Here is a 54949-nt window from a genome sequence, read left to right on the forward strand (position 1 = left end):
CGCCCGCAGATGTCTACTTCGGGCGTGACAAAGCCATTCTAAAACAACGCGAAAGGATCAAACGCAAGACGCTCGAAACGCGACGCTTGCATCACGGCAAACACGCCGCATAATCACACTAACCAGATGAGCCAAACTCTCACTTAGTTTAAGCCGCTCTTGGTTCCAAAATCCCTGACGACGGACAGTCTGTGGATGACGCCGAAAATGGCTGCTGCGCCACTCGAAGCGCGAGACTAAGCTGGGCGCTCCGCGACCGATCCGACACATGCATGCAGCGGTCCAACCGAACCGGACCAACAATGACTGCGAAGAGAAGCTTGACCCGGATGAGAGACCTGATCCCAAAGAACGGAAACAAGACGATGAATTGAACTTGACCCAAACGCCCGATTAGAGAAGCGGCCAATCGCCAATCCGCTGGTCATAACAGGCACGCCCACCTACCATGCCGACAAAGTTCACAGCATGGCTTGGGGCATCTTGGCATGAATAAACAACTCAGTGCTGATCTGGCGCGCCTGAAAGAAGAGCTAAACGGCGCGCGGGAGCGACTGGCTGCGACGCAAGAGATTCTGGGAGTTGTCAGCCAGAGCCGGAAAGATGAGCAACCCGTTTTCGAAGCCATCCTAAATAGCGCCACTCAACTGTGTGACGTGCCGGTGGCCGCGCTCATGCTTCTGAACGAGGCGCAAGGCACCTTTCACATGGCAGCGCATTTGGGAGATTGGAAGGTCCCTGTCGCTACTGAAACCACATGGTCCGTGGACGCGCCACTGCCAGTCGCCCAGTCCTTTCGCGAGGCCCGCACGATTCATGTGACGGATATGAAGGAGAGCACGCCCTATCTGGACGGGGATCCAACCTATCGTCGCATGGTTGATGCCGAGGGGCTGCGCACTCGGCTTTGTGTGCCGCTACTAATTGGAGGCAAAGCGATCGGGACGATTGTGCTGAGTCGTTTGAAGCTGCAGCCGTTCGATGACGACGAAATCGCCTTGATCGAAGGCTTCGCGGCTCAGGCGGTAATCGCAATCGAGAACGTGCGCCAGTTCCTCGAGGTTAGGAACCGCTTGGAACGAGAGAAGGCCTCTGCGGAAATCCTGAACGTGATCAGCCACAATCGCGATGACGACTTGCCCGTCTTCGATGTCGTTCTGCGTAATGCTGCGCGGCTCTGCGACGCGCAGCTCGCGGATCTGGATCTTGTGGACGAAGACAGGCAAACCCTGCGCGAAGTTGCGACTTGGGGCCTATCCGAGCGTGTGATCCCTTCGGATCGCTGGGTCTGGCCTCTCGACAGCGACTTTCTCCACGTTGCCGCCGTGCGCAATGGCAAGGTCGCACACGTGGCTGACGTGCAGCAGACAGACCGCTACCGCGATGGCGATCCCATGACGCGTGCGGTTGTAGACGAAGAGGGCATCCGCGCGTTTCTCGCCGTGCCACTCATATCCAGTAAAACTAGCCTTGGCTGTTTGGTGTTGTTTCGGAAAGAACCTATCCCATTTACCGAAGATCAGATCGCGCTAGTGAAAACCTTCGCGGATCAGGCGGTGATCGCGATCGAGAACGTGCACCAGTTTCGAGAGGTGCAGGAGCGTTTGGCGCGCGAGGCGGCCTCGGCAGACATCCTCCATGTCATCAGTCAGTCGCGCGACGACGATGTGCCGGTCTTCGAGACGATCCTTGAGAATGCCTCGCGGCTCTGCGAGGCTCCGTTGGCCTTCATGAGTGTCGTCACCGAAGACGGCACTGCCTTCCGCGTGCCCACCCATCTGGGCGCAGGCCCCGAGATAGGCAAGATCTGGAGCCACCAGCTGGAAGCGCTGGACGGCTCGGATCTGACAACCTCACACGCCATCCGCACCCTCAAGGCCATCCATGTCGAGGATCTCTCTAACGATCCGAACTTTGGAATGGATGATCCGCGCCGCGCCGAGCTGGTCACTCTGGAAGGTGTGCGTTCTTACCTGGTGGTACCCTTGATCAAGGACGATCTTTGTTTCGGCACTATCAACCTGTACCGCCGCGAGGTGCGTCCCTTCGCGCCCGATCAGATCGCACTCTTAGAAAACTTCGCCGCACAAGCTGTGATTGCCATCGAAAACGTCCGTCAGTTCAGGGCGCTGGAACTGCTCAATGCCGAACTTGAAACACGGGTGGAGGATCAGGTGGGCGAGATCGAGCGGATGAGCCTGCTGAAGCGGTTCCTGCCCACCGCCGTGGCGGACACCGTGGTCTCGTCTGGCTCAGAAGATATGCTCAAGAGCCACCGCGCGCTGCTTGGCGTGTTATTCTGCGACATCCGCGGCTTCACAGCCTTTTGCGAAACCGCCGAGCCGGAAGAGACCATCGAAGTTCTGCAGACCTACCACGAGGAGATGGGCAGGCTTATCAACGCGCATGGAGCAGGGGTCGATCACCGTTCGGGCGACGGGATCATGGTGCTGTTCAACGACCCCATACCCTGCGACAATCCGGCTGGGGATGCCGTTCGACTGGCCATCGCGATGCGCACCCGGATGTCCGAGCTGTGCCAGAAATGGAAACGCATGGGCTACCGGTTGGGCTTCGGTGTCGGACTCTCGCTCGGGTATGCAACGGTTGGAATGGTCGGGTTCGAAGGCAGGTTCGACTACACCGCCTCGGGCACCGCGATCAACCTTGCCTCACGACTGTGCGACGAAGCCGAAGATGGCGAAATCCTTCTCAGCCCGAGAGCGGCCATCGCGGTCGAGGACGAATTTCAGATCATGTCGCGCGGAGAACTGACCCTCAAGGGGCTTCGTGAACCACTGGAGGTTTTCCAACTGGTTGTTGGTGCGGCGACATAACAGGGAACATCGGCAAGGCTTCCCATACGCCTCCTCTGGGCTCTCTGCCGTCATCCGACTCTTTCTGTCAGGTTTCGCTGCCCGACGGATGCCTGAGCGACGGCACTGCAGGACGAACCGGTCCTTGAATTTGGGTTCGTGCCACGTCAAGCTCTTTAAAGTTTATGGGGTGACTTGGCATGTTGGAAGTATGGGGTCGGAAAACTTCATCGAATGTACAGGCCTTGATGTGGTGCATCGGAGAGCTGGGCTTGAAATACGTCCGTCATGATGCGGGAGGTATCTATGGCGGTACTGATAGTGACGACTTTCTCGCCATGAACCCAAACGGTACCATCCCTGTGCTGAGGGACCCGAACCTCGGGCCGCTTTGGGAAACCGGCGCAATCTGTAGATATCTCGCAGCAAGGTATGGCAGTGATAGCTTTTGGCCCGGTGATGTGGTCGCTCGGGCTGACGTTGATCGATGGGCAGAGTGGGCCAAGCTCAACGTTGCTATGGCCTTCACGGTACCGGTCTTTTGGCGTGTCGTGAGAACTCCAATGGCGCAACGCGATCAAAAGACTATTCAGACGGCAGTCGATGCTCTGGAACAAAAGCTGTCAATTGCCGATACTGCTCTTGCTACGCGTTCCTTTATCGTAGGCGACGAACTCACACTTGCTGACATACAGTTTGGTCACATTCTTTTTCGGTATTACGATATCGGGATACGCCGTGCCGACTTGCCGAATGTGCAAGCCTATTACAAAAGTCTCGCCGAACGGCCCGCCTTCCGAGAACACGTAATGCTCTCCTACAACGAGTTGAAAGTAGATTAACTCCAAGCTTTGTGTGCTGTGCCTTCCAGGCGACGTCCGCTTCGGGCGGCGGTTTCAACGGGTCGACGCACCAATGACCGCAGTGCGGAAAACCGGTCGATCGCTGCGCACGCCTGGGATGTCTCAGATGCGGGACGAAGATGCCGTTGCGTGCTATTTTCTATCGGTCAGAGCCGACGTCGACCGCCGGAATTTCCGAGCGTTCCGACAACCGGCAAATAGCAACCATTGCGTCAGAAGATCACTGAAGTTCGCGCAACAACGTTTTGGCCGCAATAAGATCTGGCGTTTCAAACCCCTCTGAAAACCAACTGAAGAGTGGGACCAGCAGTTCATGGGCTTCTTGTTGACGTTCCGCGCTTTGCCAAAAGCGGCACAGGCTGATCGCAGCTCGCAGTTGGAGGCTTTTCGCATCCTGCTGCTGAGCGATGTCCAGTGCATGTTGATAGGCGACTTCTACGTCATCAGCGGCAGAATTGTTCTGCTCGAGCAGTGCTCCCTTTAGACGCAACGTTTCAGCCTGCCAGCGGGTTTCTCCGGTCTTTTTGATCAGAGCCTCAGCTTCTGAGACAACCTCAATTCCTTCGGTAAGCAAGTTGGCTCGGAACAGCGCGTCACCTAGAAGGGCCAAGAAATAGGGGCGTCGCATACCCGTTCCGGTTGCTTGCCAGGCTTTGAGCCCCCTTTGGATGGTTTCGATCCCGAGGTTGCTTTCGCCGGACGCCGCCGTTGCCCACCCCAAGAGTACGGTTGCCTGTGCATGGAAACTCTCGAAACCATTCTTTTCACACATGTCGATGGCAACCTGGGCCTGATGGCCTACGGTGTCTATCTCCAATCGATACTGATAGACCTGAGCCATGAAATAGTGGGCCATGGCGAGACTGAAGGGGTGGGCAATCTTGTTCGCCAGAGCGACTCCGTCTTCGGCCTTTGCCGCGGCTTGCTCCGGATATCCCAGCAAAAAGAGAGCCTCGGATGCCGTGGTTTTGGCGCAGACTCCGGGATCATGTCCTCCATATGTGAAGGCATGATTGCGGTGTTTTTCGAGATCGTACAAAGCGTCGCCTTCGATCAGGTGACTTTGACTTTCGAGATTGTTTCCAACAAAGAGTTGCGTTGTCCAAGCCGCATGGTGGGCTTGCAAAAGATAGTCCACATTTTCCTTTTGCTTTTCGGCCAGTGAGAGAACTTCTTGGGTCGCTGATTGCGCCAAATCGATTTGCCCACGTTGTTGATAAACAAGCCACAATCCCCAAGCAGCCTGATAGGATTGCGCAGCGCCACCGGATGACTCGCAAAGTTCTCTGGCCCTTAAATACATCTCCTCAGCTTCGGCCGCGGCCAACCCCTTGATCGACATCAGCGCCGGACCCAAAGCAAGGCGGAACTCAAGCTCCTGCGCATCGCGATCCGGGGAATGTGGCAGCGTTCCCAAAATGTCGAGCCCGGTGTTAAGATGTGCAATCGCCTCCAGGTTTGCGGATCTCTCAATGGCCTGTTGGCCGGCTTTGAGCCAATGGGGAACCGATTTTTCGGCAAGCCCTGCTTCGTTGAAGTGATAAGCCACAAGCTCCGGCTGATTGTGTGTCAAACTCGCAAACTGTTCATCGAGCGTTTCTGCGACCCTTTGATGGAGAACCTGGCGGTTTCGCTTCAGCAAAGATTGATAGGCTACCCCCTGAACCAGCGCATGTTTGAAAGTATAGACAATGTCCGGTGGCACGCCTCGTCGCGACACTAGCTCCGCATCGACCATCGCATCCAGAGCAGCGGTTAGTTCTTTTTCCGGTTTGGATGCGACCACCGCCAATAGTTGATGTCCAAAATCCCTGCCGATTACCGAGCCAATCTGAGCAACCTCTTTTGCAGTTCCCAGTCGATCCAGCCGTGCCATAAGAGAATCATGTAAGGTCTCCGGAATCTCTGTTGACCCTGCTTCGCCCTCAGCTTCCGCGACAGATCGTGCCAGTTCCTCAACGTACAACGGCACGCCGTCTGCCCGTGCTACGATCTGATCAATAACGTCTTCTGAGAAACCGGCGCCCCCGGATATCTGGATGATCTGCTTGCTTTGAGCACGACTTAGCCGATTCAGGGAGATCGATGTGACATGTGAATTTGCCGCGCCCGAAAGGGAATTCTGCTGGCGGTCGGTTGCCAGTATCAGCACCGGGATATCGGCGACATGATGGGCCAATAGATCCAGAAAATCCCGTGTGGTGGGATCGACCCAGTGCATATCTTCGACGACAAACAGAACTGGCTTGAACTGGGCCAGCGCCAACACCTGATTCAACAGCGCCTTGGTTATACCTTCGCGGCGGCGTTGCGGGGTCAGATCAAGTTTGCCAAAGCGCGCTTCTACTGGCAGCGACAGAAGAATTGCAAACCACGGGGCGTCGTCCGAGGTATCCTGACCGGACAAACGCAAAAGGTTCTCAAGCTTGTCCAGTTTTTTGTTGGCGTCGTCCGCACTCAGGAAACCGGCGGCCTGCTCAAGTCGTCGCACAATTGGATAATAGGCACTGTTGGTGTGGTGAGGAGAGCAATTGTAGCTCAATCTGAAATGCTCGTCGTCAGCGATAGCATCCAGCAACGCGCGTACAATGCGGGACTTGCCTATACCGGCTTCTCCGGACAACTCTACAATTTGGCTTTCACCCTGTTTTGCGAGTTCCCATCTTTCCAGCAACAACCCCAGTTCATGCTCCCGGCCCACAAGGGACTCAGGCGTCACACCTTGTCTCGCTTCAAAGCGGTTTTCCACTGTTCTAGAGCTTGCCACACGCCATGCCTGAACAGGTTCGGAAAACCCCTTGAGTTCCTGGGCACCAAGAGCCTCCCATTCAAACATTGAACCGATAACCCGACGCGTATTGCCGCTGACCACCACTTCTCCAGGTTCGGCAAGTCCCTGCAGTCTCGCCGCCAAATTGGGTGTCTGCCCGGTTACGGCCTTGGCCTCGCGGCCAGATTTGCCGACAAGATCGCCTACAACAACAATCCCTGTGGCAATGCCAACACGCGCCTTCAATGGCTCCTGTCCGCTGACAGATAGCTTCTCGACTTCTGCAATCGCGTCCAAGCCCGCGCGCACGGCTCTTTCTGCCTGATCTTCGTACGCCTGCGGCCATCCGAAATAGGTCAACACCCCGTCGCCAAGATACTTCGCAATGTGCCCACCATAGCGTGTCGCCGCGCCGGCGACTGCGTCCTGATATCGACGCATCACTTCCCGCAAATCTTCAGGGTCAATTTGTTCGGATAACGTGGTGGAACCGACAAGATCACAAAACATGATTGTCAGCTGACGACGCTCGGTGGCATTGCTTTGACCAGCTTCGTCTAAGTCGGGCTCTTTAGCAACAACGGTAGCAGTGGCGCTTTCCTTCTGATTGAGAGCGCGTTGGAAACGTTTGCGCGGGCCCATCGGCAGACCCAGCTCCTTCAAATCGTCTTCCGTCAGATCGTGAAGTTCATGAACTGTAATTTCGTTCTCGATAAATACGTCGCTGTATTTCTCAAGCCCATTTTCTTCCAGCCATCGAAGGATACTGTCTGCCATTGACCATCGCTCCTAATGACAACCTACCATCAAAATCGTAGAAATCTGCAGATATTGCGATCGTTCCTGAATTGATGTCCCGGAGCGAACCCGACTTTATAGTCTGATCATCCTAAAATAGGAAAACTTCTGCTCTCTTCCTTGGGGGGTAAGATGTATTTCACCAACCTCTTCAATCAATTGAAAGCCATCGCCCAAGACGGCGAGAAGTTTCGATGCGTCGTATTGCACAACCTCTAGTCCGCTGCATTTCTCCGGCCCACCAACTGAGAAAGTAGCAATAATGACATGACCGTTAGTAGGCACTGACCGTTTCAAGACTTCTACATATTTCTTTCGTTCCAATCGTTTCGTGAGAAAATGGAAAACCGCGCGATCATGCCAAAGAGAGTAGACATTCGGCGGCTCAAACGAGGTTATGTCGGCCGTATACCACGCGATCCTACTGGAAGCGGCACTCATCCTTTCTCTCGAAAGCTCGATTGCCGCGGACGAGATATCCAGAACAGTCAAATTCGCATAACCGCGCGATGCCAGACAGTCGACAAGCGTGGACGCACCACCGCCTACATCAATGATCGGATCTGTCTTTTTGACACCGCTGTTTTGGACAAGTTGAATTGAGATCGTTGGCTCTTGCTGAAACCAGCTTACCGCCTGAGGATGATTGGTTTGATAGACCCGTTCCCAGTGGCTGCTTGTATCTGACCTACGAACGCGTTTCGCCATAAGGTATTATACGCCTTACCAGCCACCAACGCAACCATGCAGCCGGCTCAAAAACGTTGTTGCGGAAACGGTTGGGTCTCACTCCGTTTTCTAGCCTATCGTGCTAAGCATCACGAACGACTGCCATCCAACATTGGCGACTAATGCTGCGGCGGTCCCCAAGGTCGACTATGGGCTGATTGTGTTGAAAAACTCGACGCAGCGAAATTTGGTCCAAAATTTTGGAACATTCTCCCTGAAGACTGGGCCTCATGAAAAGATGTTTGCAAAAGCGGGCTGTCGCGGGAAAAAGTTCTCTGAATTTGACCGTTCCGGGTCGGACACCGAGTTTTTCAACACAATCAGCTCCGAGCGGCCACCTGACGCTTTTGATCGGGTACTTTGTTGATGAGCGGCCGCTTTCGAGCTTGCCCGATGCTCTCGTTTGCGCCTGCCGCAATTCGAAGCTTGTTGCGTCGGTCCCCAGGCCACTCGGACGCTAAGTGCAGACACCAGCCATTCGTCACCGGAGGTCGACCGGCCGCAGTGTCCGCTCTCCGGTCCTTGATGCGTCGTGTAGCGAATGACTGAAGAGCGGGACAAACCCGGCTTTCGCCGCAGTCGCACTAATGGCCGGTTTCGCCAGATTGCGTATGAGGCGAAAAAGACAAGCTGGGAAGCACTGCTCTACTACCGTCATATAGCCAATGCTAATTATTTCTTTGCGGTGACGAAATCCGCATTTGAACCCACATAAGCGCGCTTTTTGTTTCATCTGACGAAATTGGCAGCGCAGCAATTCGAGATGTTCAGTGAAAGCCATGCTTTCCCGGGAGAGTAACGACACTTATTAGTAATTTATGATCTTATTGTTGGAACCTGTATTTCTGTAACGGTTGAGTTTTGACGCTCAACGTCGCAGCAGTGCTCATCTTATGGAATTGACCTTCATTCGGCAGTGCTTTCGGGAATTGCTGCGCCCACTATCCGAGGGTCAGCACCATGTCCCCTGAGAGCGACAGCGGTGGAATGTACAGATTCTCGGGCGCCGGACCTTTGCGAATCCGCCCAGCCGCGTCGTAATGTGAGCCATGACAGGGGCAGAACCAGCCCCCGAAATCCCCCGCCCCGTCCCCCAGAGGGACACAGCCCAGATGCGTACAGACACCGATCATCACCAGATAAGCCTCGTAACCCACAACGGCGCGATTCTCATCGCTTGCCAGCGCATCGGCAGGCAGATTGGGGTTGCGCGCCTGGCTGTCGGGCAGGTCAGTGACCACATCTGCCCGGGCCTGACCAATCTCTGCCTCTGTGCGATGACGGATAAAGACAGGTTTTCCGCGCCAGTTGACGGTCAATTGCGTTCCGGGCGCGAGACCGGAGATATCGACGGTGATTTGTGCCAGAGCGCGGACATCGGCGGAAGGGTTCATCTGGTTCACCAGAGGCCAGAGCGCAGCCCCAGTGGCCACGACCCCCGCCCCGGCCGTTGCGAAGTACAGGAAATCCCTGCGCGCGGTATCCTCTGACGCTTCCATCATGGGGCATGTGTCTGTGTCTCCAGCGCGGGAAGGTCAAGGCGCGAGATGTAACGTTTTGTCAGCGCACCTCTCTACGGCCAACAAACAAGTCGTTTCGGCGCATCAATGGTGCGGGGCTGCGCCTTTTGCCATCATGAGGTGGTGCTCCTGGTGATGCGCCCCGATGGTCATCAGGCCAAAGAAGCCGAGCCCCTGTATCTGCGCGGCATCGCCATCGACACTGAGCCCCACGCCATCGTCGAGGTCCTCTGTCACAACGTCCCAGCCGGTCTCGGCCGCGAGAAAGGGGGCATGGGCGGGCACCATGGCGCGGATGGCCTCGAGAACACGGGGGGTGCCCCGAATCTCGAACCGGGCCCCTTCCGGTCGCAGGGTGCGGGTGACCACGGCATCCTTAGTCAGGAGATCCATATCGATCAGATGACGGCGCAATCCGTCGATATCGACCCGCTCCCAATCCGTCTCGGGATCGGCCTGCAGGATCGCAACGATTTCCGCCAGGGCGGCAAAGGCTGATTGCCCGGTTTCATGGGGACCTCCCATGTCGTGACCGGTCGCGGAATGGGCGTGCTGGGCCGCCACGGGTGCGGCCATCCCTATGGCAAGGAGGAGGGGAATGAGACGCATGGACGGATCCTTCGGTGGGGTGCTGTCGTATTTAGGCTAGCAGGGGCGCGCGCATCGCAATATGATTTCAATCATATGTTGCCAGATCCCTATGATCATATCCCGAGCTCAGCCCTGCGCCCACTTTCCGGCGCGGTTGGCGATGTGGTGTTTCACCAAGGCGACCCCACCCACGGTCTCTATGTCGTGCAGACCGGACGCGTGCATCTCGAGCGGGTCGGACCAGATGGCGAGCGGTTCATCATCCACCGTGCCCAAGCCGGAACAAGCTTTGCCGAAGCCTCCGTGTTTTCCGAGGTCTATCATTGCGATGCGGTCTGTGTTGAGGCCGGGGCGTTGATCCGGATCGACAAGGCAGCCATCTTGGCCGCTTTGGTCGACCCGGCGTTTGCGCGCGCCTATGGCCGTCAGGCGGCTCAACAGATACAGGTGCAGCGACAGATGCTGGAGATCGTCGGCATTCGGCGCGCAGAAGGCCGGGTGATGGCGGGGCTGGTCGCGGGCCTGCTCGAAGGCTCCGTGATCGAGTTCGCCGCCCGGTTACAGCTAAGCCATGAGGCGACTTACAGGGCGCTGCGAGAGCTTGTGAAGGACGGGCGGGTCATGAATCCGTCCCGCGGGATCTATCACCTGCGCCCATGACCTGATCAGCTGTGGTTCGCGAAGACCGAGGTCACCCCGTCGGAGCCAACAAGCAAGGTATCAAAAGTGTCTCCGGCCCCGGGACCGGCCATGCCGGGCGAACTCATCGGCATGCCGGGGACCGTCAACCCGCGTGCTACCGGTTGTTCTGCCAGCAGCCGATTGATGTCAGCGGCAGGCACGTGGCCTTCGATGAAATAGTCGCCTACGACCGCCGTGTGGCATCCAGCCAGTTCCGGTGCGATTTGCAGCCGATCTTTGAACGCCCAAAGTTGATCTTGATCGACATCCTGCGCCTCGACCGCGAACCCAGCCTGCCGGACATGATCAACCCAGGCGGAGCAGCATCCACAGGTTGGTGTTTTGAGCACCTTCAGAAGGGATGCCGTGTCAGCGGCAACGGGTAATGCCAGGGTGGCAGCCGCGCCTGTCATCAAAAATGTGCGTCGTTTCATTGGGAGGTCCTCTAGGAGTTGTCAGTGAGTTTAGCGTCGTGCGCCGCGCTGTCGAGCGGGTCTGCATGGGCGGCATGGGTGTCTGCGGCGGCGGGCGACACGCGTTGGCCTTCCGGGAGCGTCACATCGAGATCCCGCGCGTGGCGCTCGTCGAGACACTCGGTTTCGAGCTGCAGCGTGACCATGTGAAACCCATATTGTTCCGTCAGTCGATGATAGGCCCGGTTCAGCAGGTCCGCGGCCTCTGCGGGCACACCATGGCGGATATGGGCAGAAAATACGTGTTTGCCGCTGGTCAGTGTCCAGGCATGCACGTGGTGAACATCCAGAACTCCGTCCTGGCCGCGCAGGTCCGCCGTCACAGCCTCGAGATCCGTTCCCTCGGGCGTGCCTTCCATGAGAATGTGGATCGCTTCTTTGATGACACCGACGGAGGCCCAGAGGAGAACCACCCCGAAGGCCATGCCGAGGATCGGGTCAATTGCCAGAAAGCCGGTGAACTCGATCACCAGAGCGGTGACAATGATCAGGAGACTGCCGACAAAGGTCTGGATGATATGCCAGAGCGCACCACGGGCATTCAGATCGTCCTTGCTCGATTGCCACATCAGCCCCAGCGAGATCACCTCGGTGACCAGGCCACCGAAGGCGACCCAAAGCATGGGGCCTGTGGCCAGGTGAATCGGATTCCCGAGCCGCATCGCGCCCATCCCGATCACCAGAAGCGCCATGCCGAGAAGAAAGCCGCCATTCACCAGCGCCCCGATGATCTCGGCGCGGTACCAGCCGAAACTGCGCGCCGAATCCGCCGGGCGGCGGGCAATGCGCTGCGCGATGATCGCCACCAGAACGCCGCCAACCGCCGATAGGGTGTGAAACGCATCCGACAGGACGGCAATCGAGCCGGTCCAGAGCCCCACAGCCAGTTCAATCACGAAATAGACACCCGTCAGCCAGGCGGAGATGACCAGCGCCTTGCCCGACGTGGGCATGTGTCCGGCGTGAGAATGGGATGCCATGTCAGCTCTCTTTCCTTGTAGGGCGGCGTTCGCGCCAAATGGCGAAAAGCAGGGACAATGCGGTAAACCCGCCGAGCGCGACTGCCGTCCAGGTGGCGGTGCGGGCATCCCCGTTCATGGCCTCGCTTCCGAGATGCGCGAGAAGAAAACTCGCCGGGATGATTCCGGCCAGGGTCGCCAGCGCGAAGCGCCACAGATGCAGTTTACTCAGCCCGGCCGCATAACTGATCATGTCGAAGGAAAGAAACGGCAACAGCCGGCTTCCGAAAACCAGAAAAGTCAGGGTGTTCTGCGACCCGAGAAAGTACGGGCCTGTCTTTTGGCCGAAGTGGCGTTCGACGAAGGGTTGGCCGAGCCAACGAGCGAGGAGAAAGGCGCCGAGTGCCCCGAGTTCCGCACCGAGGACGACAAGTAGCGTCCCGAACGTGTGGCCATAAGCGGCGCCGGCAGCGAGCGCGATCGGGGCGGAGGGCAACGGACTAGCAACGATTGCCGCCGTCATGAGCGCGACCACAAGTATGGGCCCCATAAGTCCCGCGGCATCGATCCAGCGGTCAAGGTCCTCACGTTCGGGAAGATTGATGTCAAAGCCCAGAACATCCGGCAATGCTAGAACGGAGATCGCGAGCACCAGAAGGAGCAGTAAGGCAAGCCGAAACATCATGGCCAACCCCACGGCTGCCTGGCGTCCTGTTCAGAGTTTTGTTGTCTCGCGCCTATCATGAGGCGTGACATAGGGCTTCCAGTCGCTGGAAGGTCAAGGGCCAACATCACGTTGATACATTTTGCGACAAAGGAAGTTCGGGTCATTTGGGAAAGATCAATCTATTCTGCGCGTTATGACATGCCGAACGAAAACCAGAGATCATAGACGCTCGCAGGGCCTGCGAAGCGCGAAGGCTTTGTGCGGGCTCCTTGGTTTAGTGATCGCGGCGAGTGGCTTCGTGCTGCCGCAAGTCGGAACGGCTCAGACGGGTGCTGTACTTGTCGATCAGGTAGAAGACATTGTTCTGCCGTCGCTACCAGGAGCGCATGAACCGTCTCTTACGAGCCACGATGGCCTGCTCTACATGAGCTGGCTCGAGCACGAAGGGGATCAAACCAAAGTCATGATGGGCCGCCGGTCCGCGCAAGGCTGGTCCGAACCACGCCTCGTGCATCAGGGGTCCGATCTCTTTGTAAACTGGGCCGACTTTCCCGGTATCGCACTCTTCGACAATGGCACGATCGCGGTTCACTGGCTTCGTGAAATCGGCCCGTCGAGTTTTGACTATCAAGTCGAGATCGCGCTGTCGCGCGACGGTGGCGCCTCCTGGAGCGAACCGCTGATCCCCCATGAAGACAGGTCTTTTGCGCAGCACGGGTTCGTGTCGATGCTGCCTGCGGGTGCGGAGAGTCTGGCCGTCATCTGGCTTGATGGGCGCGCCTATGGTGCCGATCGCAGCGAAGCCTCCACGACGCCTGATGCCATGCAATTGCGGGCAACGACGCTGATAAGCGACGGCTCTCTCGGCCGCGACGTTGCCGTCGATCTACAGACCTGCTCCTGTTGCCAGACAAGCCTCGCCGCAACAGGGGATGGCACCATACTCGCCGCTTACCGAGACCGGACGGATGGTGAGATTCGGGATATCTCCGTCGCGCGGCTGACAGTTGATGGATGGCAAAGGCCCGTGACGGTTCACAATGATGGGTGGGAGTTGGCGGGATGCCCGGTCAATGGTCCGGCAATTGCTGCGGATGGCCATGACGCGGCCGTCGCATGGTTCACCGGTGCAAACGACCTTGCGGCTGTCAAAGTGGCCTTCTCTGACGACGCGGGCCGCAGCTTTGGTGCGCCGGTCCGGGTCGATCTCGGCAATCCCATGGGCCGGGTCGATGTCGAACTGCTCGAGGACGGGACCGCGTTGGTGTCCTGGGTCGAATGGACCGGCGGGAATGAAGCGCTCATGCTGTGCCGGGCGGAAAGGGAAATCGGATGTGTGGCACAGGAGGTGCTGGCGACAAATTCGGCGGGTGCTTCCGTAAACTTCCCAACCATGGCTCGACTAGGCCGCGACATCTTCATCGCGCGGACCCAGCCTGACGAGACGGGCGACCGCATCGCCATCCGCCGGGTAAGACTGACGGAGATCGACTGACCATGTCCGCCCCGCCACATATCCTGGTGGTCGATGACCATGCCGAAATTCGGCAGTCGGTCACACGCTATCTGCAGAAAAACGGGATGCAGGCCACCGGTGCGGGCAACACGTCCGAAATGGATAACCATCTGGGCAAGGAAACCATCGATCTGATCGTGCTGGATATCATGATGCCCGGAGAAGACGGTCTGGCGGCCTGTGCGAGGTTGCGCCGCGAGCATCGGATGACCCCTATCCTCATGCTCACCGCGCTCGGCGAAGATGATGATCGCATCAATGGGCTCGATACGGGGGCCGATGACTATCTGGCAAAACCTTTCAATCCACGCGAGCTTCTGGCCAGGATCAATGCCATTCTGCGCCGTGCGGGCGATGCACCACATGGCGGCACGCTTGCAGGAAAACGCGCGAGCTTTGCCGGAGTAACCTTTGACCATGACGCCGGCCAGGTGACCAAACAGGACGGCACGGCAAACACGCTGACAACTGCAGAAGCCAAGCTGCTGTCGGTCTTTCTGGAACGTCCACGCGCCGTCATCAGTCGGGATGAACTGCTTGAGTTGAGCGCCGGGCGGATCGCTGGCCCATTCGATCGGACGATCGACAATCAGGTCTCGAGACTGCGCAGGAAGATCGAACCGGATGTCCTGCGACCGCGGATCATCACGACCGTGCGCAATGGCGGCTATTGTCTGAATTGCGACGTGGATCTGGAGAGCTGATGCGCATGGGGTTTCGCACGCAGATCGCCATCCTCGTTGTGTCGGTCCTGTTCGTCGCGCAAGTCGTCGGTTTTTGGTTATTCGTGGATGAACGGTCTCTGGCAGTACAGGCGGCAATCGGGAGCGAGGCAGCGGGGCGTGCGGCCAATGTTGCCCGCCTCATCGAAGCCGCCCCACCCGATTTACGCGATGAAATCGTCGCGGCGGCGACCTCGCCGCTGGTGCGCTTCGAACTTGGTGATACGCCGTCAGTCACACATACACATCATGACGAGAACGGTGCCGTAGAGGCCCGAATTCGCGCGCTTTTGAACGATGGTTACAGTCGGGACATCCGTGTCGAGGTCCATGAAATCGAACAGGGTCTTCTCCCGTTGCCGAACCTATCGCCGGAAATGGCCGAGATGCACGCCGAAATGATGCGAGGACGTTTGGCGGCGATCGAAATGGAGGTATCGATCGCAATCGCGGGTGGCCGCTGGTTGAACGTCGCAACAAGGTTCGAGCGTCCGCCGATCCAGTGGTCCTGGGCGTCCACGCTGTCATTTGTGCTGACGTCGGTAGTGCTGCTCCTGGCCGTATTCTGGTTTGTTCTGACGCGCTTGACGCGCCCTCTGAACGAGCTCGCGGCATCTGCGGAGGAATTCGGGCGCGGGGGAGGGCAGGGGTCGATTGCGCCTGTCGGTCCGACAGAAGTTCGGGATCTGACGATTGCCTTCAACGACATGCAGGCGCGCCTTGCGCGTTTCGTCACGGACCGCACCCAAATGCTTGCGGCACTTGCGCATGACCTGCGGACACCCTTGACAGCACTGCGGGTCCGGGCCGAAATGGTAGATGATCCCGAGACCAAAGACGGGATAGCGACATCGCTCGAGGAAATGCAGGAGATGGTCGAAGCCACGCTCGCCTATGCCCGCGGCGTGGGGCAAGACGAAGAGTTGCAGAGTCTCGACGTGGCGGAATATCTCTCTGAACTCCAAAAGAGCACACAGGGCGAACTCGATCTGCAAATGGGACCCGGGGCGGTGGTCCAGATCAAGCCTTTGGCCATGCGGCGCGCACTGCGCAATCTGATCGACAATGCCCAACGTTACGGGCGCAGCCCCGTTCTTTCGTGGGATGTGTCTGATGCGGGCGTCGAAATACGGGTCGACGATTTTGGGCTAGGAATCCCTGAAAATCGCATTAGAGACGTGTTCCAGCCCTATCAGCGGATCGAACAATCCCGATCTCTTGAAACAGGCGGTCACGGGTTGGGGCTCTCCATTGCGCGCAGTATCGTGCTGGAGCATGGCGGTACCATAGACTTGTCTAACCGCGATGAAGGTGGGTTGCGCGCTCGCGTTGTGCTGCCTCTGACCGGCACGTCCGACGTCGGGGAGCGCTTGGATCGGGGATTTGACGACCCACTGCAGGTGCCAGGACACGGGACCTGACCAGGCATTCCTGATGCGGTGTTGATACATATCATTACAAAAAACCAAAGCGCCAAACGTTCCTGAAATCTTCCATATCCGATAGAAAACAAGGCATTCGACATGGAATGAGGCAGAACCATGCAATCAAGAAACCGATTCCTGATGTCCAGACGCGCGTTCGCGGGCGGTTTGGGTACAACACTCCTATTTGCTCCGTCCGTTGTTACCGCTGAGACCGCTGAGCCAGTTCGACGGAACGTCTCGTCCTTTCGTACCCACGCTTGGGAAGACCATTTCGACACCCTCGGGGTTGGGCTGATCATCTCGGATACGTCGTCGAAGGTCCTCCAGCATTGGACCGCTGACGGAGAGATGCGTCTCTACCCGACGTCTGTTCCGATCTCGGATGAACTGACGCGGCGCGGCTATACAGAAGTTGTCGAGAAGCGCGAGAACCCGAGTTGGGCGCCGACGCCATCCATGCGCGAACGCAACCCTGAATGGCCACTGCGCATTCCGGGCGGTGATCCAGCCAATCCGCTTGGCACGCGCGCCCTTTATCTTTCATGGCAGTATTACCGGATTCACGGCACGCAAGACACGCGCAAGATCGGCCGTCGCTCATCGAATGGCTGCATCGGTCTTTACAATGAACACATCGAAGAGGTGTTTGATCGCGTCCCGGTCGGCACGCAGGTCAAACTGGTCTGATGGGACGATACACTCTCATCGCGGTTGCTCTGACAGCATTGCTGGGCTTGGGTTTTTGGTGGTCGGGACAAGGCGATGTGCCGGATGTTGCGGCGGGTACAGAAAGAATTGGCCCAGCAATGGTCGATGTCGCAGTGCCGAAGACGCTTTCGGCGAACGCGGAAATCGGCAAAATGGCCTTCGAGGCAAAATGCGCGGCCTGTCATGGCGCGAATGCGGCCGGACAGGATGGCGTCGCACCTCCCCTCGTGCATAAGATTTACGAACCGAGCCACCACGGCGACGCGGCATTTCTTCTGGCGGCCAAGAATGGCGTCCGCGCGCACCATTGGCGCTTTGGAAACATGCCCCCTGTCGAAGGCGTGACCGACGGTGATGTGAAAATGATCGTGGCCTACGTCCGCGAATTGCAGAGAGCGAACGGGATCAATTGAATGAGTTGGACTTCCGTATCAATTGTGTTGACAACATCTGTCGTCGCTTTTGTAGCCGCAGGGTGCACGCCGATGGGGCGAGGACCACACCATCAATACGAGCCCACTCATGACCGGGGGCCGCACTACGGATATGGCTCGCTATGCGCGGAGTACTCAGGGGACTTTGGGCACCGCGGCGGAGGTCCAAACGCGGCACGTGGACCAGTGGCCGAAAATCATCCGTGTTGGGAAGAAACATAATCCAAGGTTGGAGCCAGAAAACCTTTTGAAACAAGGAGAAACCGATGCGCCTTAGAATTGTAATGGCTGCGTTTTCGCTAACAACAATTGGCATCGCCGCCTTTGCCCATTCCGGCGCAACTGGGGTGATGAAGGAGCGGATGGATGCTATGGGCGAAATGGGCGAGGCCATGAAGCGCCTTACGCCCATGTTGCGTGGCCAAACCGCATATGACCCGGACGTCGTGCGCAACGCGGCTGACACAATGGTCCGTCACGCTGGCACCCAGATGACCGAGCTGTTCCCGGAAGGGTCAAATGGAGCCCCGTCGGAGGCGCTCGACGCGATCTGGGAGGATTGGGAAGAGTTTGCTGCTCTGGCTGAAGCCCTACGATCCAGTGCTGAGGGCATGAAGCTGGCCGCGGAAAATGGCCTTGCCGGCCCCGGGGACATGCCCGGTGGCGGTATGATGGGGACCGGTCAGACCATGATGGGTAGCGGCCAGGGGATGATGGGAACGGGTCAAGGCATGATGGGTGGCACGCCAGGACAGATGATGACCACCGAAATGCTGGCGGAGATGCCCGTCAATGCCGGGTTCATGGCCGTGACGCAGACGTGTTCGGCCTGTCATCAGAAGTTCCGGGCTGAGGAAAACTGACGCGTGCGGTTGCTGTTCCGGGGACTCCTAATGGCTGCGACTGTTGGCGTGACGGGAGGCATAGCCCTCGTTGCATGGCCAATCGGGATCGAGCCGCCTGAGTCACTCGAGGTCCTCGAAGGCGACGTGGATCGCGGGGCATATCTGGCGCGCGCTTCTGGATGCATTGCGTGCCATAGCAATTTCGAAGCCGGAGGCGCACCGCTGGCCGGGGGCGCACCGCTTGAGACAGACTTCGGAACCTTTTATCCGCCGAACCTGACAACCGATCCCGATCACGGGATGGGAGACTGGACGATCTCCGACTTTGCGCGCGCCGTCCGGCAGGGCGTATCGCCGGAGGGTGAGCCGTACTACCCCACATTCACCTATCCGTTCTACGCGCAGTTCTCAGATCAGGACATCGCCGATCTCTGGGCGGCTTTTCAGACCGTTCCTGCGGTTCCGGAACCGTCACCAATTCACGATGCCAGTTTTCCATTCGATCAACGTTGGGGGCTGAAGCTTTGGCGGGCCACATATCTGTCGGAGCCGGACACCGATCCGGTTGAAGGCCGCAGCGATGTCTGGAACAGGGGCAAGTGGCTGGTAAGAGGGGCTGCGCACTGCGGCGCTTGTCACACGGACCGAAACTTTGCCGGGGCCCGTATTACAGACCGAACCTTCGCCGGAAACGACAGCCTGCCGGGCGGCAAAAGCGCGCCCTCGATCCTGCATGCGGATTTGCAGGCCGCTGGTTGGGACGCAGACAGCTTGGCCTATGCATTACGCAGCGGGATCACGCCAGAGGGTGATGTGTTCGGCGGCAGTATGGCGGAAGTCGTGAATTACGGAACGGCGTTTCTGACCGATGCTGACCTTGCCGCCATGGCCACTTACATCCTGGACAACGACCTGTCCGAGAATTGAGAGTTATCGATGACCCTGAACCTTAGCCGCAGAAAGTTTATCGCCGCAGGTGCCGCGCTCGCAACGCTTGGCGCAGGGCGTGGCTGGGCAGCCACCCCGATCGACCTGCACACGCGGGTCGCCGATGTCCAGCTTCTACCAGAGAAGTATGGGCAGACCCGCATCTGGGGTTTTGAAGGAAGGGCGCCGGGTCCGGAAATCAGGGTGGCGCAAGGCGCGCGCGTTCAAAGGCGTCTGATCAATGACTTGCCCGACGCGACCTCCACCCACTGGCACGGTATCCGCATCGGCAACGCGATGGATGGAGTTGCAGGTCTCACCCAGGACGCCATCGCGCCCGGTGCATCGTTTCAGTACGACTTCGTGGCACCTGATGCGGGCACCTATTGGTACCACGCACACAACCGGTCGTTCGAACAGGTAGCACGCGGCCTTCATGGCGCGCTGATCGTCGAAGAGCCGGAGCCGATTGATATCGACCGTGACGAGGTTCTGATCCTTGACGATTGGCTTGTCGACCCCGAGACCGCCCAGATCGCAGATACCTTCAGGGCGATGCACGATCTGAGCCACGCCGGGCGGCTTGGCAACTACATCACCACGAACGCCACCTATAACCTCGCACTGCCGGTCAAGCGGCACGAACGTCTGCGCCTGCGCATGATCAACGCTGCAAATGCGCGCGTTTTTCAGCTGGCGCTCGATGGTCTCGAAGGCTGGATCGTTGCGCTCGATGGCATGCCTCTCGCCCAGGCAAGGCTGATCGATAGAAATATCGTCCTCGCGCCCGCGCAGCGGGTCGATCTGATCGTAGATGTGACCGCGGAAACTGGTGGCGCCGGACATATCGTGCAGATCGACCGCAACGAGAGTTTCTCGCAGGTGGCTTTCGAAGTGACTGGAGACGCTACTCGTGCGCGCCGGGACGCTCCCCGCGCGCTCCCTCCGAATGTCCATGCGATGCCCGATCTGGCCGAGGCCACAAAACTTGAATTGCTCATGCAGGGCGGTGCTATGGGCGGCATGATGGGTGCGATGATGGGCGGGCAGATGTCGTCCATGCGCGACATGATGCAGTCCGGCAACTTCTGGGCGTTCAACGGAGCGGTCGGCGGCATGGACGGCGCGCCGCTCGCAGCCATATCGCGTGGTGAGACGGTGCGTCTTAAGATCAACAATGATACGGCGTTCCCCCATGCCATGCATCTGCACGGAATGCACTTTCACGAGATTGCACCTGACGGGAGTCTTGGGACGCTTCGGGATACAACGCTGCTGGATCGTGGCGAGGTCCGCGACATTGCGTTCGTGGCCGACAACCCCGGCAAATGGCTGCTGCATTGTCATATGCTGTCGCACTCAGCTTCGGGCATGATGACCTGGATCGACGTGGCATGAACCGGGGCACTGCCTTTGTCGGGGCTGTTTCTATCGCCATGATTGGAGCGGGGATCCTTTTCTGGATGGCCAATGCGGCAGGCTCGGATAGCGGGGTCATACCAAAAGACGTGGATATCACCGCGGGCCAAACCCTTTACGTCGAGAATTGTGCGTCCTGCCATGGTGCCAGTCTGGAAGGGCAGGAGAACTGGCAAAGCCCGGGCGAGGACGGTCGCTTACCGGCACCGCCGCATGACGAGACAGGACACACCTGGCATCACGCGGATCAGGTTCTTTTTGAGTACACCAAGCTTGGTGGCCGCGCACTGATGGCGGCTCAGGGCATGGAGTTCGATAGCAGTATGCCAGGCTTCGGGGATCAGCTTTCCGATCAGGAGATCTGGAACATTCTTGGATACATCAAGTCGACCTGGCCCGACCGAATACAGGAAATGCAAGCGGTGCGGACCGAAGGCGAGACACGGAAGAGGGAAAATTGAGATGAAAATACTTTTGAGGCTGGTTTTGGCGTCGATCCTCGTTGTCCCACTTGCCGTTCAGGCCGACGGTCTGAGCGAAGATCGCGTCAAGGAACTCGTGCTTGAGGCTATTCGCGAGAACCCCGAGATCGTATTGGAGGCGGTTCAGATCATAGAGCAGCGCGAGCAGCAGCGTCAGGCAGCAGCCGCTGCAACCGTTCTATCCGAGAACCGCAATCTACTGGAAAACGACCCGAATGCGCCGGTGCTCGGCAATCCAGAAGGAGATGTGACAGTTGTCGAGTTCTTCGACTACAACTGTCCTTATTGCCGCCGCGTGAAGCCGCATATCGAAGCATTGCTGGAAGCAGACCCGAATGTCCGGCTGGTCTATCGGGAGTGGCCAATTCTGGGCGACGGGTCCGTCTTTGCCGCACGCGCGGCGCTCGCCGCACGCGAGCAGGGCAAGTACGAAGAGTTCCACTGGGCGCTTATGGGAATGGCGGGACGGGCGGAAGAAGCTTCAGTCATTCAGATGGCCGAGCAGGTTGGACTGGATGTCGCGCAATTGCGGCGCGATATGGAGTCTCCAGAGATTGATGCGCATATCGCAGCGTCGATGGAACTGAGCCGCGCGATCGGTTTCAATGGAACACCATCCTTCGTGATCGGTGATGCCCTCGTTCCCGGTGTCATCGAGGCAGAACAGATGATTCGTCTCGCGGAAGAAGCGCGCGCAGCCGGCCAGTGATCTTAGACCGGAGCCGCCTCGTATCCCGCAGACTTGATTGCTTCGATCACGGCCCCGTCAGTTTGGGATGTTGTGACTTCAACCGTCCGGGCATCGAGGTCGGTTGAAACCTGCGCTGTGGGATCGAGAACTGTGATTTCTTTGGTGATTGCAGCGGTGCAATGGCCGCAGCTCATGTTTGGGACGTGGAATTTCACATGAGGTCCTTTCCTGACTTGGGCTCGAGATAGGGATTCCAGCAGGTGGAAGGTCAAGTGGAAGTCGGTGAGTGAGGCAAAACAATTTTTCTTCATCTGCCCTATTGAGCTTCCAGTCACTGGAAGCCCTATATTCGTTGCGAACTCAGATGAGGCGAACCGACATGACTCAAAATCCGCAAGTCACTCTTGGCATCGAAGGCATGACCTGCGCGTCTTGCGTTGGTCGTGTGGAAAAGTCCCTTTCGGCGCTGGAAGGCATCTCCGATGTCTCCGTCAACCTCGCGTCTGAATCGGCACGGCTGTCCGTCAACGACCAGGCCCGTCTGCAAGAAGCCGCCCAAGCGCTGGAGACGCTGGGCTACCCTGCGCGGACTGCCAGGGTCACGCTCAACATCGCATCCATGTCCTGCGCGTCGTGCGTCGGGCGGGTCGATAAGGCGCTGGCTGACGTGCCAGGTGTCTTGTCCGTGACCGTGAACCTCGCCGCCGAGACAGCCGTCGTCGAATTCCTTGAAGGTCCAGTCGCGACTGCTGATCTGATGGCTGCGACAGCTGCCATTGGTTACCCCGCCGAGGTCGCGGAAGCGAACGCCAGCCAGTCGCGCGTAGAACGCAAGGCGGAAGAAGCGGATAAACTCCGCCGCAACGTCTTCTTTGCGGCGGCTCTGACACTCCCGGTCTTCGTTTTGGAGATGGGCGCACACCTTGTCCCGGCCTTTCATATGGCCATAGCGAACAGCATCGGGACCCAGACATCCTGGGTCATCCAGTTCGTTCTGACGACGATCGTTCTCTTCGGCCCCGGCAGGCACTTCTTTTTGAAGGGTATTCCGGCGCTGCTTCGCGGTGCCCCGGACATGAACAGTCTTGTCGCTGTAGGCACAGGTGCCGCTTGGACCTACTCGGTGGTCGCAACCTTCCTTCCCGGCCTGCTGCCTGTGGGCGTGCGCGCAGTATATTTCGAGGCCGCTGCTGTTATTGTCGTGCTCATCCTGATCGGACGCTGGCTCGAAGCCCGAGCGAAGGGACGGACTGGCGCGGCAATCGAGTCGCTCTTGGGACTTCAGGTCCGTACCGCCCGCGTCCTGCGTGATGGTGAGACCGTAGAGGTTGACGTCGATGCGCTCGGCGTTGGCGACACGATCCTCGTGCGCCCTGGCGAGCGGATTCCCGTCGATGGTGAGGTCGTTGATGGGACCAGCAACGTTGACGAGAGCATGATAACAGGCGAGCCTGTGCCCGTAACGAAAGCCGCAGGCGCAACCGTCACCGGCGGCACGGTAAACGGCACCGGCAGCCTGACTTTCCGAGCGTCACGCGTAGGCTCTGACACGACGCTCGCGCAGATCATTCGAATGGTCGAAGAGGCGCAGGGCGCCAAACTGCCAATCCAAGGCCTGGTGGACCGGGTAACGCTTTGGTTCGTGCCCGCCGTCATGGCCCTGGCAGCCCTGACAGTTGTTGTTTGGCTATTGGTCGGCCCTGACCCGGCATTGACCTTTGCGCTGGTGGCGGGAGTGTCAGTGCTGATCATCGCCTGCCCCTGTGCCATGGGGCTTGCCACGCCGACCTCGATCATGGTGGGAACAGGACGCGCAGCCGAGATGGGTGTTCTGTTTCGCAAGGGAGACGCGCTTCAGGAACTCTCAACCGTCAACGTCATCGCGCTTGATAAGACCGGAACGGTGACAGAGGGCAAACCAACGCTGACCTATGTCGTCGTCGCAGAAGGCTTCGACCGCGAATCCGTCCTGGGTCTAATCGCTGCCGTGGAGGAGCAGTCAGAGCATCCGATTGCCGAGGCCATCGTCCGAGGCGCGCGCAGCGAAGGCATCACAGTTCCCTCTGCGTCCGGCTTCCGGTCAGTTACCGGATACGGGGTCGCGGCCATGGTCGATGGCAAAGAGGTCATGGTTGGTGCGGATCGCTACATGATCCGCGAGAACGTCGACATCGCGTCCCTTGTCGACACCGAAAAAAATCTGGCCAGCCGTGGTCGCACCGCGCTCTACGCGGCCGTTGATGGCAAGTTGGCTGCCGTCATCGCGGTTGCCGATCCGGTAAAACCCGCGAGCCGTGACGCAATTGCCGCTCTCCACGGCCGAGGCTTCCAGGTCGCCATGATCACCGGCGACAAGCAGGAGACGGCCGAGGCCATCGCCCGCGAGACAGGGATCGACCAGGTCATCGCGGGCGTGCTGCCGGACGGAAAGGTCGCGGCGCTTGATGACCTAAGGGCAGGGGGCCGCAAGATTGCCTTCGTGGGCGACGGGATCAACGACGCGCCTGCGCTGGCGCATGCCGATGTGGGCATCGCGATCGGCACGGGCACGGACGTGGCGATCGAGTCCGCCGATGTGGTGCTGATGTCAGGCGATCTGCGCGGCGTGGTGAACGCGGTCGAGGTGTCGAAGCGGACGATGTCGAATATCCGCCAGAACCTCGTTTGGGCGTTCGGCTACAACGTGGCCTTGATCCCGGTTGCTGCGGGTGTGCTTTACCCCGCCTTCGGGTTGCTGCTGTCTCCGGTTTTCGCCGCGGGCGCGATGGCGCTGTCCTCGGTTTCGGTCCTGACCAATGCGCTGCGCCTGCGCCGTATTGCCCCCGCGATGTATGAGCCGCCAAAGACTGAGACGCCACTCACGCAGGCCCAGACCGAACCGGCAGAATAGGAGATTGAGCCCCATGAATATTGGAGAAGTCGCGGAACGCTCTGGTATCCCGCCCAAGACCATTCGCTACTACGAGGATATCGGTCTTGTTCGCCCGCAACGTAGTGGTAACGGCTACCGGGCCTTTCGCGAGATGGATGTGCACAAGCTTGCATTTCTCGGTCGTGCCCGCGCCCTCGGGTTTTCAATCGAGGACTGCCGGACCCTGCTCAGCCTCTATGAGGACGAAAGCCGCGAAAGCGCGCAGGTCAAGGCCATTGCAGAGGAACATCTGACCGCGATTGACGAAAAGATCACGCAGCTTCAGTCGATGCGAGAGACGCTCTCCCATCTGATAAAATCCTGCCACGGCGACCATCGTCCGGATTGTCCGATCCTGAGCGACCTGGCCGGCGACCCTACAGTCGTGCGCACCGTCTCTTCGCTTGCCAATAAGGCAGCAAAATAGCCTCCTCAATCGCGTGCGACGCTTCTTGCCGATGCACGCTCGAACGCATCGAGCACCAGCGTCTGGGTGAGGATTTCCGGCAGAGAGATGCCCGACGGGGCTTCTGGCCCGAACACGATGTTGAACGGAATGCCGTACCGGCCATGGCGTTCCAGGAACCTCGCAATCTCGTCGTCAGGTCTCGTCCAGTCGGCTTGCATCGCGATAACCGTCTCGTCGCTTATCCACCAATACAAACATGCTTGGATCGCGATGACGTCCCGTTCGCTGTTGCGCAACGGCAAATAGGAAGAAGCTCACATAGTTGATGACAAAGACGACCGGCAGACCGTTGGTTGCAACCTGTCTAAGAAACCGCCCAAGCGCGGGACCCCCTCCAAGCAATGCAGAACCAAAGCCCGGGGCAAGTAAAACATAAAGAAAGAGAACTGGAATCAGTGCTGCGAGGCTGAACAGCAGGACGTTTCTCACGAAACGAACACCTGGCATATCCGTGGAAAAGTATCGTTCCATGTGGCTAGGCTGACATAGCGATCACAGCAAGTCGACCTGCATGCATCTGGCTTGCAGAGAAGGGTCAGTTATCACTCGTGACCGGCATGGTTCGTGTGGTTCACTGGAAATGTCTGCATGGCGCGCTTCGAGTTGCTGCCGACGTTACACAAGCGCGTGTGAAACAGACTTTCTTCTTGAAATACAATTACATGTAGAATGTACTACTCAGTAGTATGGAGTGCTCCGAGGGTGCGACATCTGGCCAAGACAACTGAGACTGGAACCGATGCTTACGAGACGACATTTCATCGCGACCGGCACGGCGCTTTTCTCAACGCCGATTGCACCTCCCGTGCTCGCGAGTACTTGGCCGACAGCGTCGCAAAAAGCGGCCTGGGATGCGCAGGTGACACCTGCGAATTTCGATCTCGAGACCTCGAACCCCTGGGGTCTGCAGCCGCGTTTCCTGCCGCGTCGGGTTGAAGCGCGAGTTGGTCTGACGCCCGGAGACATCCATGTCGATGCAGTGGCACGGTATCTCTATCATATTGAAGAGGGCGGGACAGCGATGCGCTATGGCGTGGCGATTGCCCGCGGTAATCTTTACGAGCCGGGGACCTACACGATCAGACGCAAGGTTGAGTGGCCGCATTGGACGCCAACCAAATCCATGATCGAACGCAATCCAGAATACGCCCAGTTCGAAGATGGACAGGAGCCGGGACCAACGAACCCCCTTGGGTCCCGTGCTCTGTATCTATTTGTCGGACAGCGCGACACGTACCTGCGAATCCATGGATCGCCGCAGTCGAGGTCAATTGGCGGGCGGGCGAGCTCTGGATGTGTCCGAATGGTCATGGCGCATATTAACGAACTTTATCCCAGGGTCGCGATCGGATCGACCGCGTATCTTTACTCCGCTGAAGATAGTGTCACCGCACGCAGCTAGGTTGCGGGCTTGACGCAGATTGGATTGCCGCCAGCCGTCCTGAGCGGCAAAGGCGTTGTTTCAACCGGACCCGCATGCATGTACCAGTAACAGTTGTCCTCCGGCCGCAGATAGGCGGTCGCGAGGTCCTGGCTTGGTGCTGCCAATTCTACAATATTTACCGGCAGGGGCGGGCGTGACGACGCCCCTCGTGAATTCGAGAAAGACTCAGAGCAAGCCCCCAGCGCGAAAACGGTTGTAAGTAGAATCGCGCTTCGTACGTTCATGAACTGATAGTCCTACTGGTTGGCTTCATCTAACGGGTCTCTTTCCGTTCTTGCATCCAACGATACACGGCGCAATGCTCAGATAGAACCAGCGGCAGAGATATTCGGTAAATATGGATGGAGCTAAATTTATCCGGTTTCAGATTGGAGCGTTTGCGCGGCTATGGAATCCGGCAGTCACAAGCCGACGCTCAGATAATTAGCATAAGGTAGGATCTGTACTTCAGCGTGAGTTCACACACACACAACCCTTCGTTCAGCCAACCCTACAGTTGCGATGACCCTTGTACTGGGTCCCGCCATCGGTTGGAGATTGCGGGTTTAAATGTCCGTATTGTCCAGATACGGAGCCTTGGTGCACGGCGCAGCATTGGTCACATTGGGCTCTTTTCGGTCGATCGCTGCGTGTGTCACGAAGGTCTGGTGGGCTGAAGGAACCGGCCATTCGATCAATTGGTAGTATAGGTCGGTTGACGCGGTGTCGATGCCTGGAGCGGGAGGGACGGATGGAGGACGATCAATGTCCAATATTCAACTTCCCGCCATCAAACCGAAACCTGGGGCTTGGAACAAGGGGCGACTTATCGGCCAGAAACGCCCACTGCTCGCTAAACAGGTCTGGGCCATCCGCGCCCGGCTGGAACTCGCGGGCAACCTCAGGGACCTGGCGCTCTTTAATCTTGCGATCGATAGCAAGCTGCGAGGTTGTGACCTCGTTCGTCTTAAAGTCACTGATCTCGTTGTCAGTGACCGAGTTCGGGAACGCGTGACCGTTGTCCAAAGCAAGACGCAAAGGCCGGTTCAATTCGAAGTGTCCGAGAACACCCGCGACTCCATCTGGAATTGGATGTGTCGCCCGGAGATGCTCGGATGTACGTTCTTGTTTCCCAGCCGCTTCCACGACAGGCCGCATGTATCGACCCGGCAATATGCACGTCTGGTCCGTGATTGGGTGGCCGCGATTGGTCTTGATCCGAGTGGTTATGGCACGCACTCGCTACGACGCACCAAGGCCGCACTGATCTACCGCAAAACCGGCAACCTGCGCGCAGTGCAGCTTTTACTCGGCCACAGCAAGGTGGACAGCACAGTTCGATACTTAGGTGTCGAGCTGGAAGACGCGCTGAGTATCGCTGAAAAGATCGACATATGAGGATTAAGCGGGCGGCGGCAGCTGCCCGCCATTCCTAGTGTTTGACTGTCGTTTGGTTGTCGATCTTCCACTGGACTTCCGGGCAAGGGTGAGCGTCACTGACGTCGTTGAACGAATTGAGTCTCCCGCCCGGAACGCCGGGCTTTGGTCAGTACGGGGCGCAAGAAAGCCCTGCGACCAAGAGGAGACGATAATGACCGAACAACATGCTGCGGCCCTTTCAACCGCCCCCGCGACGTCCAGGTCGGCAAAGCCAGCGGGCAAGAGTAAGACCGAGATGCTTCACAAGCTGCTAGCGCGCCGCGGTGGGGCAACGGTTGCTCAGATTCAAAGACAACTCGGCTGGCAACCCCACACTGTGCGCGCGGCGATCTCGCGGCTGAGATCGGCGGGAGCGCTGATCGAACTTGACCGGTCGGGAAGAGTGGCCCGCTACCGCATTACTTCCGGAGGGAGCTAATGAGTTCCGCGGATACCAGCATCGAACTCCAGTGGTTGAAAGAAACTGACGCAGCTATGCTCCGACAGCTTTGGATTGAGGCAAGGGGCTCAGCACCGCCTCGGACCTTCACGGCACGCCTGATGCGACAGGCGTTGGCTTGGGATGCGCAGGCCACCCTCTCTGGGGGTGAAGCGGCCGGAACGCGTCGAGCATGGAGCCGGGTTATCCGGGCCCGGACCGACACGCGGTCCGCACAAGCCCAAAGTGGCGCTATGCCTGCCACTGTTGGCAATGGAACCCGCATCCTGAAGGCATGGGGCGGGGACACCCATGAAGTGGTGATCACAGCGGACGGTGGCGCGATCTGGAATGGTAAAGGCTATTCCTCGCTGTCGGCAGTGGCGCGGGCGATGACCGGGACCAACCGCAACGGGCCCAGGTTCTTTGGTTTGCGCGAGGTCGCAAAGCCATGATCCGCCAGCGCTGCGCCATCTACACCCGCAAGTCGACCGAGGAGGGGCTGGAGCAGGACTTCAACTCGTTGGACGCGCAGCGTGAGGCCTGTGCGGCCTACATCCTCAGCCAAAAGCATGAGGGCTGGGCAGAGCTCTCTGATCGTTATGACGATGGGGGGTTCTCCGGCGGATCCATGGATCGACCGGGACTTACACAATTGCTCAAAGATGTGGAGGCAGGCCGTGTCGACGTCATCGTTGTCTACAAGGTGGACCGCCTGACCCGGTCGCTGGTGGACTTTGCGAAGATGGTCGATCTCTTTGACGGGGCAGGGGTGTCGTTCGTGTCGGTCACCCAAGCCTTCAATACGACATCGTCTATGGGTCGTCTGACCCTAAACGTCCTATTGTCATTCGCCCAGTTCGAGCGCGAGGTGACGGCTGAGCGCATCCGGGACAAGGTTGCAGCTTCCAAACGTAAGGGGATGTGGATGGGGGGCGCGGTGCCAATTGGGTACGACGTCAACGACAAAGCCTTGATTGTTAACCCGGTTGAGGCCGAAGCGATCCGCACCATATTTGCCGAGTATCTGGCGGCCGGATCGGTACGCGAACTGTCCGACAGGCTCGAGGCGCTCAGCATCGTAAGCAAACGCCGGACAGACCGGTACGGGCGCACGACGGGAGGAACGTCCTTCTCACGTGGGGCGCTCTACAACATCCTGCGCAACCCCATCTACATCGGCAAGACCCGTCACAAGGATGAGCTCTATGATGGGTTACATGAGGCCATCATTGACGATGCTACCTGGCAGCAAGTGCAGGAACTGCTTGCAAACCACGGTGGCAAGAAGATCGCAACGTCCCGACGGTCGGCTCGGCGCCTGCTGGACGGGCTGCTCTTTGATTCCGTAGGCCGTCCAATGCGCACGACCTACACCATCAAGTCGACGCGCACGGGCGGAACAGAACAATCGCGGCGGTATTGGTATTACACATCCAAGCCAACTAGTTCAGACGACCATAGCCGTATCGAACGTTTTCCGGCCGGAGAAGTCGAGCGGCTGGTTCTCAGTGGGATCATAAACCACTTGGCGGACAAGACCTGGCTGACCCAGCAAATTGGATCGACGGTCGATCTTGATCCACGTTCGCTCCCGGAGATCCTCGCGGCGGCGGATGCCTGGTGTGCCCAAGCCGAGGTAATAAATGACGACACAGAATCTCAGCATCTCAACGGGTTGATCGATCGCATTGATGTAACAAATGGACGGTTTTTTGTTCAGATCAATCTGGGTGCGTTGCTGTCATCTGAGACAACCCAACATTTGATTCATGCCGCCTTGGAGTTCTCATTCAAGAAGCGTCAGAACGGTCGGGCGAAGCCGATCGTCATTGCGCCGCCGGATGCACCGCAGCCAGACCGAGACCTCATCAACCTTGTTGCTGATGCGAGAAAGTGGTGGGCCGAACTTCTTGACGGCAAGTCCAGCACCGTCCGCCAGATCGAAGATCGCGAAGGACTCCGAAGTGGTTCGGTCAGTCGCATCCTGCCCCTGGCCTGGCTGGCGCCGGATATCTCAACGGCTATTCTCGAAGGCCGTCAGCCACAACATCTCACAGCAAAGAAGTTGCGCAGCCTTCCGGAACTACCGCTGGACTGGCAAGAACAGCGGAAGATTCTGGGCTTTCCGCATCAATAGCGCATCCAAGCCTGCCTCAAGACCTCTCGCGCAAATGCGCCACTGAGACTTCTGCCTATATCGCGCTGAAATGGCCCTGAACAGAGACGTAATGAGAGGTCACTGCTGCCACTACCCCTCGTAACTCACGGAAAATTAAACACTATCCAGAGAAGATGAGCCCGGTATGGTTTTGTGGAGACTGAGTGGTGGGCGACCCTGGAATCGAACCAGGCGTGCGTCTCCGCGAGGGAGTTACAGTCCCCTGCCACACCTTGCGGCCTGTCGCCCACTTACCTTCTGTGCATTGCACCGAACGTGGAGGCGTGATTACAAGCGACCCTGACAGGCGTCAAGGCGAAAACCGACCTGAGGGCGCGACAATTTTTTGAGGATGGCGAAATGAAAAAACCAAAGTGGGTCGTGCAAAAAGAGCAGGACAAAAAAGCCGAGGCAAATGCGACGCTTTGGCTCTTTGGTTTGCATGCGGTGCGCGATGCGTTGGTGAACCCGGCGCGGGAGAAATTGACGCTGATGGTGACGCCAAATGCGCAGATCAAACTGGAAGAGGCGATTGCGGAGGCAGGCATCACGCCGCAGGTTGTCGATCCGCGCAAGTTCCATCCACCAATCGACCCCGGTTCTGTGCATCAGGGCGCTGTTCTTGAGGTCAAACCGCTTAATTGGGGCCGGTTGGAGGACGTTTGCATCGGCGATTCTGCGCCCCGTGTGTTGCTTTTGGACCGGGTGACCGACCCACATAACGTTGGCGCGATCCTGCGCTCTGCCGAGGTGCTGGGCGCTTCTGCGGTGGTGGGCACACGGCACCATTCCGCGCCGGAAACTGGGGCATTGGCCAAAACCGCTTCTGGCGCGCTTGAGCGGCAGCCTTATTTGCGGGTGCGCAATCTGGCCGATGCGATCCGGGCGTTACAGAACATGGGCTATCTGGTGCTCGGTCTTGATGGCGAAGCCACCCAAACCATCGAAGCGGCAGTGGAGGGCAAACGCGACCGCCCTGTGGCACTGGTGCTGGGGGCCGAGGGGCCGGGGCTGCGCGAAAAGACCCGTGAAACCGTGGATGCTCTGGTACGGATTGACGCATCGGGGCAGTTTGGGTCGCTCAATGTCTCCAACGCCGCCGCAATCGCCCTATATGCCACCAAGGATCATTCCTAAGAGGGCACAATGGGCGGACCAACCAAGATCGCGACCTGCTGTCACTGCGGCAGCAAGGCGGCACTGAAACTGGGCAAAGGACGGCAGGAGCTGTCCTGTGCCAGCTGCGGTGCGCCCCTGCGCCAGCTCAAGGCGCTGCCTGTGAAACCCGCGCCGCGCCCGGCGGCGATCAGCCACCAACCGGCGCTGCGTGATTTTGCCGGACAAGCGCAGCCACAGCGCAAACGCCGGAAAAAGCCCAAAAAAAAGAAGATGTTCGGCGGAAAATTCAAAGATTTCGCCGAGGATCTGTTCGATTTTGTCGAAGACATCTTTGACTGAAGCCGCGCGGATCGGCGGGATATTGCCCGTTTGTTAACAGAATGTTCATCCGCGCCCTGCTACCCCTTTGAAAGCAGCGCAAGAAACTTACCTTTTGTGTGCAGGCCGGTTTGGAACCACCGGCTGATGCTTTACTGTCCCTCGTTCCGTACCTTCGCGCCCCATTGCCCTTTGGCAATCGGGGCGCTTTTTTCTTTTGATGCAAGGGGGTAGGGTGAGGCATGACCTATTCCGATGCCTGGCTGAAAACCATCCTGACCCGCACCAAACGCATTGCTGTGGTTGGGGTTTCGATGAACCCCGTGCGCCCCAGCTATTATGTGGCGCGGTACCTTGGGCTGCGCGGGTATCAGGTGATCCCGGTCAACCCGCGCCATGCCGGTGAGGTGCTTTTTGGTCAGACTGTGGTTGGCAGCCTTGGCGAAATCGAAGGCGGCGTTGATATGGTGGATATTTTCCGCCGCTCCGAAGCTGTGCCTGAGATTGTGGACGAGGCCCTTGAGGCATTCCCAAACCTACAAACCATCTGGATGCAGATCGGTGTCGAACACGCGGAAGCTGCGGCCAAAGCCGAAGCGAGCGGTGTCGATGTGGTGCAGAACCGTTGTCCCAAGATCGAATATCAACGCCTGTTCGGAGAGCTGCGGCAGGGCGGCTTTGCCACGGGCGTGATTTCCAGCAAGCTTTAGGGCGCGCGCGAAGCTTTCTCAGCGATGCCAGACTGGCTTTGCCGTGTGGCAAGCGTATCCAGCACATCAGACAACGGCACATCCCGTGCGGCCAGCATCACCAGCAAATGATAAAGCACATCTGCCGCTTCACCCGTGAGGGCGTCGCGGTCGCCTTTGACGGCTTCGATGATGGCCTCCACGGCCTCTTCGCCGAACTTCTCGGCACATTTCTCCGGGCCTTTGGCTAAAAGCTGTGCGGTCCAGCTGCTGGAGGGGTCCGCGTCCTTGCGGGCGAGGATCGTGGCGTAAAGATCATCCAGGGTCATGTCAGCCTCATCGGGATGCCTGCGGCGGCCATATGCGCCTTGGCTTCGGCTATGGTATATTCGCCAAAGTGAAAGATCGAGGCGGCCAGCACAGCTGAGGCACCACCTTTGGTTACGCCGTCCACCAGATGATCCAAAGTGCCAACACCGCCGGAGGCGATCACCGGCACATGGACCGCATCCGAAATGGCGCGGGTCAGGGGCAGGTTAAAGCCCTGTTTGGTGCCGTCCCGATCCATCGAGGTCAGCAGGATCTCACCCGCGCCCTTGGCGGTCACGGTGCGGGCAAATTCGACCGCGTCTATGCCCGTGGGCTTGCGGCCGCCATGAGTAAAGATTTCCCATTTGCCGGGCGAGACTGTTTTGGCGTCAATCGCGCAGACGATGCATTGGCTGCCAAATTGGTTGGCGGCCTCGGCGATCACATCAGGGTTGGCCACGGCAGCGGAGTTGAAGCTGACCTTATCCGCACCCGCCAACAAAAGCGCCCGCACATCGGCAGAGCTGCGCACCCCGCCGCCCACTGTCAGGGGGATATAGCAATGCTCCGCCGTGCGGCGCACCAGATCAAACATCGTGCCGCGGTTTTCATGGGTCGCGTGAATATCGAGAAAACACAGCTCGTCCGCGCCAGCGGCGTCATAGGCGATGGCGGCATCTACCGGATCGCCCGCATCGCGCAGGCCGACAAAGTTCACGCCTTTGACGACGCGGCCATCAGCAACGTCAAGGCAAGGGATGATGCGGGTTTTGAGCATGGGTGTGGTTTAATCCGCTGTTGTCTTTGGGGCAAGCGCCGGGGGGCTTTGCGCCCCCCGGACCCCCCGCAGAGGTTTTTTGGCCAAATGAAGTTAGGGGGCAAGGGCCGAGAGCGCTGCCTTGAGATCTATCGCGCCGTCATAAAGAGCGCGGCCCGAGATGGCCCCTTCGATCACGCCGGTTTGTTTGAGGGCGATGAGGTCATCCAGCGAGGACACGCCGCCGGAGGCGATCACCGGGATCGACACCGCGCGGGCCAGATCGGCGGTGGCCTCGATGTTGGGGCCGCCCATTGCGCCATCGCGCATGATGTCTGTGTAGATAATGGCCGCAACGCCCGCGTCCTCAAAGGATTTGGCAAGATCGGTGACCATCACATCGGTTTCTGTGGCCCAGCCTTTGGTGGCCACGCGGCCACCGCGGGCATCAATACCGACCGCAACCTGCCCCGGAAAGGCTTTTGCAGCCTCGCGCACGAGATCGGGGTTTTCGACGGCAACCGTGCCAAGGATCACCCGCGCCAGTCCCTTGTCTAGCCAACCTTCGATGGTGGCCATATCGCGGATACCGCCGCCCAGCTGCGCCGGCACCTTGCATGCCTTGAGGATGGCCTCGACTGGCGCCGCGTTGACCGGCGTTCCGGCAAAAGCACCATTGAGATCAACCAGATGCAACCATTCACAACCGGCCTCGACAAAGCTGCGGGCCTGCGCGGCGGGATCGTCGTTGAACACGGTCGAGCGATCCATGTCACCATGTACGAGGCGCACAGCCTGGCCGTCTTTGAGGTCAATTGCGGGATAGAGGATCATGGTCTGTCCTTATGATCTGAAGTTGGGTCCGGTTATGCATGTTGCGGGGCGATTTGCAACGCGACCCAAGGTCAGCCTTGCCTGAAAGGGGGAGGATCGCACAGACTGGCCCCAGAAAATGGGGAGGAATGACATGAAAACGATGATCACAGCGGCGCTGTTTGCACTTGGTCTGGCCGGGGGCGCCTTGGCTGATCCTGCGGTTGGAACTTGGAAAACACAGGTCGATGACGGAGCCTATGCCCACGTAAAGATGGCGCCTTGCGGCGGCGCGGTTTGCGGCAAGATCGCCCGCACGTTCAATGACAGCGGCGAATACAAATCCAAAAACCTGGGCAAAACCCTTGTTATTGATATGAAAGCCGAAGGCGGCGGCAAGTACAAAGGCAAGGTTTGGCGGCCCTCCAAGGACAAGATCTATATCGGCAAGATGGCGGTCTCGGGCAACACGTTGAAGCTGTCGGGTTGCGTTGCGGGTGGTTTGATCTGTTCAAAACAGACATGGCAACGCCTGAACTAACTTCGGCAAGACATTGAAAGTTGAGGCGCAGAAGGGTAATCCTTACTGCGCCTTTTCTTTTTGGTGGGAGACCCGGCCATGACCGTCTTCAGAGTGATCGCTGCCAGTGCATGCGCCGCTGTCCTAGGCAGCGCCGCGCTGGCGCAAAGTGCGCAGGTGGAGGTGCCGCTGGGACTGTGGAAGTCCGAGCCGGATCGGCGCGGCATTGTGCTGAATGTGCGGACCAAGCCTTGCGGACGGTCGATGTGCGGACGGGTGGAGCGGGTCAAGGACAGGCGAGGCTATGACACGCCTTCAACCATGGTGGGGCAAAAAGTGCTCTGGGATCTGAAGCCGCAGCCAGATGGCAGCTTTCTGGGGAAAATGGTGGACAGCCAGGGCAACTGGTTGTCCGAAACCCGGATTGAGGCGCGTTCAGGCAAACTGCATCTGCGGACCTGCGGGGATGATGGTTGTCAGGATCTGGTCTGGAAACGCCTGCGTTAGGGCTTCCAGTTCAGAAAATTGGCAATCAGGCGCAGGCCAGTGGCCTGGCTTTTTTCGGGGTGAAACTGCATGCCCAACATGGTGCCGCGTCCGATGATCGCGGTCACATCACCGGCGTAGTCGACATGTGCAAGCCGCTGTGCCTCGTCTTGCACAACCATATGATATGAATGCACAAAATAGGCGTGATCGCCGGTTGAGACACCATCAAATACCGCATGTGGGTGGTCGATCACCAGGTCGTTCCAACCCATGTGCGGCACTTTCAGGCTTGGGTCCGCAGGGGTGATTTTGGTCACTTCCCCGCCAATCCAGTCCAGGCCGGACGTGTCAGAATATTCGCGGCCCAATGTGGCCATCAGCTGCATCCCGACACAGATGCCAAGAAAGGGGCGGCCTTTCACTTCGACCGCTTCGACCATCGCATCATATAGCCCGCCAGAGCCTTTGAGCGCGGCCATGCAGGCCGGAAACGCGCCGTCTCCGGGCAGCACAAGACGGTCGGCTTTTGCCACAACATCAGCATCGGCGGTGACGATCACGTCGCCTGCGCCAACTTCATCGGCCATCCGCTCAAACGCCTTGTGCGCCGAATGCAGATTGCCGGATTCGTAGTCAATTATCGCGGTCAGCATGCAGCTTTTCCTCAGAGGGCGCCTTTGGTCGAAGGAATATCCCCCGATTTGCGGGGATCAACCTCGACCGCCTCGCGCAGCGCCCGTGCCACGGATTTGAACGCCGCCTCAACGATGTGGTGGCTGTTGATCCCGTGCAGCATATCGACGTGCAGCGTGATGCCGCCCTGTGTGCCGAACGCCTGAAAAAACTCGCGCACCAGCTCGGTGTCGAAAGTCCCGATCTTGGCGGTGGGAACGTCCACGTTCCAGATCAAAAACGGCCGCGCCGACAGATCCAGCGCTGTGCGGATTTGGGCGTCATCCATCGGCAGCAAACAGGCGCCATAGCGGCGGATGCCGCGTTTGTCGCCCAATGCCTTGGCCAATGCCTGACCCAAGGTGATGCCCACATCCTCAACCGTGTGGTGGTCGTCAATGTGCAAATCTCCCTTGGCGCGGATTTTCATATCAATCAGCGAATGCCGGGCCAATTGGTCAAGCATGTGATCAAAAAAGCCAACACCGGTCTGGTTGTCATAAGCGCCGGTGCCGTCGAGATTGATCTCAACAGTGACATCGGTTTCTGCGGTGGTGCGGGTCAAAGTCGCTGTGCGCATGGGGGTCTCCTGCGGTTTCGCGTCCTTATACCAGCGCAGGCGGGCAGGCCAAGGGCAATGGCGCCTACGATCAGGGATTGCGGCGCATTGGGGCATGTGAGAGTCTGGGCCAAACCAGAATGAGGCTGTTATGAGCACTTGCGTCTTTATCCAGATCCGTTGCCGCCCCGGTTCGACCTACCGTGTGGCCGAAGAAATTGCCCTGCGCGAAATCCACTCAGAGCTGTACTCCACCTCGGGTGATTATGATTTGCTGATGAAACTCTATATCCCTAAAGGCGAGGATGTCGGCGTCTATATCAATGATCGTTTGCTGGATATTGATGGGATTGAACGCTCGCTCACCACGATGACATTCAAGGTCTTTTGACCCTGCGGTGGCCTCTGGCGGCGGCTGCGGTTTTGGCGGCCAGTCTGTCAGCGCATCCTGCCGCTGCCGCGCGCACCTATGAGGGGGAGGAGGCCGCAGCGCTGCGCTGTGCCAATATGCTGGCTTTGACGGCGGTGACCCTCGCCGGGGCGGACTTGATCGGAGATCAGGAAAAAGAGGTGATGTTGGGGGTGACTGTGCTGATCCTTGAACGGCACGTCAGCGGCACGTGGCGGCAAAAGAAAGCCGCGCTAGAGATTGTCCGCGACCGGCGCAGTTTTCCCGATACATTGGATGATTACCGGCGCAACGCCGCACGCTGTCTGGCGCAATTCCCGATCAACTAGGATCAGACCAAATGCACGCCCGGAGTGGTGGCCTTGCGCGCCGCAGCAGAGGCGCGGCCAAGCTTTGCCTTGCTCTTTTCACGCATCATGGCGCGGCCGATCGCACGGTCAAAGGTCTTTTTCACCCGCTGGTTGCGGCTGGCGTTCGGGGTGATCGGATTGCCGATCGACACGCTCAGCCCCATTGAGGTGCCGTCATCAAAAAGTGCCGCCCCCTGATCGAGAACCGCATGCACCTGATCTTCGATTTCGGGCCATTGCGGTGGCTCGCTGCCCTGCATGATCGACAGGAACACGCCGTCCCCCTGATAGGTCATCAACATATGCGGGCAATCCACCACTTCCGAAATGGCATCGACCACCTCGGTCAGCGCGATGGCAAATTCATGGGTCTGGCACCGGGCAAACAGCCCGTCGATGTCTTCGACTTTGGTTGCAAAGATGGTGCAGGCATCCAACCGGCGGCGCGACAGCTGCGACAGGTAATTGCCCAGAGAAAAGGGCAAAATCAACTGGTTGAGATGTGAGATACGCACCGGATCAGCCAGATCAAAGGCATGGTGGCCCGGTTCTGCCACGATCTGATCTAGCGGATCAAGACGCGGCACAAGGTCCGTGGTTTCTGTCATCCGGCGTGCAACCCGCACCCGTGTGACCATCTCTTTGACGTCAAAAGGTTTGGTGATGTAGTCGTTGGCTCCGGCGGCAAAGGCGCTTTCGATGCGTTTGTGATCAGTGACCGAGGTCAGCATCAGAATTGGCGTATTGCGATAGCGCGGCAGGGCGCGGATACGCTCGCACAGGGTGATGCCGTCCATCTCAGGCATCTCGACATCCAGCAAAAGGCAATCATATTCGACATCCGGATCGGCCAGATGGCTCAGTGCGGCAGGGCCATTGCTGGCAAGGGTAATGTCCGGCAAGTCGGCTTGTTTGAACACAAGCGGCAAAAGATCAAGGATCAGTGGATCATCATCAACAGCCAAGAGTCTCATTGCGTACCTCTCCGATTTTTTCCCGCGCCTTCTGGCAAGTGGAATGTCATCTTTGCCATCCATTAACCCTGAGAAATCGGCGAAATTATGACGCTGATGCCCACATTGCCCGCACATTTGGTATTTTTCGATATGATATATGGCGGCTGTGCAAAATGTTGCCGATTTGCAAGATCGTTTAAACCGAATTTAAAAACCAAAAAGGCCGCCCGAAGGCGGCCTCTTGATGTCCTGTTGGGTGACAGGATCCGAATGGAGCGGGCGAGGCGATTCGAACGCCCGACCCTAACCTTGGCAAGGTTATGCTCTACCCCTGAGCTACGCCCGCATCCTTCGGATATGGGGGGAATACCCATCTGCGCTGGGGGCCGCAAGAGGGAAAAACAGCCAAACTGCACTTTTTTTAACTGATCCGGTTTTTGTTTGTTTTGGCCGTGTTGGAGGGGGCTGTTCACATCGGTTTTCTGGATTGTCTGCCGGAGGTGGGCGCAAAAGGACAGGCCGCTGCGGTTCTTTCGAAACACTTGCGCCCTGTTGTTGCCGCGAAAGCGATCGGCGCTTGACCTTTGCCGGTATCCATCGTGGCCTGCGCCAAAAGGGGCGCCCATGCAAAAGTCACTGCTTATCCGTTTCATCACTGCCAGCGGCGTGACCAACCTTGCCGATGGGATTGCCACGGTGGCCTGGGCTTGGCTGGCCTCGCTGTTGACCCGTGATCCTTTGATGATCGCGTTGGTGCCTGTGGCCTTGCGGTTGCCGTGGTTTGTCTGCGCCATTCCGGCAGGGATCATCACCGATAGGGTGGACCGCCGCAAACTGATCCTGTGGATGGATGTGCTGCGCGGGCTGGCCTTTGTGGTTGTGGCGCTGGTGCTGTGGTCGGTCACGCCGCTGGTGGATGCGCCGCAGACCGGCACATCTTATCCTGCGGTGTTTGGTATGGTCTTGTTGGCGGCGATGGTTGTGGGTATCGCGGAGGTGTTCCGCGACAATGCCGCCCAAACGATGCTGCCGGCGATTGTACCGCATGAGGCTTTGGAAAAGGCCAATGGCCGGTTGTGGAGTGTCGAACTGGTCGGCAATGCGCTGCTCGGTCCGGCGGTGGGGGCGACGCTGATCGCGATAGCCGTGCCCTTGCCCTTTGCCCTTAACGCGCTGGCCTATGTCATTGCGGTGGTGCTGATCTGGCAGATGGCTGGTAATTTCCGCCCGCAAGCGCAAACCGACCGCCACTGGCGCCGCGAATTGATGCAGGCCGTGCAGTTCTTGCGCGGCAATCCACTGTTGCTGGCGCTGGCGTGGATCACAGGCTTTTGGAACTTGCTATACGAGATGGTCGCGATCGGGCTGATCCTGCATGCGCAGGAAAACCTGAACATCGGGGCGCAAACCTATGGCTTGATCCTTGCCGCAGGGGCGGTGGGCGGCATCTTTGGCGGCTGGTGCGGCGATCCGATCATCCGCCGGCTGGGCGGCAAACGCACCGCGCAATGGATGCTGGCACTTTCTGCGCCCGCCTTTGCCGGAATGGCCCTTGCACCCGGCCCGGTGGCCCTCGGGATTGTGCTGATGCTGTTCAGCTTTACCGGCCTTGTTTGGAACACGGTCTCGGTGTCCTACCGCCAACGAGCGATCCCAGATGCGATGCTGGGGCGGGTCAACAGCCTCTATCGCTTGCTGGCGTGGGGGATGATGCCCGTCGGATTGCTGCTGTCCGGGATGATCGTGCGGCTGGCCGAAGCGCCGCTTGGCCGCGATCTGGCCCTGACCGCGCCATTCTGGGTCGGCACCTTGGGCGCGGCTGTCTTGGGCGCACTGGGCTGGCGTGCCCTGAACCGCTGGTTCCCGACCTAGATCACCGCATGGGCCAACAGGCCCAAGGCGGTCACCGCCATCATCAGCAGGGTCAAGAGCATCCCAAGCTGGCGCAACACGATCTTTTGCGGTGTGGCGGCAAAGCCAAGCGCATGCAAAACGCGCCCCGCCAACAGGGTGAGCCCCATCAGATGCAGCGCCACGGCAGGGCTGCCCATCAACTCGCTCATCACCATCAGCAACAGGGCCAGCGGCGCATATTCGGCGCAATTGGCCTGCGCCCGCATCCGCTTGAGCAGGTTCTTGTCGCCGGTGTCACCCAGCGACAACCGGTTTGCCCGCCGGTACAGGATCACCCGCCAACTGAGACCAAGAAACAGCAAAACAATAAGGGCGGCATAAATCGGCGTGATGGTCAGGGTCATGATCGGGCTCCTTTGCGGCAACCCTAACCCGTTTTGCCAAGTGGCCAAGCCTGACCCTGCGTCGCGCTGCCCCCTGCTTCATTTGGCAAGAAAAACTCAAGAGCCCGATCAATGCCAACCGCACCCGCAGCGATGGAGCGCCCATGCCCCAATCTCCCCAAAGAAAAAGGCCCCAACCGCCGTTGGAGCCTTTGATGTTTTTAAACCGTCACCTTAGTGGCCGGGTTGTTTGTCCCAGTCTTCCTGTTTGGGCAGGATTTCAAAGGTATGCTCTGGTGGTGGGCTTGGCAAAGTCCACTCAAGCGTGTCGGCATATTCGTTCCATGGGTTGTTGGCTGTGCTGATCGCGCCGCGGCGCAGGGCATAGGCCATGATCCCAAAGAAGAAGATGAAGGAGGCAAAGCTCAGGAACGCGCCCCAGCTGGACCACTGGTTCCAATAGGCAAATGCCTCAGGATAGTCGATGTAGCGGCGCGGCATGCCCTGACGGCCCAAGAAGTGCTGTGGGAAGAAGGTCAGGTTGGCCCCGATAAACATCATCCAGAAGTGCAGCTTGCCTGCCCATTCAGGATACATACGGCCGGTCATCTTGGGGAAGTAGAAGTAAACCCCCGCAAAGATCGCGAACACCGCACCAAGGCTCATCACATAGTGGAAGTGCGCCACAACGTAGTATGTGTCGTGGTAATAGCGGTCCACAGCAGCCTGAGACAGAACGATACCGGTCACGCCACCAACGGTGAACAGGAACAGGAAACCGAACGCCCAAAGCATCGGAGTTTTCATCTCAACCGAACCGCCCCACATGGTGGCAATCCAAGAGAAGACTTTAACCCCTGTCGGCACCGCAATCACCATCGTGGCCAGCATGAAATAGGCCTGCTGGTTGAGGGTCATGCCCACGGTGTACATGTGGTGCGCCCATACGACAAAGCCCAATGCACCAATCGCGATGATCGCCCAGACCATCGGCAGATAGCCAAAGATCGGCTTCCGAGAGAACGTCGCAATCACGTGGCTGATGATACCAAAGCCGGGCAGGATGATGATGTACACTTCCGGGTGGCCAAAGAACCACAAGATGTGCTGGTAGAGAACCGGATCACCGCCGCCTGCTGGATCAAAGAAGGCAAAGCCAAAGTTACGGTCCATCAGCAACATGGTGATCGCGCCCGCCAGAACTGGCAGGGACAGCAGGATCAACCAGCTTGTGACAAAGATCGACCAGCTAAAGAGCGGCACCTTGAACAGGGTCATACCGGGGGCACGCATGTTCAGGAAGGTGGTGATCATGTTGATCGCACCCAGAATGGACGAGGCACCCGAGACGTGTACCGCAAAGATCGCCAGATCCATCGACATGCCGCCTTCTTTGACGGACAGCGGTGGATAGAGAACCCAGCCCACACCGGACCCCAGCTGGCCATTGCCGCCGGGCGACAGAACCGAGCAAACAGCCAATGTTGTACCAGCCACATAAAGCCAGAACGACAGGTTGTTCATCCGCGGGAACGCCATGTCAGGTGCGCCGATTTGCAGCGGCATAAAGTAGTTGCCAAAGCCGCCAAAGAGCGCCGGAATTACCACGAAGAACATCATTAGGATGCCGTGGCCCGTGATCAAAACGTTCCAAAGGTGGCCGTTTGGCGTACAATCTGCCGATGCATCGGCAAAGAAACGCGCGCCTTCCATACACATGTACTGGACACCCGGATCCATCAGTTCAAGCCGCATGTAAACGGTGAACGCGACCGAAATAAACCCGACGAGGGCTGATACGATCAGGTACAAAATACCGATGTCTTTGTGGTTTGTTGACATGAACCAGCGGGTAAAGAACCCGCGATCGTCATGGTGGTCTTGGCCGTGAATGGCTGCGTCTGCCATGCGGTGCCTCCTAGATAAAGATTTTTGATACACCACGCCTGTTGGCTGACGCGGTGCGCAGTCCCGTTTGTTCTAGTGCGGCTTTCGCTGAGGGGCAATGGGCGGGTTTGCCGCAGGAGCAGGTTATTTTTGTTAAGTCCGGTGGAAAGCGGGCCGATTTGCCCTGATCTTGGGGGAAAGCATCCGAATGTCCCAAAAGGGCCGGGGATGAGCGGCGCAGAGGCCTGCCGCGGGTGGGCAAAGCCATCCCAATGATTCCCCGCCCTACGCTGCCCGCGATGACGCCCCTCAATCGGGCCAAAGGGGCATGCGCCAATGGGTCTAAAAGTGCGAAAGCCTAAAGTTGCGCAAAGGCGGATTTGAGCAAGGCCTCGTCATATTCGCTTTGGGCACTGCTGTCATAGACCACCCCGCCGCCCACGTTCAGTCGCGCCTGACCAGTCGGCCCGCAGATCAAGGTGCGGATCGCCACGTTGAACTCCATCGCCCCGTCCGGCGCGATCCAGCCGATCATGCCGCAATAGGCATCGCGCGGTGCGGTCTCCAAACGCGCCAGAATTTGCATCGCACGGATCTTGGGCGCACCGGTGATGGACCCACAGGGAAACAGGGCCAGCAGAATGTCGGAAAGCCCGCAGTCTGGCTTGATGGTCGCCGTGACCTCGGAAATCATCTGATGCACAGTGGCGTAGCTTTCGATTTCAAAAAGCGATGGCACCTGTACGCTGCCGATCTGGGCAATCCGGGCAAAATCATTGCGCAGCAGGTCGGTGATCATCAGATTTTCGGCCTGATCTTTTTCAGAGCCAGCCAGTTGCGCCCTGAGAGCGGCATCCTCAGTGCGGTCCGCGCTGCGTTTGATGGTGCCCTTCATCGGCCGCGCCCGCAGTTGCCCGTCCGCAGACAGGGAAAAGAACAGTTCCGGCGAGCGGCACAATAGTTTTGTTGCGCCCAGATCGACAAAGGCGCCGTAGGGAACAGATTGCTTTTGCCTGAGTCTTTCATAAAGCCGCCGGAGGCACCCTTCATATGTGGCGGTGATAGGGAAGGTCAGGTTGGCTTGGTAGATGTCACCGGACTTTAGGAAATCATGAACGGTATCAAAGGCTTCTTTGTAGGTCTCAAAGCACCACTCTGGCGTGAATGTGCCAAGCCGGGCAGCGTTATCTGCGGGCACCTCAGTCGGAGCCACGACCTGATCAAACACACCAAAGCGCAATAGCGGTTCGTCGGCGGATGTGTGGTGATCCCGAAAAATATCCGGGGTCAGCGCATAGCCCAATTCGTAGGACGCGCTGCCTGCGAGCCATTTTCCGGCTTGCTGCGCCGCTTCCATCGCTTGCAATGCCGGGCCAACCTCATCGGGATACCAAGCCTCGATGATGTCTTCGGGATCTCGAAAAAGAGAACCTGACCCAAGCGGCCCCCGGTCAAACAAGACCGATGCCGTCAGCTTGTCTTGCGTCACCTAAAAATCAGCCGCAATGCGCAGATCGCGAAGCGGGCGCACGATATCGATGCAATCTTGGTAGATCTGGTGGGCGCGGTAGGCGGTCAACGCCGCGTCGTCTTCGAATTCGGCATAGACGATGACGTCAACCTCGTTGCCAAACCGGTCTTCGTTCCGATTGCGCGACACTTCAAAATGTTTGACTGACGGGATCTCAGCCAGTTTCGATAGCCCATCAACGATGCGGTCAATGTCATCGGGGTTCTTGGCGCTGAAAAAGACAACGTGGCGGATGATTTCGGATCGGGGGTCTTGTTCTGGCACTTGAGTGGTCCTGCGCGACATGGGGAAGGGGGATGGGAAATCTGCCGATTGCCGAAATGGGGGGTTAGATCAATTGCGCCTATTGCTACAAAATTCTTGACACTGACAAGGGTAAAAAGGGCGGATAGGCGGGCAATTTTCAGGGGGGCGTTTGGCTCAGGTCTGACCGCAGGTTAGCTTGGCAATGTGCAAGCCCCATCCGGTTGCGCATCAAACACCTGATCAAAGGTTGCCCGCAGCGCGACATCGACATCATCCATGGTGACCGGCAACCCCATATCAACCAGCGAAGTCACCCCGTGCTGGGTGATGCCGCAGGGGACGATGCCGGTGAAATGCTCCAGATCCGGTTCCACATTGATACTGATGCCATGAAAGCTGACCCATTTGCGCAGGCGAATGCCAATTGCCGCAATCTTGTCTTCGGCGGGTGTGCCATCGGGCTGTGGCGGCTTTTCGGGGCGCTGTACCCAGACCCCGACCCGGCCATCGCGGATTTCGCCGCGCAGGTTGAACTGATCCAGCGTGGCAATCACCCAAGCCTCAAGCTGCCGCACAAAACAGCGCACGTCGCGCCCACGTGCGGCCACGTTCAACATCACATAAGCCACCCGCTGTCCCGGTCCATGATAGGTGTACTGCCCGCCGCGTTTTGTCTCATAAACGGCAAAGCGGTCCGGATCTGTCAGGTCTTCGATCTTGGCAGAGGTGCCAGCGGTATAAAGCGGCGGATGTTCTACCAGCCAGATACATTCCTCAGCCTCGCCCGCCGCGATTGCATTGGCGCGGGCCTCCATCCAGGCTTCGGCCTCGCGGTAATCGGTCAAGCCGTCTGTTGTGATCCATTCTACCATGGGCACGGTCTAGCCTGTCATTGGAGGCGGGGAAAGGGATCAATCGCGGTTCAGGACGGTCTGATCCTGCGCAGGAAAGGGCAGGGATCGACAATAGCCGGGCAAGGCAACACCATAGCGGACCCAACGCCGCGCTATCATTCTGCGTTTGGAGATACAGACCAAGCCGCCCTTGCGAACCTGCACCAGCCGGTCTGCGGTACGCACCAGCCGAGTCCGGCCATCGGCTTCAAACAGAACGACACGATCAGACATATCTTTGCCCGCGACCTGCTGAACATCCAGAACCACCGACCAGCGGTAATCAACACTCAACAAAACGCCGTATAGCCCAACCGCAATTGCCAAAAAGAGCCCGGCAAGCCCGAACCGCGCTGCCCAGCCGGAGGGCTGGGTCGGTGAGATATTTAAGTTGATGCGCGGGGGCGGTGCCATCTGAACCAAATGCCAAAGCTTTTGGACATTCTTATGACGTCACGGCGCGATCAGTGGCTGTGACCACGCGTCTGATCTCTCCGTCAGGCGGCCTCATCGGTCTCTTGCACCACTTTCATCAGCATTTGCGCATAATTTTCTGCGCCTTGCGCCCCGGTCAGCAGATACTTCCCCGCAAACACCATCGAAGGCACGCCCGAAATCCCCCGCGAAGTCCAGAATTGCTGTCGTGCGCGGGTTTCCTCTGCATGGCTGCCGCTTTCCAGCACCTCTGCGGCGGCATCGCGGTCAAGGCCGACCGACTGCGCCGTGTCCAGCAGAACCTCCTGCGTCGAGACATCCTTGCCATCCTGAAAATGCGCCGCAAACAGCGCCATCTTCAGTGGATGTTGCAACCCGTGTTCCTGCGCCCATTCCAACAGTTGATGCGCGGCAAAGGTGTTTACGATCCGGCTGTCCGGTCCAAAATTGAAGGCAAAGCCAAGCGACTGTCCCAGATCGATCAGATGTTTACGGTTCTGCGCGGATTGCTCTGCCGAGGCGCCGTATTTCTCAGCGATATGTTCAGTCAGGTTCTGCCCCTCGGGCGGCATCGCCGGGTTCAATTCGAACGGATGCCACCGAATGTAGGCGCCCACACCGGTCATTCCCAGCGCCTGCTCAAGCTGTTTGAAACCAACAATGCACCACGGACACATCACGTCAGAGACAATATCAATTTGAAGGGCCGGTGCGTCGGGCTTGGGTGTTTGGTCTGACATGGGAGCCTCACATTTGGGGGGTAAGCGGTGAAGATTGGCACGAAAATGCTGTGTTTCAAGGGCAAAAGCGCGATTTGTGATCAACTTTAGCTTGGCCCCCAAGCAACCTGTGGTAGCCTTGTTGCCAATAGAGTGATTCAATTTTTGGAGCGGAAAATGTACATTAAAGTCATGACAGGTGCCGTGTTCGCGGCATCATTGGCCCTGCTTCCGGCGGAACGTGTGGAAGCAGATGCAGGGGATTTCATCGCCGGTGCGATCATTGGCGGGATCGTGGGGGCGAACGCGAAAAAGCAGCGGCGCTCGACCAGAACCTACCGCAAGAAGTCATCCCGCTCCAAATTGCCATCGACCCAAGAGGGTAAAAGTATACAGGCGTCGTTGAACTATTTCGGCTTTGATGCGGGGACAGTGGACGGCCAATTGGGCCGCAAGACCCGCAACGCCGTGTCGCAGTATCAGGCCTATCTGGGCTATCCTGTCACGGGCCAGATGTCGGCTTTTGAACAGAATTTGCTGATCTCGAGCTACAACCGTGCGCAAGCGGGCGGTTATGTCGTGCAGCAACAGGTCGCTGCCACGCCGGACGGCACGCGCGGATTGTTGAAAACCTACCGCGCCGAGATGGCCGGGCAGGCGGCACCAGCCACCGCGCCGTCCACCACCATTGTGGTTGCGCCGCAGCAGGTGCCGCAAACCCAGCAGGTTGTCACCGCCGCTGCGCCCTTGTCCGGGGTTGCTGGTTTAGCCAATGCTGTGGCACCTCCGGCGTCCGGTTTGCCCAACTTCATGGGCGCAGGTACGCAGGCCTCGCTGGCCTCGCATTGCAACACGGTGTCCTTGATCACCAACACCAACGGTGGCTTTACCACATTGGCGACGATGACGGACCCGAACGTCACCCTGAACGAACAATTTTGTTTGGCACGGACCTATGCCATCGCCAAATCCGAGGAACTGGTCAGCCAGATCCAGGGGTTCACCCCTGATCAGATTGCCCAGCAATGCGCGGGCTTTGGCCCCGCCATGCAAGACAAGGTCGCCTCGCTCTCGCTCAAGTCGCGCGATGCAGTTGTGGCGGATGTGTCGTCCTTTGTGCTGACCACCGGCATGTCCCCGGCGCAGCTGGCAGGCACCGCGCGGATCTGTCTTGGCGTTGGATATCGCACCGATAATATGGATGTCGCCATTGGATCGGCGCTGTTGCTCTATACTATGGGCGAGGGGGTCTATGGCGAATTGATGGGCCACCACCTCAGCCAAGGGTTCGGTCCGGCCAAACGCATCGACATGGCGCAAAGCTGGTATCAGGCGGCGCTGACTGCCGCCGATACAGGCGCCGCCGCGGTGTTTGTCCCCGGCCAGCCCGAGCGCACCGAACTGCTGCGCCAAGCCTCCATGCGGATGGCAGGCGCCCCGGCCAGCACATTGCCACAGGTTCAGCCTGCCTCAAGCTCCGGTTTGCCGACCTTTTCGATCAGCGAATAGGCCAAAGCCGACCTTCGAAAAATCAAAGCCCCGTTGCCCGTTGGCAGCGGGGCATTTTGTTGCCGATTGCCTCTTCACAAGCCCTGCATCTTTGTCTAAACGGTGCCCACCTACCACGGCGTGCGGCTGTGGCGGAATGGTAGACGCGCAGCGTTGAGGTCGCTGTGGGGTAACACCCGTGGAAGTTCGAGTCTTCTCAGCCGCACCAAAGTTCCTTTGCACTGCAAATGGACCAGCCCCTTTGAAGTGGTGTGCTGGGCGACAGTTGCTCCGCAGGAGCGATGAGAGCATCTGGTTCTAGAATTGTCCGTTTTCCCGCAGCGCAAGCACCTCCGAAGGAAGATGCCGCAGCATTTCAATCGGCCAAGCGGAACTCCTCAACCAGCAAAAACCGATGTCTCAGATCCATAGTTGGCCAGCGCAGCATAGGCTGGCGCGCACCACCCGTTTGCCTCAGCGTTGGCCGTCAAAGATAAGGCGTGCAGCAAGCCCGCCAAAGACCATCCCCAAGAAATATCGTGGCAAATTTGAATACCGTCGCCCCCTTGCAGCAAATGATTTCATCCCGCCAGCAAGCCATATGACCACCCCGTGAACTGCAAAGTCGATGATCAAAAAGACGCAAGCCAGCACCAGAATTTGAACCGCAATCGCGCCTCTTTCGGGGGCGAGGAATTGCGGAAACAGAGCAAGGTAAAACAGCGCTACTTTTGGGTTTAGAACGTTCGACAGAAATCCTTGCCGGAAAATCACCAACAGCGACATCCGGTGATTGGAAGGGGACTGCGGTGCAGAGCCGCCGCGGGCCGCAAACGCTTGCCATGCGAGGAAAATAAGGTAGGCCGCGCCCAGATATCTGACCAGATCGTAAGCGTAGGGTATGGCCAGAAACAGCTGCGACAATCCAAGCGCCAGAATAATGGCGTGGAAGGCAGATCCGGCGGAGACGCCAAATTGGGTCACCAACCCGGCAGTGCGTCCTTGTGCGGCGCTTCTCGCGGCAACCAAGATCATGTCAGGTCCGGGCGTCACAGCAAGGGCAAGGCTGGCCGCGCTGAACAGCAGCAATGTTTGAAAATCAATCACGCTTGCATTCCTCCTCAAAGGTTTTCTGCTTTCGCCTTTGAAGTTCATCGCACCCCGGCCCAAAAGTCACGCCTTTAGTTCCTGGTGGATGGACGGCCTGCTTTGCAGTCTACCAAAGGGTGGGGTGTATCTCGGGCAATCGAAGTTGCGATAACCAGAACAGCAGGCCTTGGCTTATCCCGACCGCGCCGCAATCGAATCGCGCGGCACCAGTTCGCACTCCAGTTTTTCTGCCGTTGGTCCGTGCCCATGATCGTCCGTCCCGATCAACCGCTCGACCGCCCATTCGCCCATCTCGCGATGGGGCAGGTTGACCGTGGTCAGCATCGGCGTCAGATGGCGCGAGATCTCTTCGTCGTCATAACCGATCACGGATACATCTTCGGGGATACGCAGACCGCGTTCCTTGAGATATTCGTAACAGCCAATCGCCATTCGGTCATTCTGGCAGAAAATTGCGGTCGGCGGGTTATCGGCCTCCATCAAAGCTTTGGTTCCGCTGTAGCCCGCGCTGGCCGACCAATCACCGGGCTGCACCAGCGCGGGATCAAACGGGATATCCGCCGTGGCCAAGGCGCGTCTGTAGCCCTTGAGCCGATCTTGCGCCGCGCTCATGAAATCTTCGCCCATGATGGTGCCAATCCGTTGGTGTCCTGCCGCGATCAGGGCGTTGGTGGCGCTTTGCCCGCCAGCGATCTCGCTTGGTACGATCGACGGAGCTTCTGCGGTCTTATCCGTGCAATTGAGCAAGACATAGGGCCGGTCCAGTGACCGAAGCGCATCGGGCACGGTGATGTCCCGGGTAAAGATACAGGCATAGATAAAGGCCTCGACCCCGTCCTGCACCATGGCATCAATGATGGCGGGGGCCTTCTTGGGGTCGTTGCCTACCTCATAGATCACCAGCACCGCGCCAGTGTCCTGCAAGGCGTTCTGAACGCCGCGGATCGCCATGATCCCTTCGGGACTGGTGGAAAGAGAATCGATCAAGAACCCCACCCGGCGCAGTTCCGGCGCCCGCGTGATTGCGGTGTTCAGCAATTCGGCCTGCCGGATTTTGTAGCCCATGTTGCGGGCCGCCTCGATGACCTTTTCGCGGGTGTCGGGCGAGATCGAGATGCTTTGGTTGCCATTGAGAACAATGGAAACCGTTGACTGGGAACAGCCAACCGCCCGGGCAACGTCGCTCATGGTAACTCTTTTTTCGCGGTGGCTTGTCTTGGGCATCAGCCTCTCCTGACCGGCTATATTTCCTAAACCTAGACCTCAAAAGGTGGTTCATCAAGTCGATTACTAAATAATATTAGTTTAAAGCTAATAGATAATAGTAATGTTGTCGTACGGCAAACATTAGGGAGGAACTTATGAAACTGAAAACATCACTCGCAACGCTCGCCGCCGTATTGGTGACAACCGCTGCAACCGCTCAGGGGCTGCCGCCGCTTGAGCAAAAAGACCAATACACTGTTGGTTTTGCACAAACAGAAAGCAACAACCCCTGGCGCATTGCCCAGACCAAAAGCTTTCAGGATACCGCAGCCAGCTGCAACTGGAATCTGGTTTATACGGATGCGGCCGGTTCAGCGGCCAAACAGGTCGCCGATGTTGATTCGATGATCGCACAGGGCGTCGATGCAATTTTCCTGCCGCCGCGCGAAGAGCAGCCCTTGTTGCCAGCGGTGCTGCGCGCCAAGGGGGCGGGCATTCCGGTGTTCCTCGTGGACCGTTCGGTTGATCCGAACGTAGCCAAAGCGGGCGTTGATTATGTGACCTTCATGGGCTCCGACTTTATCGAGCAGGGCCGCCGCGCAGCGGAATGGCTGATCGCCAATTCCGACGGCACTGAAGTGATCGTTGAATTGGAAGGCACCACCGGATCGTCCCCGGCCAATGACCGCAAAAAGGGCTTTGATGACGCTGTTGCAGGCCAGTCCGGCATGACAATTGTGGCCAGCCAATCGGGTGATTTTGCCCGCGACAAAGGCCGTCAGGTGATGGAAACACTGCTGCAATCGCATCCGGACGTCACCGTGGTTTATGCCCACAACGACGAAATGGCGATTGGTGCCATTCAGGCGCTTGAGGCCGCGGGCCGCAAACCCGGCGAAGACGTGACGCTGGTGTCCATCGACGGCACCCGCGATGCGCTGCAAGCGATCATTGATGGCAAGTTGGGCGTATCCGTGGAATCCGCGCCGTTCTTTGGTCCGGTCGCCTGCGACACGATGAAAGCCTATGCAGCGGGCGAAGATGTCCCGACATGGGTCAAGGTTGAAGACCGCGTGTTCACCAAGGACAACGCGGCTGACCACATCGGCGAAGCATACTAAGCTAGGCAAATGGCAAAACGGACCCTGCGCCTTTGGTGCGGGGTCCGACTGAATTTTGGGGGAAAAGATGGTCGATACTCCGGTCCTGAAGATGACCGCAATCCGCAAGTCCTTTGGCGATGTACCGGCGCTCACAGACGCGGCGCTGACGATCCGCCCCGGCGAGGTCCACGCGCTCATTGGGCAGAACGGCGCCGGCAAATCCACGATGATCAAGATCCTCAACGGCGCCTATCGCAAGGACGCGGGCGAGATTGAACTGGACGGGCAGCCGGTGCGTTTTTCATCCCCTCATGAGGCGCAGTTGGGCGGCATCAGCACGATCTTTCAAGAGGTCAATCTGGTGCACTACCGCTCTGTCACGGAGAACATCGTACTGGGGCAGGAGCCCAAGAAATTTGGCATGATCGACTGGCCCAAGGCGCATCGCCGCGCCGAAGAGGTGTTGCAGCGTTTCGGGCTGAACCTCGACGTGCGCCAGCCTTTGCATCATTGCAACATCGCGGTGCAACAGCTGATCGCCATCGCCCGCGCCGTGTCCTTTGATGCGCGGCTGGTGATCATGGACGAGCCGACCTCATCACTGGACAGTCAGGAAAAACAAGTACTGTTTCGGGTGATCCGTGATCTGTCCGCGCAGGGCGTTGCTGTCATGTATGTCTCGCACCACCTTGAAGAACTGTTTGAGGTCTGCGACCGCGTCACCGTGATGCGCAACGGCGGCATGATCGCCACACATGAGATGTCGGATGTCACCAAACTGGGTCTGGTGTCCGAGATGATCGGCCGCGATGCCAACCAGATTGCCGAAAGTGGTGCCACTGGATTCGGCAAAACCCACGCAGGCAGCAAGACCGTCGTGCTGGAGTTGCAAAATCTGTCGAACGGAACCAACGTCAAAGACGCCTCATTGATCGTGCATCAGGGCGAGGTTGTCGGTCTGGCCGGATTGCTCGGGGCAGGGCGCACGGAAACCGTTGCGATGATCTTTGGCGCCGACCACCCTGCGGGCGGCAATATGGCGTTCAAGGAGCACAGATCCTTTTTCCGCGAACCGGCTGAGGCCATCAATGCTGGCATCGGCTATTGCACCGAAGACCGCAAAGCCGAAGGGATCATTCCCGGCCTGTCGATCCGCGAGAACCTCACCCTTGCGATGAACCCCCGATTGGCCAAACGCGGCGTGATCCCGCGCATGGCCGAGCGCGAGATGGTGGCGGATTTCATTGACAAACTCAGCGTCAAATGTGCCGGCATGGACCAGCCCATTCGTGAGCTGTCGGGCGGCAACCAGCAAAAGGTACTGCTGGCCCGCTGGATGGCGACCCAGCCGGACTTGTTGATCCTGGATGAGCCGACGCGCGGCATTGATGTGGGCGCAAAGCGCGAAATTCAGACCTTGATCGAAGGGCTGTCGGCGGCGGGGCTGTCAGTTTTGATGATCTCATCTGAGTTTGAGGAGCTGGTCGAAGGCGCAAACCGCGTTGTGGTTTTGCAAGAAGGCAAGACGATTGCCACCCTGACTGGCGGTGATCTGAACGAAGACAGCCTGCTTGCCGCCGTGGCCGGTGAGGCAGAAGGCGCAGCATTATGACGATGACAAAGGCAACTGACATGACCGGCTCTTCCGCTTCGGGCAAAATGAACTTTGGCCAATTGGCCCGCGACAATGGCACGTTTCTGGCTTTGATCGCGCTAATTTTGATCAACATGATCATCACACCGAATTTTCTTCAGGTGCAGACCCTTTATGTAAATCTCACCCAGGTGGCGACCATCGCGATTGTGGCCATCGGCATGACCTTGGTCATCGCGTCGGCGGGCATTGACCTGTCGGTGGGGGCGGTGATGGCCCTGTCCGGGGCATTGGCACCTTTTGTGTTCCTGTCCGAATTTGGCATGGCCAGTCCGGGGTTGGCGCTGGTGCTGTCCATCGCGGTGGCACTGCTGGCCGGATTGCTCTGCGGGATGTTCAATGGCTGGCTGATCAATCAATTCGCCATTCAGCCGATTGTGGCGACCTTGGTTTTGTTCATTGCAGCGCGGGGGCTGGCGCAGGTTCTGACCAACGGCAACTTGCAGGTTTTCGACAATCCGGCATTTGAATTCATTGGATCGGGACGGGTGCTGGGCATTCCGTTTCAGGCTCTGATGGCGGTTGCCTTTGCCCTGATCCTGAGCTGGGTCGTGCGGCGCACGGCCTATGGGCGCTATCTGCTGGCGGTAGGGGGCAACGCCAAAGCGGCGCGTCTTTCCGGCATTTCGGTGAACCGTGTGCGCCTTGCCACCTATGCGATCTGCGGCGTTTTGGCCGGATTTGCGGGCATGGTGGTCTCTGCGATCAATTCGGCCTCTGACGCCAACCAGACCGGGCAGTTGATGGAACTGGACGCAATCGCAGCGGCGGTGGTGGGCGGGTCCAACCTGATGGGCGGCAAGGCCCCGATCATCGGCGCATTGATTGGCGCCGCGATCATTCAGCTGGTGAAATATACCTTGCTGGCCAATGGGGTGCATGACGCGGTGGCGCTGATTGCGAAGGCCGTCATCATCATCCTTGCCGTCTATTTTCAATTCAACCGGTCGGAGTGACTTTGATGTTTGGTATGTTCAACCGGTCTCGTGATCTGCGCACCGAGGGTGTCTGGATCGCAGTGGTTCTGGTCGTGATCTTTGCGACCCTGCGCTATGACAACTTTATGGGCCTGTACAATGTGCAGACGTTCTTTGGCTACAATTCCATGTTCATCCTGATCGCACTGGGAATGGCCCTAGTGATCATGACGGGGGGCATTGATCTGTCGGTTGGATCGGTGGTGGCGCTGTCATCGGTGGTGGCGGCCTACGCCAGCCCCTATGGCATCGAAGTGGCGCTGCCTGCCGCGCTTTTGACCGGGATTGCAGCAGGGGCAATCAATGCGTTTCTGATCACCAAGATGCGGATTGTGCCGTTCATCGCGACCCTTGCAATGATGCTGGGTGCGCGCGGCATGGCGCTGGTGCTGGCGGACAACAAATCGGTCTCAGTGGATTGGACTTCGAATTTTACCAAGTTCGGCCTGACCCGTGCCTTTGGGCTTATCCCATGGGCGGTGATCCTGGCGGCGGTGGTGTTTCTCGCCCTTTGGATCATGCTGGAGCGGACCACCTTGGGTCGCCGCATCCTGACCATCGGCGGTAACCCCGAAGCAGCAAAATTGATGGGGGTGCCAGTCAACCAGACCCTTGCGATCACCTATATCATTTCGGGCGCCTG

Annotated in this window: 59 protein-coding genes and 3 tRNA genes (1 of these 62 cut by a window edge); 34 read left to right on the plus strand and 28 right to left on the minus strand. The window is 58.4% G+C overall.

What is annotated here, in order from left to right; all coding sequences use genetic code 11:
* The first annotated feature begins 488 nt into the window (after window positions 1–488).
* Both C8N31_RS15270 and C8N31_RS15275 read left to right on the plus strand, forming a co-directional pair.
* On the plus strand, window positions 489–2837 hold the full coding sequence (locus C8N31_RS15270) for a GAF domain-containing protein (protein ID WP_025048596.1): 2349 nt from the start codon (window positions 489–491) through the stop codon (window positions 2835–2837).
* Between the two features lie 179 nt (window positions 2838–3016).
* On the plus strand, window positions 3017–3658 hold the full coding sequence (locus C8N31_RS15275) for a glutathione S-transferase family protein (protein ID WP_025048597.1): 642 nt from the start codon (window positions 3017–3019) through the stop codon (window positions 3656–3658).
* A gap of 241 nt (window positions 3659–3899) precedes the next feature.
* Here the strand turns inward: C8N31_RS15275 and C8N31_RS15280 are convergent, their stop codons facing one another.
* From C8N31_RS15280 to C8N31_RS15305, 4 genes are all read right to left on the minus strand, one after another.
* A complete protein-coding gene (locus C8N31_RS15280) occupies window positions 3900–7226 on the minus strand; it encodes an adenylate/guanylate cyclase domain-containing protein (RefSeq protein ID WP_025048598.1) in 3327 nt (1108 codons plus the stop codon).
* 96 nt (window positions 7227–7322) lie between these two features.
* The gene (locus C8N31_RS15285; protein WP_025048599.1) at window positions 7323–7955 is read right to left on the minus strand and encodes a class I SAM-dependent methyltransferase; all 633 of its coding nucleotides are present in this window, start codon (window positions 7953–7955) and stop codon (window positions 7323–7325) included.
* Window positions 7956–8917: 962 nt separating this feature from the next.
* Window positions 8918–9475, minus strand: coding sequence for a ubiquinol-cytochrome c reductase iron-sulfur subunit (gene petA, locus C8N31_RS15300; protein WP_025048601.1), 558 nt, complete (start codon window positions 9473–9475; stop codon window positions 8918–8920).
* Window positions 9476–9580: 105 nt separating this feature from the next.
* Complete coding sequence (locus tag C8N31_RS15305) at window positions 9581–10105, minus strand: hypothetical protein (RefSeq protein ID WP_025048602.1); 525 nt, start codon at window positions 10103–10105, stop codon at window positions 9581–9583.
* Between the two features lie 75 nt (window positions 10106–10180).
* On the opposite strand from C8N31_RS15305, the gene C8N31_RS15310 reads away from it, so the two are divergent.
* A complete protein-coding gene (locus C8N31_RS15310; protein ID WP_025048603.1) occupies window positions 10181–10747 on the plus strand; it encodes a Crp/Fnr family transcriptional regulator in 567 nt (188 codons plus the stop codon).
* Between the two features lie 5 nt (window positions 10748–10752).
* Here the strand turns inward: C8N31_RS15310 and C8N31_RS15315 are convergent, their stop codons facing one another.
* Genes C8N31_RS15315 through C8N31_RS15325 form a run of 3 tightly spaced genes read right to left on the minus strand, consistent with a single transcriptional unit; the run spans window position 10753 to window position 12885 of the window.
* Window positions 10753–11202, minus strand: coding sequence for a DUF411 domain-containing protein (locus C8N31_RS15315; protein WP_025048604.1), 450 nt, complete (start codon window positions 11200–11202; stop codon window positions 10753–10755).
* Window positions 11203–11213: 11 nt separating this feature from the next.
* The gene (locus tag C8N31_RS15320; RefSeq protein WP_025048605.1) at window positions 11214–12221 is read right to left on the minus strand and encodes a cation diffusion facilitator family transporter; all 1008 of its coding nucleotides are present in this window, start codon (window positions 12219–12221) and stop codon (window positions 11214–11216) included.
* A 1-nt stretch (window position 12222) separates the two neighbouring features.
* Window positions 12223–12885, minus strand: coding sequence for a TVP38/TMEM64 family protein (locus tag C8N31_RS15325; protein WP_025048606.1), 663 nt, complete (start codon window positions 12883–12885; stop codon window positions 12223–12225).
* 406 nt (window positions 12886–13291) lie between these two features.
* On the opposite strand from C8N31_RS15325, the gene C8N31_RS15330 reads away from it, so the two are divergent.
* From C8N31_RS15330 to C8N31_RS15380, 10 genes are all read left to right on the plus strand, one after another.
* Window positions 13292–14362: a sialidase family protein gene (locus C8N31_RS15330; protein WP_231476827.1), complete on the plus strand. Its 1071-nt coding sequence runs from the start codon at window positions 13292–13294 to the stop codon at window positions 14360–14362.
* Between the two features lie 2 nt (window positions 14363–14364).
* Window positions 14365–15087, plus strand: coding sequence for a response regulator (locus C8N31_RS15335; RefSeq protein ID WP_025048608.1), 723 nt, complete (start codon window positions 14365–14367; stop codon window positions 15085–15087).
* Complete coding sequence (locus C8N31_RS15340; RefSeq protein WP_025048609.1) at window positions 15087–16526, plus strand: ATP-binding protein; 1440 nt, start codon at window positions 15087–15089, stop codon at window positions 16524–16526. The genes C8N31_RS15335 and C8N31_RS15340 overlap by 1 nt, the downstream gene beginning before the upstream one ends.
* Window positions 16527–16670: 144 nt before the next feature.
* Window positions 16671–17219 (plus strand): L,D-transpeptidase, encoded by a 549-nt coding sequence (locus C8N31_RS15345; protein ID WP_107992385.1) that lies wholly within the window; start codon window positions 16671–16673, stop codon window positions 17217–17219.
* Window positions 17220–17338: 119 nt separating this feature from the next.
* On the plus strand, window positions 17339–17653 hold the full coding sequence (locus tag C8N31_RS15350) for a c-type cytochrome (protein WP_231476841.1): 315 nt from the start codon (window positions 17339–17341) through the stop codon (window positions 17651–17653).
* 287 nt (window positions 17654–17940) lie between these two features.
* Window positions 17941–18537, plus strand: coding sequence for a c-type cytochrome (locus C8N31_RS15360; protein ID WP_025048612.1), 597 nt, complete (start codon window positions 17941–17943; stop codon window positions 18535–18537).
* Window positions 18538–18567: 30 nt separating this feature from the next.
* Window positions 18568–19446, plus strand: coding sequence for a c-type cytochrome (locus C8N31_RS15365; protein ID WP_107992386.1), 879 nt, complete (start codon window positions 18568–18570; stop codon window positions 19444–19446).
* Between the two features lie 9 nt (window positions 19447–19455).
* The gene (locus C8N31_RS15370) at window positions 19456–20844 is read left to right on the plus strand and encodes a multicopper oxidase family protein (RefSeq protein ID WP_037918615.1); all 1389 of its coding nucleotides are present in this window, start codon (window positions 19456–19458) and stop codon (window positions 20842–20844) included.
* A complete protein-coding gene (locus C8N31_RS15375; protein ID WP_025048615.1) occupies window positions 20841–21326 on the plus strand; it encodes a c-type cytochrome in 486 nt (161 codons plus the stop codon). The genes C8N31_RS15370 and C8N31_RS15375 overlap by 4 nt, the downstream gene beginning before the upstream one ends.
* Window position 21327: 1 nt before the next feature.
* Window positions 21328–22056 (plus strand): DsbA family protein, encoded by a 729-nt coding sequence (locus tag C8N31_RS15380; RefSeq protein WP_025048616.1) that lies wholly within the window; start codon window positions 21328–21330, stop codon window positions 22054–22056.
* 2 nt (window positions 22057–22058) lie between these two features.
* On the opposite strand, the gene C8N31_RS15385 is transcribed toward C8N31_RS15380, so the two are convergent.
* Window positions 22059–22253, minus strand: a complete 195-nt coding sequence (locus tag C8N31_RS15385) for a heavy-metal-associated domain-containing protein (protein ID WP_025048617.1) — start codon at window positions 22251–22253, stop codon at window positions 22059–22061.
* A gap of 164 nt (window positions 22254–22417) precedes the next feature.
* Here C8N31_RS15385 and C8N31_RS15390 point away from each other — a divergent pair, with 164 nt between their 5' ends.
* Together C8N31_RS15390 and cueR are read left to right on the plus strand one after the other, a co-directional pair.
* Complete coding sequence (locus C8N31_RS15390; RefSeq protein WP_025048618.1) at window positions 22418–24928, plus strand: heavy metal translocating P-type ATPase; 2511 nt, start codon at window positions 22418–22420, stop codon at window positions 24926–24928.
* 13 nt (window positions 24929–24941) lie between these two features.
* The gene (gene cueR / locus C8N31_RS15395; RefSeq protein WP_025048619.1) at window positions 24942–25376 is read left to right on the plus strand and encodes a Cu(I)-responsive transcriptional regulator; all 435 of its coding nucleotides are present in this window, start codon (window positions 24942–24944) and stop codon (window positions 25374–25376) included.
* Window positions 25377–25381: 5 nt separating this feature from the next.
* Here the strand turns inward: cueR and C8N31_RS15400 are convergent, their stop codons facing one another.
* The gene (locus tag C8N31_RS15400; protein ID WP_197021522.1) at window positions 25382–25576 is read right to left on the minus strand and encodes a thioredoxin domain-containing protein; all 195 of its coding nucleotides are present in this window, start codon (window positions 25574–25576) and stop codon (window positions 25382–25384) included.
* Window positions 25551–25889: a hypothetical protein gene (locus C8N31_RS15405; protein WP_197021524.1), complete on the minus strand. Its 339-nt coding sequence runs from the start codon at window positions 25887–25889 to the stop codon at window positions 25551–25553. The genes C8N31_RS15400 and C8N31_RS15405 overlap by 26 nt, the downstream gene beginning before the upstream one ends.
* 268 nt (window positions 25890–26157) lie before the next feature.
* Here C8N31_RS15405 and C8N31_RS15410 point away from each other — a divergent pair, with 268 nt between their 5' ends.
* Window positions 26158–26820: a L,D-transpeptidase gene (locus tag C8N31_RS15410; RefSeq protein ID WP_025048621.1), complete on the plus strand. Its 663-nt coding sequence runs from the start codon at window positions 26158–26160 to the stop codon at window positions 26818–26820.
* On the opposite strand, the gene C8N31_RS20580 is transcribed toward C8N31_RS15410, so the two are convergent.
* Window positions 26817–27086 (minus strand): hypothetical protein, encoded by a 270-nt coding sequence (locus C8N31_RS20580; protein WP_107992387.1) that lies wholly within the window; start codon window positions 27084–27086, stop codon window positions 26817–26819. The genes C8N31_RS15410 and C8N31_RS20580 overlap by 4 nt on opposite strands.
* Before the next feature lie 520 nt (window positions 27087–27606).
* On the opposite strand from C8N31_RS20580, the gene C8N31_RS15420 reads away from it, so the two are divergent.
* The 4 genes from C8N31_RS15420 (at window position 27607) to C8N31_RS15435 (ending at window position 30839) form a co-directional block, all read left to right on the plus strand.
* Window positions 27607–28239, plus strand: a complete 633-nt coding sequence (locus C8N31_RS15420) for a tyrosine-type recombinase/integrase (RefSeq protein WP_025048622.1) — start codon at window positions 27607–27609, stop codon at window positions 28237–28239.
* Window positions 28240–28432: 193 nt separating this feature from the next.
* Window positions 28433–28699, plus strand: a complete 267-nt coding sequence (locus tag C8N31_RS20730) for a DUF3489 domain-containing protein (protein WP_037918647.1) — start codon at window positions 28433–28435, stop codon at window positions 28697–28699.
* Window positions 28699–29154 (plus strand): DUF2924 domain-containing protein, encoded by a 456-nt coding sequence (locus C8N31_RS15430; RefSeq protein ID WP_025048624.1) that lies wholly within the window; start codon window positions 28699–28701, stop codon window positions 29152–29154. Before C8N31_RS20730 ends, C8N31_RS15430 begins: the two co-directional genes overlap by 1 nt.
* Window positions 29151–30839, plus strand: a complete 1689-nt coding sequence (locus C8N31_RS15435; protein ID WP_025048625.1) for a recombinase family protein — start codon at window positions 29151–29153, stop codon at window positions 30837–30839. Before C8N31_RS15430 ends, C8N31_RS15435 begins: the two co-directional genes overlap by 4 nt.
* 186 nt (window positions 30840–31025) lie before the next feature.
* On the opposite strand, the gene C8N31_RS20400 is transcribed toward C8N31_RS15435, so the two are convergent.
* A tRNA-Tyr gene (locus tag C8N31_RS20400) sits at window positions 31026–31109 on the minus strand.
* A gap of 111 nt (window positions 31110–31220) precedes the next feature.
* Here C8N31_RS20400 and rlmB point away from each other — a divergent pair.
* The 3 genes from rlmB (at window position 31221) to C8N31_RS15450 (ending at window position 33007) form a co-directional block, all read left to right on the plus strand.
* On the plus strand, window positions 31221–31997 hold the full coding sequence (gene rlmB, locus C8N31_RS15440) for a 23S rRNA (guanosine(2251)-2'-O)-methyltransferase RlmB (RefSeq protein WP_025048626.1): 777 nt from the start codon (window positions 31221–31223) through the stop codon (window positions 31995–31997).
* Window positions 31998–32006: 9 nt separating this feature from the next.
* Window positions 32007–32318 (plus strand): hypothetical protein, encoded by a 312-nt coding sequence (locus C8N31_RS15445; protein WP_025048627.1) that lies wholly within the window; start codon window positions 32007–32009, stop codon window positions 32316–32318.
* A gap of 221 nt (window positions 32319–32539) precedes the next feature.
* Window positions 32540–33007 carry a CoA-binding protein gene (locus C8N31_RS15450; protein ID WP_025048628.1) on the plus strand — a complete coding sequence of 156 codons (468 nt, stop codon included), beginning with the start codon at window positions 32540–32542 and terminating at the stop codon, window positions 33005–33007.
* On the opposite strand, the gene C8N31_RS15455 is transcribed toward C8N31_RS15450, so the two are convergent.
* The 3 genes from C8N31_RS15455 to hisA all read right to left on the minus strand — a co-directional run bounded on the left by C8N31_RS15455 (window position 33004) and on the right by hisA (window position 34886).
* Complete coding sequence (locus tag C8N31_RS15455; protein WP_025048629.1) at window positions 33004–33315, minus strand: phosphoribosyl-ATP diphosphatase; 312 nt, start codon at window positions 33313–33315, stop codon at window positions 33004–33006. The two genes, C8N31_RS15450 and C8N31_RS15455, sit on opposite strands and share 4 nt — an antisense overlap.
* A complete protein-coding gene (gene hisF / locus C8N31_RS15460) occupies window positions 33312–34073 on the minus strand; it encodes an imidazole glycerol phosphate synthase subunit HisF (RefSeq protein WP_025048630.1) in 762 nt (253 codons plus the stop codon). Before hisF ends, C8N31_RS15455 begins: the two co-directional genes overlap by 4 nt.
* Window positions 34074–34166: 93 nt before the next feature.
* Window positions 34167–34886, minus strand: coding sequence for a 1-(5-phosphoribosyl)-5-[(5-phosphoribosylamino)methylideneamino]imidazole-4-carboxamide isomerase (hisA, locus tag C8N31_RS15465; RefSeq protein ID WP_025048631.1), 720 nt, complete (start codon window positions 34884–34886; stop codon window positions 34167–34169).
* 133 nt (window positions 34887–35019) lie between these two features.
* On the opposite strand from hisA, the gene C8N31_RS15470 reads away from it, so the two are divergent.
* Together C8N31_RS15470 and C8N31_RS15475 are read left to right on the plus strand one after the other, a co-directional pair.
* Window positions 35020–35406, plus strand: coding sequence for a DUF2147 domain-containing protein (locus C8N31_RS15470; RefSeq protein ID WP_025048632.1), 387 nt, complete (start codon window positions 35020–35022; stop codon window positions 35404–35406).
* A gap of 78 nt (window positions 35407–35484) precedes the next feature.
* Window positions 35485–35892, plus strand: coding sequence for a DUF2147 domain-containing protein (locus C8N31_RS15475; protein WP_025048633.1), 408 nt, complete (start codon window positions 35485–35487; stop codon window positions 35890–35892).
* Here the strand turns inward: C8N31_RS15475 and hisH are convergent.
* Window positions 35889–36527, minus strand: coding sequence for an imidazole glycerol phosphate synthase subunit HisH (gene hisH, locus C8N31_RS15480; RefSeq protein ID WP_025048634.1), 639 nt, complete (start codon window positions 36525–36527; stop codon window positions 35889–35891). The two genes, C8N31_RS15475 and hisH, sit on opposite strands and share 4 nt — an antisense overlap.
* Before the next feature lie 11 nt (window positions 36528–36538).
* Window positions 36539–37126, minus strand: coding sequence for an imidazoleglycerol-phosphate dehydratase HisB (gene hisB, locus C8N31_RS15485; protein ID WP_025048635.1), 588 nt, complete (start codon window positions 37124–37126; stop codon window positions 36539–36541).
* Window positions 37127–37256: 130 nt separating this feature from the next.
* Here hisB and C8N31_RS15490 point away from each other — a divergent pair, with 130 nt between their 5' ends.
* Window positions 37257–37496 (plus strand): Lrp/AsnC ligand binding domain-containing protein, encoded by a 240-nt coding sequence (locus C8N31_RS15490; RefSeq protein ID WP_025048636.1) that lies wholly within the window; start codon window positions 37257–37259, stop codon window positions 37494–37496.
* Window positions 37493–37843 (plus strand): hypothetical protein, encoded by a 351-nt coding sequence (locus tag C8N31_RS15495; protein ID WP_025048637.1) that lies wholly within the window; start codon window positions 37493–37495, stop codon window positions 37841–37843. The genes C8N31_RS15490 and C8N31_RS15495 overlap by 4 nt, the downstream gene beginning before the upstream one ends.
* Window positions 37844–37845: 2 nt before the next feature.
* On the opposite strand, the gene C8N31_RS15500 is transcribed toward C8N31_RS15495, so the two are convergent.
* Window positions 37846–38838 carry a response regulator gene (locus C8N31_RS15500; protein WP_025048638.1) on the minus strand — a complete coding sequence of 331 codons (993 nt, stop codon included), beginning with the start codon at window positions 38836–38838 and terminating at the stop codon, window positions 37846–37848.
* A 253-nt stretch (window positions 38839–39091) separates the two neighbouring features.
* Window positions 39092–39166, minus strand: a tRNA-Gly gene (locus C8N31_RS15505).
* A gap of 278 nt (window positions 39167–39444) precedes the next feature.
* Between C8N31_RS15505 and C8N31_RS15510 the strand changes: the two genes are divergently transcribed.
* Window positions 39445–40692 (plus strand): MFS transporter, encoded by a 1248-nt coding sequence (locus C8N31_RS15510; protein WP_025048639.1) that lies wholly within the window; start codon window positions 39445–39447, stop codon window positions 40690–40692.
* Here the strand turns inward: C8N31_RS15510 and C8N31_RS15515 are convergent.
* From C8N31_RS15515 to C8N31_RS15545, 7 genes are all read right to left on the minus strand, one after another.
* Window positions 40689–41078, minus strand: a complete 390-nt coding sequence (locus C8N31_RS15515) for an MAPEG family protein (RefSeq protein WP_025048640.1) — start codon at window positions 41076–41078, stop codon at window positions 40689–40691. The two genes, C8N31_RS15510 and C8N31_RS15515, sit on opposite strands and share 4 nt — an antisense overlap.
* A 213-nt stretch (window positions 41079–41291) precedes the next feature.
* On the minus strand, window positions 41292–42965 hold the full coding sequence (gene ctaD / locus C8N31_RS15520) for a cytochrome c oxidase subunit I (protein WP_025048641.1): 1674 nt from the start codon (window positions 42963–42965) through the stop codon (window positions 41292–41294).
* A gap of 337 nt (window positions 42966–43302) precedes the next feature.
* The gene (locus C8N31_RS15525) at window positions 43303–44433 is read right to left on the minus strand and encodes an aminodeoxychorismate synthase component I (RefSeq protein WP_025048642.1); all 1131 of its coding nucleotides are present in this window, start codon (window positions 44431–44433) and stop codon (window positions 43303–43305) included.
* Window positions 44434–44712, minus strand: a complete 279-nt coding sequence (locus C8N31_RS15530; RefSeq protein ID WP_025048643.1) for a Dabb family protein — start codon at window positions 44710–44712, stop codon at window positions 44434–44436.
* Between the two features lie 200 nt (window positions 44713–44912).
* A complete protein-coding gene (gene lipB / locus C8N31_RS15535) occupies window positions 44913–45593 on the minus strand; it encodes a lipoyl(octanoyl) transferase LipB (protein WP_025048644.1) in 681 nt (226 codons plus the stop codon).
* A gap of 39 nt (window positions 45594–45632) precedes the next feature.
* The gene (locus C8N31_RS15540) at window positions 45633–46028 is read right to left on the minus strand and encodes a hypothetical protein (RefSeq protein WP_025048645.1); all 396 of its coding nucleotides are present in this window, start codon (window positions 46026–46028) and stop codon (window positions 45633–45635) included.
* An 83-nt stretch (window positions 46029–46111) separates the two neighbouring features.
* Complete coding sequence (locus C8N31_RS15545) at window positions 46112–46789, minus strand: DsbA family oxidoreductase (protein WP_025048646.1); 678 nt, start codon at window positions 46787–46789, stop codon at window positions 46112–46114.
* A 156-nt stretch (window positions 46790–46945) separates the two neighbouring features.
* Here C8N31_RS15545 and C8N31_RS15550 point away from each other — a divergent pair, with 156 nt between their 5' ends.
* Window positions 46946–48277, plus strand: a complete 1332-nt coding sequence (locus C8N31_RS15550; RefSeq protein ID WP_025048647.1) for a peptidoglycan-binding domain-containing protein — start codon at window positions 46946–46948, stop codon at window positions 48275–48277.
* 122 nt (window positions 48278–48399) lie between these two features.
* A tRNA-Leu gene (locus C8N31_RS15555) sits at window positions 48400–48485 on the plus strand.
* Between the two features lie 245 nt (window positions 48486–48730).
* Here C8N31_RS15555 and C8N31_RS15560 read toward each other — a convergent pair.
* Both C8N31_RS15560 and C8N31_RS15565 read right to left on the minus strand, forming a co-directional pair.
* The gene (locus C8N31_RS15560) at window positions 48731–49363 is read right to left on the minus strand and encodes a LysE family translocator (RefSeq protein WP_025048648.1); all 633 of its coding nucleotides are present in this window, start codon (window positions 49361–49363) and stop codon (window positions 48731–48733) included.
* A gap of 174 nt (window positions 49364–49537) precedes the next feature.
* Complete coding sequence (locus C8N31_RS15565) at window positions 49538–50554, minus strand: LacI family DNA-binding transcriptional regulator (protein WP_025048649.1); 1017 nt, start codon at window positions 50552–50554, stop codon at window positions 49538–49540.
* A gap of 173 nt (window positions 50555–50727) precedes the next feature.
* Between C8N31_RS15565 and C8N31_RS15570 the strand changes: the two genes are divergently transcribed.
* The 4 genes from C8N31_RS15570 to C8N31_RS15585 form a co-directional block, all read left to right on the plus strand.
* Window positions 50728–51693 (plus strand): ABC transporter substrate-binding protein, encoded by a 966-nt coding sequence (locus C8N31_RS15570; RefSeq protein ID WP_025048650.1) that lies wholly within the window; start codon window positions 50728–50730, stop codon window positions 51691–51693.
* 67 nt (window positions 51694–51760) lie between these two features.
* Window positions 51761–53287, plus strand: a complete 1527-nt coding sequence (locus tag C8N31_RS15575; protein WP_025048651.1) for a sugar ABC transporter ATP-binding protein — start codon at window positions 51761–51763, stop codon at window positions 53285–53287.
* Window positions 53284–54285, plus strand: a complete 1002-nt coding sequence (locus tag C8N31_RS15580) for an ABC transporter permease (RefSeq protein ID WP_025048652.1) — start codon at window positions 53284–53286, stop codon at window positions 54283–54285. Before C8N31_RS15575 ends, C8N31_RS15580 begins: the two co-directional genes overlap by 4 nt.
* A gap of 14 nt (window positions 54286–54299) precedes the next feature.
* On the plus strand, window positions 54300–54949 hold the 5' portion of the coding sequence (locus tag C8N31_RS15585) for an ABC transporter permease (protein ID WP_231476829.1). Its footprint extends 325 nt past the window's final position; 650 of the gene's 975 nt are visible here — the first part of the coding sequence; the start codon lies at window positions 54300–54302; its stop codon lies beyond the right edge, outside the window.

This window comes from Sulfitobacter mediterraneus, assembly GCF_003054325.1.
GTDB classification, from domain to species: Bacteria; Pseudomonadota; Alphaproteobacteria; order Rhodobacterales; family Rhodobacteraceae; genus Sulfitobacter; species Sulfitobacter mediterraneus.

What these genes read in the sequence shown, in the direction of transcription:
- C8N31_RS15270 (WP_025048596.1), top strand. Translation starts at nt 489, where the DNA reads ATGAATAAACAACTCAGTGCTGATCTGGCGCGCCTGAAAGAAGAGCTA.
- C8N31_RS15275 (WP_025048597.1), top strand. Translation starts at nt 3,017, where the DNA reads ATGTTGGAAGTATGGGGTCGGAAAACTTCATCGAATGTACAGGCCTTG.
- C8N31_RS15280 (WP_025048598.1), bottom strand. Translation starts at nt 7,226, where the DNA reads ATGGCAGACAGTATCCTTCGATGGCTGGAAGAAAATGGGCTTGAGAAA.
- C8N31_RS15285 (WP_025048599.1), bottom strand. Translation starts at nt 7,955, where the DNA reads ATGGCGAAACGCGTTCGTAGGTCAGATACAAGCAGCCACTGGGAACGG.
- petA (WP_025048601.1), bottom strand. Translation starts at nt 9,475, where the DNA reads ATGGAAGCGTCAGAGGATACCGCGCGCAGGGATTTCCTGTACTTCGCA.
- C8N31_RS15305 (WP_025048602.1), bottom strand. Translation starts at nt 10,105, where the DNA reads ATGCGTCTCATTCCCCTCCTCCTTGCCATAGGGATGGCCGCACCCGTG.
- C8N31_RS15310 (WP_025048603.1), top strand. Translation starts at nt 10,181, where the DNA reads ATGTTGCCAGATCCCTATGATCATATCCCGAGCTCAGCCCTGCGCCCA.
- C8N31_RS15315 (WP_025048604.1), bottom strand. Translation starts at nt 11,202, where the DNA reads ATGAAACGACGCACATTTTTGATGACAGGCGCGGCTGCCACCCTGGCA.
- C8N31_RS15320 (WP_025048605.1), bottom strand. Translation starts at nt 12,221, where the DNA reads ATGGCATCCCATTCTCACGCCGGACACATGCCCACGTCGGGCAAGGCG.
- C8N31_RS15325 (WP_025048606.1), bottom strand. Translation starts at nt 12,885, where the DNA reads ATGATGTTTCGGCTTGCCTTACTGCTCCTTCTGGTGCTCGCGATCTCC.
- C8N31_RS15330 (WP_231476827.1), top strand. Translation starts at nt 13,292, where the DNA reads ATGAGCTGGCTCGAGCACGAAGGGGATCAAACCAAAGTCATGATGGGC.
- C8N31_RS15335 (WP_025048608.1), top strand. Translation starts at nt 14,365, where the DNA reads ATGTCCGCCCCGCCACATATCCTGGTGGTCGATGACCATGCCGAAATT.
- C8N31_RS15340 (WP_025048609.1), top strand. Translation starts at nt 15,087, where the DNA reads ATGCGCATGGGGTTTCGCACGCAGATCGCCATCCTCGTTGTGTCGGTC.
- C8N31_RS15345 (WP_107992385.1), top strand. Translation starts at nt 16,671, where the DNA reads ATGTCCAGACGCGCGTTCGCGGGCGGTTTGGGTACAACACTCCTATTT.
- C8N31_RS15350 (WP_231476841.1), top strand. Translation starts at nt 17,339, where the DNA reads ATGGTCGATGTCGCAGTGCCGAAGACGCTTTCGGCGAACGCGGAAATC.
- C8N31_RS15360 (WP_025048612.1), top strand. Translation starts at nt 17,941, where the DNA reads ATGCGCCTTAGAATTGTAATGGCTGCGTTTTCGCTAACAACAATTGGC.
- C8N31_RS15365 (WP_107992386.1), top strand. Translation starts at nt 18,568, where the DNA reads ATGGCTGCGACTGTTGGCGTGACGGGAGGCATAGCCCTCGTTGCATGG.
- C8N31_RS15370 (WP_037918615.1), top strand. Translation starts at nt 19,456, where the DNA reads ATGACCCTGAACCTTAGCCGCAGAAAGTTTATCGCCGCAGGTGCCGCG.
- C8N31_RS15375 (WP_025048615.1), top strand. Translation starts at nt 20,841, where the DNA reads ATGAACCGGGGCACTGCCTTTGTCGGGGCTGTTTCTATCGCCATGATT.
- C8N31_RS15380 (WP_025048616.1), top strand. Translation starts at nt 21,328, where the DNA reads ATGAAAATACTTTTGAGGCTGGTTTTGGCGTCGATCCTCGTTGTCCCA.
- C8N31_RS15390 (WP_025048618.1), top strand. Translation starts at nt 22,418, where the DNA reads ATGACTCAAAATCCGCAAGTCACTCTTGGCATCGAAGGCATGACCTGC.
- cueR (WP_025048619.1), top strand. Translation starts at nt 24,942, where the DNA reads ATGAATATTGGAGAAGTCGCGGAACGCTCTGGTATCCCGCCCAAGACC.
- C8N31_RS15400 (WP_197021522.1), bottom strand. Translation starts at nt 25,576, where the DNA reads ATGCAAGCCGACTGGACGAGACCTGACGACGAGATTGCGAGGTTCCTG.
- C8N31_RS15405 (WP_197021524.1), bottom strand. Translation starts at nt 25,889, where the DNA reads ATGGAACGATACTTTTCCACGGATATGCCAGGTGTTCGTTTCGTGAGA.
- C8N31_RS15410 (WP_025048621.1), top strand. Translation starts at nt 26,158, where the DNA reads ATGCTTACGAGACGACATTTCATCGCGACCGGCACGGCGCTTTTCTCA.
- C8N31_RS20580 (WP_107992387.1), bottom strand. Translation starts at nt 27,086, where the DNA reads ATGAACGTACGAAGCGCGATTCTACTTACAACCGTTTTCGCGCTGGGG.
- C8N31_RS15420 (WP_025048622.1), top strand. Translation starts at nt 27,607, where the DNA reads ATGTCCAATATTCAACTTCCCGCCATCAAACCGAAACCTGGGGCTTGG.
- C8N31_RS20730 (WP_037918647.1), top strand. Translation starts at nt 28,433, where the DNA reads ATGACCGAACAACATGCTGCGGCCCTTTCAACCGCCCCCGCGACGTCC.
- C8N31_RS15430 (WP_025048624.1), top strand. Translation starts at nt 28,699, where the DNA reads ATGAGTTCCGCGGATACCAGCATCGAACTCCAGTGGTTGAAAGAAACT.
- C8N31_RS15435 (WP_025048625.1), top strand. Translation starts at nt 29,151, where the DNA reads ATGATCCGCCAGCGCTGCGCCATCTACACCCGCAAGTCGACCGAGGAG.
- rlmB (WP_025048626.1), top strand. Translation starts at nt 31,221, where the DNA reads ATGAAAAAACCAAAGTGGGTCGTGCAAAAAGAGCAGGACAAAAAAGCC.
- C8N31_RS15445 (WP_025048627.1), top strand. Translation starts at nt 32,007, where the DNA reads ATGGGCGGACCAACCAAGATCGCGACCTGCTGTCACTGCGGCAGCAAG.
- C8N31_RS15450 (WP_025048628.1), top strand. Translation starts at nt 32,540, where the DNA reads ATGACCTATTCCGATGCCTGGCTGAAAACCATCCTGACCCGCACCAAA.
- C8N31_RS15455 (WP_025048629.1), bottom strand. Translation starts at nt 33,315, where the DNA reads ATGACCCTGGATGATCTTTACGCCACGATCCTCGCCCGCAAGGACGCG.
- hisF (WP_025048630.1), bottom strand. Translation starts at nt 34,073, where the DNA reads ATGCTCAAAACCCGCATCATCCCTTGCCTTGACGTTGCTGATGGCCGC.
- hisA (WP_025048631.1), bottom strand. Translation starts at nt 34,886, where the DNA reads ATGATCCTCTATCCCGCAATTGACCTCAAAGACGGCCAGGCTGTGCGC.
- C8N31_RS15470 (WP_025048632.1), top strand. Translation starts at nt 35,020, where the DNA reads ATGAAAACGATGATCACAGCGGCGCTGTTTGCACTTGGTCTGGCCGGG.
- C8N31_RS15475 (WP_025048633.1), top strand. Translation starts at nt 35,485, where the DNA reads ATGACCGTCTTCAGAGTGATCGCTGCCAGTGCATGCGCCGCTGTCCTA.
- hisH (WP_025048634.1), bottom strand. Translation starts at nt 36,527, where the DNA reads ATGCTGACCGCGATAATTGACTACGAATCCGGCAATCTGCATTCGGCG.
- hisB (WP_025048635.1), bottom strand. Translation starts at nt 37,126, where the DNA reads ATGCGCACAGCGACTTTGACCCGCACCACCGCAGAAACCGATGTCACT.
- C8N31_RS15490 (WP_025048636.1), top strand. Translation starts at nt 37,257, where the DNA reads ATGAGCACTTGCGTCTTTATCCAGATCCGTTGCCGCCCCGGTTCGACC.
- C8N31_RS15500 (WP_025048638.1), bottom strand. Translation starts at nt 38,838, where the DNA reads ATGAGACTCTTGGCTGTTGATGATGATCCACTGATCCTTGATCTTTTG.
- C8N31_RS15510 (WP_025048639.1), top strand. Translation starts at nt 39,445, where the DNA reads ATGCAAAAGTCACTGCTTATCCGTTTCATCACTGCCAGCGGCGTGACC.
- C8N31_RS15515 (WP_025048640.1), bottom strand. Translation starts at nt 41,078, where the DNA reads ATGACCCTGACCATCACGCCGATTTATGCCGCCCTTATTGTTTTGCTG.
- ctaD (WP_025048641.1), bottom strand. Translation starts at nt 42,965, where the DNA reads ATGGCAGACGCAGCCATTCACGGCCAAGACCACCATGACGATCGCGGG.
- lipB (WP_025048644.1), bottom strand. Translation starts at nt 45,593, where the DNA reads ATGGTAGAATGGATCACAACAGACGGCTTGACCGATTACCGCGAGGCC.
- C8N31_RS15540 (WP_025048645.1), bottom strand. Translation starts at nt 46,028, where the DNA reads ATGGCACCGCCCCCGCGCATCAACTTAAATATCTCACCGACCCAGCCC.
- C8N31_RS15545 (WP_025048646.1), bottom strand. Translation starts at nt 46,789, where the DNA reads ATGTCAGACCAAACACCCAAGCCCGACGCACCGGCCCTTCAAATTGAT.
- C8N31_RS15550 (WP_025048647.1), top strand. Translation starts at nt 46,946, where the DNA reads ATGTACATTAAAGTCATGACAGGTGCCGTGTTCGCGGCATCATTGGCC.
- C8N31_RS15565 (WP_025048649.1), bottom strand. Translation starts at nt 50,554, where the DNA reads ATGAGCGACGTTGCCCGGGCGGTTGGCTGTTCCCAGTCAACGGTTTCC.
- C8N31_RS15570 (WP_025048650.1), top strand. Translation starts at nt 50,728, where the DNA reads ATGAAACTGAAAACATCACTCGCAACGCTCGCCGCCGTATTGGTGACA.
- C8N31_RS15575 (WP_025048651.1), top strand. Translation starts at nt 51,761, where the DNA reads ATGGTCGATACTCCGGTCCTGAAGATGACCGCAATCCGCAAGTCCTTT.
- C8N31_RS15580 (WP_025048652.1), top strand. Translation starts at nt 53,284, where the DNA reads ATGACGATGACAAAGGCAACTGACATGACCGGCTCTTCCGCTTCGGGC.